Annotated in this window: 41 protein-coding genes, 2 tRNA genes, 1 other RNA gene and 1 pseudogene; 5 read left to right on the forward strand and 40 right to left on the reverse strand. The window is 35.9% G+C overall.

Features of this window, described 5'->3' with window-relative positions:
- Positions 1–85: 85 nt before the first annotated feature.
- Together CP357_RS02860 and CP357_RS02865 are read right to left on the reverse strand one after the other, a co-directional pair.
- Positions 86–158 (reverse strand) — tRNA-Gln (locus tag CP357_RS02860).
- A gap of 5 nt (positions 159–163) precedes the next feature.
- Positions 164–235 (reverse strand) — tRNA-Glu (locus tag CP357_RS02865).
- A gap of 80 nt (positions 236–315) precedes the next feature.
- Here CP357_RS02865 and CP357_RS02870 point away from each other — a divergent pair.
- Entirely contained in the window at positions 316–1,329 is a 1,014-nt protein-coding gene (locus CP357_RS02870) for a serine hydrolase (protein WP_098036497.1), read from the forward strand.
- A gap of 97 nt (positions 1,330–1,426) precedes the next feature.
- Here CP357_RS02870 and CP357_RS02875 read toward each other — a convergent pair whose 3' ends face one another.
- The 3 genes from CP357_RS02875 to CP357_RS02885 form a co-directional block, all read right to left on the reverse strand.
- Positions 1,427–2,806, reverse strand: coding sequence for an MFS transporter (locus tag CP357_RS02875; RefSeq protein WP_098036498.1), 1,380 nt, complete (start codon positions 2,804–2,806; stop codon positions 1,427–1,429).
- Between the two features lie 127 nt (positions 2,807–2,933).
- The gene (locus tag CP357_RS02880; protein ID WP_087235341.1) at positions 2,934–4,274 is read right to left on the reverse strand and encodes a glucose-6-phosphate isomerase; all 1,341 of its coding nucleotides are present in this window, start codon (positions 4,272–4,274) and stop codon (positions 2,934–2,936) included.
- A gap of 76 nt (positions 4,275–4,350) precedes the next feature.
- Positions 4,351–4,965 (reverse strand): VanZ family protein, encoded by a 615-nt coding sequence (locus CP357_RS02885; protein ID WP_098036499.1) that lies wholly within the window; start codon positions 4,963–4,965, stop codon positions 4,351–4,353.
- Between the two features lie 124 nt (positions 4,966–5,089).
- On the opposite strand from CP357_RS02885, the gene CP357_RS02890 reads away from it, so the two are divergent.
- Positions 5,090–7,291, forward strand: a complete 2,202-nt coding sequence (locus tag CP357_RS02890; protein ID WP_098036500.1) for an LTA synthase family protein — start codon at positions 5,090–5,092, stop codon at positions 7,289–7,291.
- A 51-nt stretch (positions 7,292–7,342) separates the two neighbouring features.
- Here CP357_RS02890 and CP357_RS02895 read toward each other — a convergent pair whose 3' ends face one another.
- The 19 genes and pseudogenes from CP357_RS02895 to CP357_RS10660 all read right to left on the reverse strand — a co-directional run bounded on the left by CP357_RS02895 (position 7,343) and on the right by CP357_RS10660 (position 21,307).
- A complete protein-coding gene (locus CP357_RS02895; protein WP_098036501.1) occupies positions 7,343–8,800 on the reverse strand; it encodes a HAMP domain-containing sensor histidine kinase in 1,458 nt (485 codons plus the stop codon).
- Positions 8,800–9,522 carry a response regulator transcription factor gene (locus CP357_RS02900; protein WP_025005110.1) on the reverse strand — a complete coding sequence of 241 codons (723 nt, stop codon included), beginning with the start codon at positions 9,520–9,522 and terminating at the stop codon, positions 8,800–8,802. The genes CP357_RS02895 and CP357_RS02900 overlap by 1 nt, the downstream gene beginning before the upstream one ends.
- Positions 9,522–9,914, reverse strand: a complete 393-nt coding sequence (locus CP357_RS02905) for an SdpI family protein (RefSeq protein WP_025005111.1) — start codon at positions 9,912–9,914, stop codon at positions 9,522–9,524. The genes CP357_RS02900 and CP357_RS02905 overlap by 1 nt, the downstream gene beginning before the upstream one ends.
- Before the next feature lie 34 nt (positions 9,915–9,948).
- Complete coding sequence (gene manA / locus CP357_RS02910; protein WP_098036502.1) at positions 9,949–10,914, reverse strand: mannose-6-phosphate isomerase, class I; 966 nt, start codon at positions 10,912–10,914, stop codon at positions 9,949–9,951.
- Between the two features lie 92 nt (positions 10,915–11,006).
- Positions 11,007–12,056: a MalY/PatB family protein gene (locus CP357_RS02915; RefSeq protein WP_098036503.1), complete on the reverse strand. Its 1,050-nt coding sequence runs from the start codon at positions 12,054–12,056 to the stop codon at positions 11,007–11,009.
- Positions 12,057–12,064: 8 nt separating this feature from the next.
- Positions 12,065–12,941: pseudogene (locus tag CP357_RS02920) on the reverse strand (DUF3737 family protein).
- 167 nt (positions 12,942–13,108) lie between these two features.
- Positions 13,109–13,476, reverse strand: a transfer-messenger RNA (tmRNA) gene (gene ssrA, locus CP357_RS02925).
- Positions 13,477–13,527: 51 nt separating this feature from the next.
- Complete coding sequence (locus CP357_RS02930) at positions 13,528–14,712, reverse strand: acetate/propionate family kinase (protein WP_098036504.1); 1,185 nt, start codon at positions 14,710–14,712, stop codon at positions 13,528–13,530.
- Positions 14,713–14,757: 45 nt separating this feature from the next.
- Complete coding sequence (locus CP357_RS02935; RefSeq protein WP_087235389.1) at positions 14,758–15,759, reverse strand: class I SAM-dependent methyltransferase; 1,002 nt, start codon at positions 15,757–15,759, stop codon at positions 14,758–14,760.
- Between the two features lie 170 nt (positions 15,760–15,929).
- The gene (locus tag CP357_RS02940; RefSeq protein ID WP_035434033.1) at positions 15,930–16,430 is read right to left on the reverse strand and encodes a ComGF family competence protein; all 501 of its coding nucleotides are present in this window, start codon (positions 16,428–16,430) and stop codon (positions 15,930–15,932) included.
- A gap of 7 nt (positions 16,431–16,437) precedes the next feature.
- Positions 16,438–16,707: a hypothetical protein gene (locus tag CP357_RS02945; protein ID WP_198995849.1), complete on the reverse strand. Its 270-nt coding sequence runs from the start codon at positions 16,705–16,707 to the stop codon at positions 16,438–16,440.
- Positions 16,704–17,135 carry a prepilin-type N-terminal cleavage/methylation domain-containing protein gene (locus CP357_RS02950; protein ID WP_087175669.1) on the reverse strand — a complete coding sequence of 144 codons (432 nt, stop codon included), beginning with the start codon at positions 17,133–17,135 and terminating at the stop codon, positions 16,704–16,706. Before CP357_RS02950 ends, CP357_RS02945 begins: the two co-directional genes overlap by 4 nt.
- Positions 17,104–17,451, reverse strand: a complete 348-nt coding sequence (locus CP357_RS02955; RefSeq protein WP_087175668.1) for a prepilin-type N-terminal cleavage/methylation domain-containing protein — start codon at positions 17,449–17,451, stop codon at positions 17,104–17,106. The genes CP357_RS02950 and CP357_RS02955 overlap by 32 nt, the downstream gene beginning before the upstream one ends.
- Positions 17,452–17,461: 10 nt before the next feature.
- On the reverse strand, positions 17,462–18,463 hold the full coding sequence (locus CP357_RS02960; protein ID WP_025005119.1) for a type II secretion system F family protein: 1,002 nt from the start codon (positions 18,461–18,463) through the stop codon (positions 17,462–17,464).
- Entirely contained in the window at positions 18,432–19,406 is a 975-nt protein-coding gene (gene comGA / locus CP357_RS02965) for a competence type IV pilus ATPase ComGA (protein ID WP_025005120.1), read from the reverse strand. The genes CP357_RS02960 and comGA overlap by 32 nt, the downstream gene beginning before the upstream one ends.
- Before the next feature lie 146 nt (positions 19,407–19,552).
- Positions 19,553–20,281, reverse strand: a complete 729-nt coding sequence (locus CP357_RS02970) for a YebC/PmpR family DNA-binding transcriptional regulator (RefSeq protein WP_003626106.1) — start codon at positions 20,279–20,281, stop codon at positions 19,553–19,555.
- 90 nt (positions 20,282–20,371) lie between these two features.
- The gene (locus CP357_RS02975; protein WP_056945447.1) at positions 20,372–20,887 is read right to left on the reverse strand and encodes a VanZ family protein; all 516 of its coding nucleotides are present in this window, start codon (positions 20,885–20,887) and stop codon (positions 20,372–20,374) included.
- A gap of 94 nt (positions 20,888–20,981) precedes the next feature.
- Positions 20,982–21,167, reverse strand: a complete 186-nt coding sequence (locus tag CP357_RS02980) for a type Z 30S ribosomal protein S14 (RefSeq protein WP_025005122.1) — start codon at positions 21,165–21,167, stop codon at positions 20,982–20,984.
- Between the two features lie 8 nt (positions 21,168–21,175).
- Positions 21,176–21,307, reverse strand: a complete 132-nt coding sequence (locus CP357_RS10660; RefSeq protein WP_255404976.1) for a hypothetical protein — start codon at positions 21,305–21,307, stop codon at positions 21,176–21,178.
- Between the two features lie 244 nt (positions 21,308–21,551).
- Here CP357_RS10660 and CP357_RS02985 point away from each other — a divergent pair, with 244 nt between their 5' ends.
- Positions 21,552–23,177, forward strand: a complete 1,626-nt coding sequence (locus tag CP357_RS02985) for an APC family permease (RefSeq protein WP_098036506.1) — start codon at positions 21,552–21,554, stop codon at positions 23,175–23,177.
- Between the two features lie 40 nt (positions 23,178–23,217).
- On the opposite strand, the gene CP357_RS02990 is transcribed toward CP357_RS02985, so the two are convergent.
- From CP357_RS02990 to CP357_RS03005, 4 genes are all read right to left on the reverse strand, one after another.
- Positions 23,218–24,174, reverse strand: coding sequence for an alpha/beta hydrolase (locus tag CP357_RS02990; RefSeq protein ID WP_098036507.1), 957 nt, complete (start codon positions 24,172–24,174; stop codon positions 23,218–23,220).
- Positions 24,175–24,328: 154 nt separating this feature from the next.
- Positions 24,329–25,804, reverse strand: a complete 1,476-nt coding sequence (locus CP357_RS02995; protein ID WP_098036508.1) for a glycoside hydrolase family 1 protein — start codon at positions 25,802–25,804, stop codon at positions 24,329–24,331.
- Between the two features lie 47 nt (positions 25,805–25,851).
- On the reverse strand, positions 25,852–27,876 hold the full coding sequence (locus CP357_RS03000) for a beta-glucoside-specific PTS transporter subunit IIABC (protein WP_098036509.1): 2,025 nt from the start codon (positions 27,874–27,876) through the stop codon (positions 25,852–25,854).
- Between the two features lie 131 nt (positions 27,877–28,007).
- On the reverse strand, positions 28,008–28,841 hold the full coding sequence (locus CP357_RS03005) for a PRD domain-containing protein (RefSeq protein WP_025005127.1): 834 nt from the start codon (positions 28,839–28,841) through the stop codon (positions 28,008–28,010).
- 214 nt (positions 28,842–29,055) lie between these two features.
- Between CP357_RS03005 and CP357_RS03010 the strand changes: the two genes are divergently transcribed.
- Positions 29,056–30,210, forward strand: a complete 1,155-nt coding sequence (locus CP357_RS03010; RefSeq protein WP_087235393.1) for a glycerate kinase — start codon at positions 29,056–29,058, stop codon at positions 30,208–30,210.
- A 4-nt stretch (positions 30,211–30,214) separates the two neighbouring features.
- Here the strand turns inward: CP357_RS03010 and CP357_RS03015 are convergent, their stop codons facing one another.
- The 12 genes from CP357_RS03015 to murB form a co-directional block, all read right to left on the reverse strand.
- The gene (locus CP357_RS03015; protein ID WP_025005128.1) at positions 30,215–30,682 is read right to left on the reverse strand and encodes a low molecular weight protein-tyrosine-phosphatase; all 468 of its coding nucleotides are present in this window, start codon (positions 30,680–30,682) and stop codon (positions 30,215–30,217) included.
- A gap of 3 nt (positions 30,683–30,685) precedes the next feature.
- The gene (locus tag CP357_RS03020) at positions 30,686–31,399 is read right to left on the reverse strand and encodes a hypothetical protein (RefSeq protein ID WP_098036510.1); all 714 of its coding nucleotides are present in this window, start codon (positions 31,397–31,399) and stop codon (positions 30,686–30,688) included.
- A gap of 9 nt (positions 31,400–31,408) precedes the next feature.
- Positions 31,409–32,236: a Cof-type HAD-IIB family hydrolase gene (locus CP357_RS03025; protein ID WP_098036511.1), complete on the reverse strand. Its 828-nt coding sequence runs from the start codon at positions 32,234–32,236 to the stop codon at positions 31,409–31,411.
- Positions 32,237–32,245: 9 nt separating this feature from the next.
- The gene (locus CP357_RS03030) at positions 32,246–33,061 is read right to left on the reverse strand and encodes a Cof-type HAD-IIB family hydrolase (RefSeq protein ID WP_025005131.1); all 816 of its coding nucleotides are present in this window, start codon (positions 33,059–33,061) and stop codon (positions 32,246–32,248) included.
- A gap of 93 nt (positions 33,062–33,154) precedes the next feature.
- Positions 33,155–34,507, reverse strand: a complete 1,353-nt coding sequence (gene glmM / locus CP357_RS03035) for a phosphoglucosamine mutase (protein WP_087175660.1) — start codon at positions 34,505–34,507, stop codon at positions 33,155–33,157.
- 30 nt (positions 34,508–34,537) lie between these two features.
- The gene (locus tag CP357_RS03040) at positions 34,538–35,497 is read right to left on the reverse strand and encodes a YbbR-like domain-containing protein (protein ID WP_087175659.1); all 960 of its coding nucleotides are present in this window, start codon (positions 35,495–35,497) and stop codon (positions 34,538–34,540) included.
- Positions 35,494–36,336 carry a diadenylate cyclase CdaA gene (gene cdaA / locus CP357_RS03045; protein ID WP_098036512.1) on the reverse strand — a complete coding sequence of 281 codons (843 nt, stop codon included), beginning with the start codon at positions 36,334–36,336 and terminating at the stop codon, positions 35,494–35,496. Before cdaA ends, CP357_RS03040 begins: the two co-directional genes overlap by 4 nt.
- A 57-nt stretch (positions 36,337–36,393) precedes the next feature.
- Entirely contained in the window at positions 36,394–37,467 is a 1,074-nt protein-coding gene (locus CP357_RS03050; protein ID WP_025005135.1) for an ABC transporter substrate-binding protein, read from the reverse strand.
- Positions 37,464–38,279 (reverse strand): ABC transporter permease, encoded by an 816-nt coding sequence (locus CP357_RS03055; protein ID WP_025005136.1) that lies wholly within the window; start codon positions 38,277–38,279, stop codon positions 37,464–37,466. Before CP357_RS03055 ends, CP357_RS03050 begins: the two co-directional genes overlap by 4 nt.
- Entirely contained in the window at positions 38,276–39,088 is an 813-nt protein-coding gene (locus tag CP357_RS03060) for an ABC transporter permease (protein WP_025005137.1), read from the reverse strand. Before CP357_RS03060 ends, CP357_RS03055 begins: the two co-directional genes overlap by 4 nt.
- On the reverse strand, positions 39,078–40,175 hold the full coding sequence (locus tag CP357_RS03065) for an ABC transporter ATP-binding protein (RefSeq protein WP_014919107.1): 1,098 nt from the start codon (positions 40,173–40,175) through the stop codon (positions 39,078–39,080). Before CP357_RS03065 ends, CP357_RS03060 begins: the two co-directional genes overlap by 11 nt.
- Positions 40,176–40,239: 64 nt before the next feature.
- A complete protein-coding gene (gene murB / locus CP357_RS03070) occupies positions 40,240–41,136 on the reverse strand; it encodes a UDP-N-acetylmuramate dehydrogenase (RefSeq protein ID WP_098036513.1) in 897 nt (298 codons plus the stop codon).
- A gap of 97 nt (positions 41,137–41,233) precedes the next feature.
- Between murB and CP357_RS03075 the strand changes: the two genes are divergently transcribed.
- On the forward strand, positions 41,234–41,767 hold the full coding sequence (locus tag CP357_RS03075; protein WP_012211636.1) for a 3'-5' exonuclease: 534 nt from the start codon (positions 41,234–41,236) through the stop codon (positions 41,765–41,767).
- Positions 41,768–41,841 lie beyond the last annotated feature (74 nt).

The following is a 41,841-nucleotide window of genomic DNA, read 5'->3' on the forward strand; positions in this document are numbered from 1 at the left end:
ATCAGTGCTTTAAAAGTCTAATATTAATTGTCAATGTCTTAACTTAATGACATTGGCTGAAATAGCTTAAACCTTTTCTTTATTATTGAGATATTGGGGCTCGAACCCAAACATCCAGGAACCAGAATCCTGTGCCTTACCAATTTGGCTATATCTCAATTAATCACCCGTACGAGAATTGAACTCATAACTCCACCTTGAGAGGGTAGCGTCTTAACCATTTGACCAACGGGCGAGTCAACATTAATAATTATGCTTTTTTCTTCTATGCTTGTCAAGTCATTTTGTCTATAATAATTGAGTGGATGGTGAAAAATGATAGACTATAATAAAACACAACATTTAATTGAATCAATGGTCTTTGAAAGAGTTGTACCGGGCGTAAACTACACTTTCATTAAAGATAAACAAATCTTTACCTCAACGACAGGATTTGCTAGTATCTACCCTACCGTGACTCAACTTAGTCCATTTGCTGAATATGACTTGGCTAGTCTAACTAAAGTCTTAGCTACTGAAAATGTACTTTTAAAGCTTTATGATCAAGGCAAGCTTAATTTTACCGAGCCTTTAAAAGAGTTTGTCCCAGAATTTAAAGATTCGCGTATTCGTCTTTATCATCTTTTAACTCACACCAGTGGTATTCGCGGTTGGATTCCGCATCGTGATGAACTGGATCATGATGAATTACTAAAAGCAATTATCAATTTACCCGTAACTGACGAGTTTGAACATAAAATGCGCTATGCAGATACCAACTTCATTTTATTAGGCTTGGTTATCAAAAAGATTTTCAATCAACCTGTACAAGACGTTGCCACGCAAGAAGTATTCAGCCAAATGCCGCTGACTCACACCACATTTTCACCTAAAAAAGATGCTTGTGTACCAACTGCAATCGTTGATGGACGGGTCTTACAGGGCATCCCACATGATCCTAAGGCACGACAATTAGGTGCAGATTGCGGCTCCGCCGGACTTTTCTCAACCATGCAAGATTTAATCACCTTCAGTCAAGGTTATCTCGGACTAAAAAAAGAGATATTACCTTACAGTCAAAAAACTGTTAGCCTGCTTTTTGATAATAAAAATCCAGCTGGTGTAAAGCCTCGCTCTTGGGGCTGGGATCTACGCTTTGATCCTAAAAATCATTATCCAATCATTTTACACACCGGTTTTACCGGTACATTAATGATTTTGGATCGCGTTAAACGATCAGGCTTAATTTTATTAACCAATCGAATTCATCCTACAGGTCATAATACGGTTTTTCTTGCAATGCGAGAAAAAATTATCCGTAGCTTTTTAAAAGAAAATAACAAGATATAAGAAAAAAGGACGACTGTGTGTCAGCCGTCCTTTTTATCTCTCACTAAATTTCATCATTCATATACTATTATAACTTATTTTAAAGTAATTGTCTTACTTAATTATTATTTTCTGCTTTAAACATTTTCCAATCACTAAAGATAATAATTAAACTAATGATCACTGTAAAAATAAATGCTGCTTGACTTCCCTGAGCCGTTCCTAATGAATAAGTTATATTAGGCTTTTTTTGCCAGATAGATATAATCGCAGCCAAGATAGTTGTTCCAACGGAGCCAGCTAATTGTTGACTAGTTTGACAAACAGCCGTAGCATCCGCACGCAATTTTCCTTTTTCTACCTTAAGCGATTCTGCTAAAGTATTGCTAAAGGACATTCTATGCCCTAACATCATGATGCCGTAAAAAATGACAATCATCAATACACTTAAATTCAAGCCAAAAATCATGAATAATAAGCACCCAAGCATCATAAAACTGCCACCTAAGTAAAGTGGCAATTTAGCGCCCTTTTTATCATACAAGCTGCCAAAATAAGGATTGAGTAAACCGGCGATAATACTACCGGGGAGTAATATCAATCCACCAATTAAAGAGTTTTGATGCCCAACAATTTGAACGTAATTTGGCAATACAAAACTGATACCAATATTATTAAACTGTAAAAGGAAATATGCCAAGGCACCCCACACAAAGGCCTTTTGTTTAAAAACAGCTAGATCAAGCAACTTCTTGGTTGATTTCTGAGATAATTTAACAAAAAACAAAACCAAAATAGCCGTTGCAATTAATAAAAGCCAAAATAGAGGATTGGTGATTCCCTTACTAATTTGATTAACGCCCACAGTTAACGTAATAAAAGCGCTGGCTAAAATTATAAACGCTAGCCAATCAAAATCGCTTTTAACTTGTTCATGATATTTGCCAATCACTAGAACACCTGCGATGAAAACAATCAAAGCAATGATAGTCGCAAAAATAAAAATCCAGCGCCAAGATAGATAAAAATTAGTAATTCCACCAAAAGCAGGACCTAAAGTTGGAGCCATAGCGACTACTAACCCAGCAATTCCCATATAAACGCCCCACTTGTCGCGTGGAATAATCTCGGTAACCAAATTAAACATTAACGGTGTACTAATTCCTGCACCTAATGCAGAGATTAAACGTCCTAAAAGCAAAATTGAAAAATTAGGCGCAAACGCACTAATTACGCTGCCGACCATAAAACCACCACAAGCTACTACAAATAGTTGTTTAGCAGTAAAGCGTTCATTTAAATACGATGAACAGATCATAATAATTGCAATGGTTAAAAGGTAGCCTGTAGTAGTCCATTGAACAGTATCTAGAGCTACATTAAATTGTTTCATCATCGTAGGGAAAGTTACATTTAAACTAGTTTCTGTCAAAATTCCCACGAATGACATAAACGCTGCCGATAAAACAGCTAAAATATTTTTAGTTTTTTCTTTCATACAGATCCCTAATTTAATCTTCCAAACAAAAAGAGTAGAAACCTCAAAAAAGTTTCTACTCTTTCTTTAATTAGCTAATGCTAACTATATTCAACCGCATACTATCAAATATGCTGAGTAAAATTAATTATTTAAGACGCTTAGTTAAGTCGTCGTGTAAGTTTTCGTAACCTGGCTTGTTAAGAAGACCAAACATGTTACGCTTGTATTCTTCAACACCTGGTTGGTTGAATGGGTTAATACCATTCAAGTAACCTGAAATAGCAATTGCTAATTCGAAGAAGTAGATCATGTAACCAAGAGTGTGTTCAGTTTGATCTGGAATGTTAACAGTCATAACTGGTACGCCACCGTCAGTGTGGGCTAAAACAACACCTTCGTAAGCACGATCGTTTACGTAGTTCAAGCTCTTGCCTTCCAAGAAGTTAAGTTGATCCAAGTTCTTTTCATCGCCAGGAATCTTAACATCGTGACGTGGTTTTTCAACACGGATAACAGTTTCAAATAAGTTACGAAGACCTTCTTGAATGTATTGACCAAGTGAGTGTAAGTCAGTAGTGAAGTTAGCACTTGATGGCCAAATACCCTTGTTGTCCTTACCTTCTGATTCACCCATCAATTGCTTGCACCATTCACCGAACATTCTAAGATTTGGTTCATAGTTTTCAACAATTTCAGTAGTGTACCCCTTGCGGTAAAGGATGTTACGAAGAGCAGCGTATTGGTATGGTGAGTTCTTGTGAACATCAGTATCAGTGTAATCTGCACGAGCATCTGCAGCACCCTTCATCAAAGCATCGATGTCAGCACCTGCAGCAGCAATTGGAAGTAAACCAACAGCAGTAAGAACACTGTAACGACCACCAATATCATCTGGAACTACGAATTCTTCGTAACCTTCTGCGTCAGCTTCAGTCTTCAAAGCACCCTTTTGACGGTCAGTAGTTGCGTAAATACGCTTAGCAGCTTCTTCCTTACCGTACTTCTTGATCAACTTATCCTTGAAGATTCTGAATGCTACTGATGGTTCAGTAGTAGTACCTGACTTAGAAATTACGTTAATACTAAAGTCCTTGTCGCCTACCCATTCAATCAAGTCGTAAAGGTATGAACCTGAAAGTGAGTTACCACAGAAAACAACAGTTGGCATGTCTGTCTTTTCCTTGCCGTAGAAGTTGCTGTTCAAAAATTCAATTGCAGCTTGAGCACCAAGGTATGAACCACCAATACCGATGCAGACCAAAACTTCTGAATCATTTTGGATCTTCTTGGCAGCCTTCTTGATACGAGCAAATTCATCTTTGTCGTAATCTACTGGCAAGTCAAGCCAACCACGGAAATCATTGCCAGCACCAGTACCATCACGGAGTTCAGTGTTAGCAGCATTTACCATAGCTTGCATTTCGCCTAATTCATTTTCATGAACAAATGGCGTTAACTTACTACTATCAAAATTAATTAAACTCATAAATCTGCTTCCTAACTATTATAAAAATTTCACATCCTTATTTTAACAATCTTATTTATCGAATACCAGTATCATTTTACAAGCGCATACATAATTTTTTGAAAAAGAGATAAATCAAATAGCCTAAGATCGCACCACACGTATTAAAGAAGACATCATCAATGTCACTAACACCAGTTGATAATAAAAATTGCAATGTTTCAATGGCAATTGAAAACAGCATCCCCATCAAAATAGTTTTAAAAAATGATTGCTTCTTTGAAAAAACAATTGGAAATAATATTCCAAACGGCACAAAACACATAATATTGCCCAGTGAATTGTAAAAGAAATCTAACCTGCTTGGCGCATAAACTAATTTCCACGTTTCCTTCATAAAAACTAAATTAACATCACTCAACGGCCTATTAAAATTAAACACAAGTTGCCATGGAAAATAAGTATCTCTGAACGTTGTCAACATTAAAATCAAAATTAGATAAAATGCAAAAATCCAAACACTAACTTCCGATTTAATTGATCGTCTTCTTCTAACAAAAAGAAGCCAGATCAACCGTAAAACCGCAAAAATAAGAAAGTAAAAGAAGGCTTTATCTAATGCTAAAAAAGTTAATTTAACTAATGCAAAATGATTAATACTAGTCGCATAACGTTCTGCTAAAAAATTATAAAGTGGGCCGAAAAACAGCATGCTTTGCCTCTTTCTAAATTATTCCTTCTAGATTATAACCATTTTTTCAAAAGGTAATTATTAAAAAATGCATAACTCTTGATAAATCGTTGTTTTAAGCAGAAGGAACCTTTAAAATTAAAAGATGTTAAAGGAGAAAAATATGAAAAAGAAAATTAGCAATTTTATTCAAACAAGAACTGGATTTTTGGTTCTTTTGGTATTTTGGTTTTGGATAAAATACATTTTTGCCGCTTATTTCGACTTTAATTTAGGTTTATCGGATCCTTACCAGCACGTTATCATGTGGCTCAGCCCGATTGGGACTGCTGTAATTTTGATTAGTATTGGCTTTTACATCCCTAAACCTATTATTTCCTATATCGCCATGTTAATCATGGATTTTGCAAATACTGCTTTGCTATTTGCAAACATTATCTACTACCGGCAATTTACTGATTTTTTAACCATTAAAACAATGACTAATGCTGGCAAGGTCTCCCAAGGCTTGGGTAAAAGTACTGTTGCTTTACTCCACCCTACCGACATCTTAATTTGGATTGACCTTATCATTATCATCATCCTTTTGGTTATTCATAGAATACGAATCGATCAAAAATCATACGGGCTGTCAACTCCCATCGCTATTACTTCAGTTGGAGCATTGATTACTACTTTGAACATCTTTCTGGCTGAGACTTCCCGTCCACGCCTTTTAAGAAATACCTTTGACCGTTCTTATGTAGTGAAATATTTGGGAATTGATACTTTTACTGCTTATGATGGTTTCAAGAGCGCACAAAACGTTCAGGTAACCAAAAATGCTAATGCTTCAGATCTAAATGAGATTTTGAATTTTACCAATAAGATTCATTCTGCTCCCTCATCCGCATATTTTGGCGTAGAGAAAAATAAAAACGTAATTGTCATTCACTTGGAAAGTTTTCAACAGTTTTTAATTAACCTTAAGGTTAATGGCAAAGAAGTGACACCGTTTTTAAATTCACTTTATCGAAATAAACATACTTTGAGTTTTGATAACTTTTATCATCAAGTTGGTTTAGGTAGAACTAGTGATGCTGAAAACATGTTAGAAACCAGTACATATGGGATTTCAGATGGATCATTATTCACTTCACTTGGTTCTGAGAATACGTTCCAGGCAGCTCCCCAAATTCTGCGTCAAGATGGGTATACTTCTGCTGTATTCCACGGGAATGTCGGTACTTTCTGGAATAGAAATGATGTCTATAAAAATATGGGCTATAACTATTTCTTTGATAAGAATTATTTCAGTACACAAAATAAAGACAATATTGGTTACGGTTTAAAAGATAAGCTGTTGTTTTCCGAGAGCATCAAGTACCTAGAACAAATGCAACAGCCATTTTATGCAAAATTCATTACTGTTACTAACCATATTCCATTTGATCTAGATAAGGATGATCGCGATCCTAACTTTAAGACCACTAAAACGAGCGATCAAACTATTAACAACTATTTTGAAACTGCTCATTACTTAGACGAAGCAGTTCATGAATTTTTCAACTATCTAAAAGCTTCTGGCCTCTATAAAAATAGTATGATAGTAATCTATGGTGATCACTATGGATTAAGTAATTCCGAAAATGAAACCTTAGCTCCAATTATTAATGAAAGTGCTGATACTTGGAACACATATAACAATGTGCAAATGCAAAAAGTTCCATTCATGATTCACGCTGATAATTTAAAAGGAAAAATCAGTCACGAAATTGCTGGCGAAATCGACGTTCTTCCAACCTTGCTTCACCTACTTGGAATCAGTAATAAGGGCTATGTTCAATTTGGTAGCGACATGCTTTCTCCTCATAGACAAGATTGGATCGTCTTTAGAAATGGTACTATTGTCAGCTCCAAATATATTATCGTTGGAGGCAAGGGAATAAAAGGAACAGTTTACAATCGAATTAACGGTAGACAAATTATTAATTTTAGCCCGCAGGAAAAGAAAGAAATTACCGCTTTAGCTAAAAAAGCTAAAGATTCTCTTCATTATTCTGATTTGCTTAATAATCATAATTTACTACGGTTTTACACTCCAACAGGTTTTGTACCAGTTGATCCAACTCAGTTTAATTACTCTACTAATTATCAAAAGATGATCTCAATCAGACAAGACCTAGCAGATAGTTCTACTTCACTTTACAGTGAAAATCATAACCGTTCTACAACCAAGCTCTATAAGACTGATGCTTCTGAATTGCACAATCGTGAAAAAGATATTACTAAAGTGCCAGAAGAAGTACTTAAGAATCAATTAACCGAGCAAAATAAAAGTAGCACAGAAAAAAGTGATAAAAACTAAAGAAAATTAAAAGGCATTCAGCTGTATAAAATTGCAGCTGAATGCCTTTTTCTATTCATCTTTGCTTATAAATTGTTCATAGCCTTTATCATAAAAGATAACCGTAAATGTTGATCCTTTGCCAGGTGCAGAAGCCACTTTTACTTTACCACCGTGCTGTTTAATCAATGAGGAAACAATGGCCAATCCTAACCCAGATTCGCCTGTGCCCATCCTCGCTCTTGATGGATCAGCCTTGAAAAAGCGTTCAAAGATAAACTTAGTTTGGTCTTTACTCATGCCGATACCATCATCCTTGACAGATATTTCACTAGCATGTTCCAATCTTTTACCAGAAATTTGAATGTGACCATCATGCGTAAATTGAATGGCATTTTGAACCAAGTTGACCATCACCTGCGTAAATCGATCACGATCTGCATAAATTGGCAATTTTTCTGGACCAGCAACACTAATTTCGTCTTTAGCCTTTTGAGCATTTTGTTTTAACTGTGACTTTAAGTCATGCAGAATTGGCATTGCATCAAAATCTGTTTTAATCAACATGATCTGATTATTACGGATTTTTTCATAATCCAAATTTTCATTAACTAACCTAATTAAACGTTTAGTCTCACGTTGCATTAAATCAATAGACTTAGGCTTAGATTCTTCCGGAATGGCGTCATACTGCAAGCCCTCCAGAATGCCATTAATAGTTGTCAAAGGTGTTCGCATTTCATGAGCTGCATCAGCCATAAATTGATCACGCTGCTTTTCTTGTGCCTTAACTTCTTCATTTGATTGCTTAAGTGCCTTAACCATTTTATTAAAGTTTTCAGCCAGCTGATCAATTTCATCACTGTCTTTATGATCGATCTGTACATTGAAGTTTCCTGAGGCAACTTTTTGCGTTGCCCGAGACAACCGTTTGATTCGTTTAGTTGAATAATATGAAATGATAAAGCTAAGAATAAGTCCAACTGCTACAGTGATTAACAAAGCCCGCAATAAATTGCGCTTAGCCATATATATTGGTCGCTCAACATGTTTTACCCTAGAACTAATCCACGCTATACCAACCAAATTTTTTCCATTCATCCAGGGGACTAAGACACCAGTATATGCGTCCTTAGTTAAACCAATTGGGGAATTTTCAGTATGGTTATTCTGGATGCGAATCTCTTGTCCATTTTGCAAAGTAGAAAAAATCTTATCAGACAATTGAACTTTGGCATTGACCCGAGGATAAATTTGCGTATTTTTATCATCAAAAATACGTAAATGAACGTCATCTCCACGCAATACAAATTCTAATTGATTCAAGAAATTATCATTTAGTAAAGCTGTGCCGTTTTTGCCATCCGTTTCAGCTAATTCTCCCAACGAATTAGCATAACTTTCCATTCGTTGATAATTTTGCATGTAAGCCTGATTACGGGCATATCCGATTTCTGAATAACCAATAATGGAAATTGTGGTTACGATAATCAAAAGAAAGCCCAGCATGTTCTGATAAATTAATTTCATTATTTGACCTGCGAATCGTCAAACTTATAGCCGACACCCCAGACTGTTTGAATAACTTTGGCGCCAACTTTTTCTAATTTTTGCCGCAATTTTTTAATATGAGCATCAACGGTTCGTTCTTCACCATAATACTCATATCCCCATACTAACTCTAATAGCTGATCACGTGAAAATACTTGCTTAGGCTTTTGAGCCATCGTATACAGTAAATCAAATTCCTTAGGTGTTAAATCGACTACCGGTTGATCATCAAACAAAACTTCTCGTCTATCCTTAGAAATTTTTAGATGAGGTGTTTGAATTTCATATTCCTGATTAGTATTTTCTTGCGTTTGAACATCTTCTTCCATCATCACACGACGATGAAGGGCCTTAATTCGTGCAATCAGGGCAATTGGACTAAATGGCTTAGTCACATATTCATCAGCACCAATTCCTAATCCCAGAACTTGATCTGATTCACTGCCCCTAGCAGTAAGCATGATAATTGGAACAGTAGGAGAAATAGCCCTTACTTCCTTAGCAACCTGAATCCCATCTTTTTTTGGCAAATTCAGATCTAATGTAATCAAATCATACTTATCTGCATTTTCTTTAAACATATCGACGGCTTCGACACCGTCGACGGCGATATCTTGCTGCCAACCTTCTTTTTTGAAAAACATTCCCATCATTTCAGCGACAGAACTGTCATCTTCAACCATTAAGATTCTCAAACTCATTATCGATCCCTAAATCCTTTTGTTCTTTGACGTTTTACTTGATCGGGATCGACATAGTCATGTGGCAATTCATGTCTTTTACTTAAAAAAGATTTGAGACTTTTTTCAGTAAAGACAATTGGCAATAAGATAAATAAATAAAAAGTTAATAGCCAAATGAGAAAATAGCGATCCCAATTCAAATAGTGAATAATTAACCCTATTACGACTTGAATCAAGCCGAATAAAATACAATATAAACTTGCCCTTCTTTGAGCAAACTTAAAACTATCCTTGTTAACTTGCGCTAGATAAGATAAATAGCCATAAATCCGATTAGGCTTCTTGGCTGGTGAAATCAACCAAATAATTCCAATCACTGCCATTATTGAACCACAAGCGACATAGATCACAATTTCTCACTCCTAAATCTGATAAAATAAACGGTTATTCCTCACCAGGTGCAGACATAACTATTCTCATTTTACCAGTGAAAGTGAATTTCTTCATCTCATTTGGAATAATTAAATTAGTTCCTAATTTCAAATCATATGTTTTGCCATCAGCTTCAAGTTTTCCTTCGCCTTTAATGACTGAAACTAAAAGATATGGATGATCCTTTAACCCTGTTTTCCAAGTACCATCAAGGTCAATTTGCCATAAGTAGAAGTGTGGTGAAATTGGTGGTTCTACCAAAGTCTTAATTTCTGCATCTTGATCCTTGCTGGTCTTAATATCAAGCTTAGGATCAACATGAGGTACAGTAGTTACATCAATTGATTTTTGCGTATGAAGTTCACGCTTTTTACCGGTCTTCTTGTCTACTCGATCATAATCGTAAAGACGGTAAGTAACATCACTTGATTGTTGAGTTTCAATTACCAAGCAACCCTTAGTCAAAGCATGGATTGTACCTGCTGGAACGTAGAAAAAGTCGCCAGCCTTAACTGGAACTTTTCTGAGCAACTTGTCCCATTCACCCTTATGGATCATATCAGCTAATTCTTCACGAGTCTTAGCATAATGACCATAAATAATGTAGGCACCTGGGTCTGCTTGCATGACGTACCAGCTTTCAGTCTTGCCGGAATCATTTTCTACTTTTCTAGCATAATCATCATCTGGGTGTACTTGCACTGATAAATTATCATTGGCATCCAAGAACTTAACCAAAAGTGGAAATTCCTTAGCCTTAGGATTACCAAATAATTCTGGATGTTTTAAATAAACATCTCTTAAAGACATACCCTTAAGTGGACCTTCAGTTACTACTGAAGCATCATCCTTATAGCCAGAAATAATCCAAGCCTCACCGACTTCTCCTTCTGGAATATCATAGTGAAAAATATCATCTAATTTGCGTCCGCCCCAAATCTTTGGTCTAAAATACGGGGTTAAAAATAATGGTTCCATTTAAATCACCTCACATAAAGTATATACTTTGAGGCTATAAAAATGAAACCCTTTTCTTAATTATATATCTACCTTTTTGTTTACATGTAAACCTATTTGCTATACTTACTGATTCCTTCTACCAATCGCTTCATTCCGTCTTTTACCATTGCTAATGGGCAGGCTAAATTTATCCGAATGAAATCTTGTCCGTTACCGCGATAAACACTACCTGCTGAAACAATTAGACCTGTCTCTTTTCTCAAAAAAGCAGCAAAATCTGCAGAATTATCAGTCACTTTCTGTACATTAATCCACATCAAATAAGTGGCATCCCCAGAGACAACTTTTACCTCAGGAACATTTTCTTGAATGAACTGACTGACATAATCAAAATTCTCATTTAACTGTTGCTTTAACTTCTTCAGCCAATCATGCCCCTCTTCATAAGCAGCATGAAGTGCAGCCACATTAAAAGTCTTGCTTGGTGAAACCAAAGAAATTACATTGCTTTTAGCTTCAATTGAAAATGCTGGTGTATAGCCCTGTCCTTTTCTGACTAAGTCACCATGAATCTCATCCGAAAGCAAAACCACATGGTGTTTTTGACATAATTGTGCAATTTTTTGAACTTCTGCTTTAGTCCAAACCTTACCAATAGGATTGTGAGGATTACAGAAAATCATTAACGTAGTGAGTGGATCAGCTAATTTTTCTTCTAAATCTGTCCAATCAATGCTGTAATGTTCACCATCAAACACTAAATTACTTGATAAAACATGGCGCCCATTATTCAAAATAGAGTTGTAAAAAATATTGTAAACAGGTTCTTGAACTAGAACATTATCGCCAATATGCGAAACACGCCGCACAATCGATGAAATCGCGGGCACAACTCCCGTGGTAAAGATCATCCAATTGGTTTGCGGACGATATCCATGTTCTATTTCATACCAATCCGCTACCGCATTAAAATAATCAGCTTGTGGCCACTCATAACCAAAGGCACCTAATGAAACTTTTTCTTTCATTGCCTTAATGATTTCCGGTGCTGTTTTAAAATCCATGTCGGCAATCCACATCGGTAATTCACCTGGCTTAACATCCCACTTTACTGAATCCGTATGACTACGATCAGGTGCATTTTTAAAATCATATTCCATTATTATCACTAATCCTTTGGTTTTTGATTATTATCTAAATGCTTTACCTTTGAAATTATCTTTGGACAATTGATTTTCGTTTTTTCAGGATCAATCTTATTTGAATCCATAGTTAAAATTCCAATTTCTGGCGCTACAATTTTACCTGACACGGAATTTTTAACACTATCAATTTTACTAGTCACTTCTACATCCATATCTGAAACATATTCAAAAGCTAAATCAGTATGAATAAGTGAACTATTTTTAATTTCAATATGATCAATATAATTTAATCCTTGATCACTTTCGATTTTACAATTAATGAATTTAATATTCTCAGTATTCCAAGCTAGATACTCACCATCAATTGTTGAATCATAGATAGTCCATTTTTACAATTCCAAAAAGCATCTTTAGAGACAAAAGTTGAATTGTGAACCTCAATATTTTCAGCACCATCAAAAACATAATTACCAACTACACTCACGTGATTTAGATATATATTCTTGCTATCCTTGCCAAAATAGTCGCCATTAATTTGTGAATTAGTAATTCTAATATCATTACAAGTCCACATCGTTTCTTCTGCATTGGCAAAATGAACATTGTCCAATCTAATATGACTTGCTCTTCTAAATAGTTTAGGCGCTTGTAAAGCACTATTCTTAATAGAAATGTTTTTAGTATACCAAATTCCACTCCTAGACATTATTTCAAAGGTAGTATTTTCTACTTCTACATGATCGTCATACCATAATGGATACTTCCATGTAAAAATTGAATCTTTTAATCTGACATTATTTACCTCCTTTAAAGGAGATTCACCATGACCAAAGGTAATGCATCATTAATGCCATAAAGTATCCTTTCCCCTTCAAAGTATTTATTTTTGTATTTAATCATTCGCTCACCTATTATCTGTAAAAACAGTTTTCTTTAGGTTCCATTATAAATAGCAGCTTTTATAATGTTTAATACTTATTTTTAGGGCAAAGCTATAACTAATTATTATTAATAAATAAAAATAAAAGCCTTGCTAGGAATCATATCCTAGCAAGACTTTTACTATTGTATGGAGATGAGGGGAATTGAACCCCTGTCCAAACGCATTCCGTCACTGACCTCTACGATCATAGTTATATTACTTGAACTTCACTAGCCCAAAACGCCATATAACAGGGCTAGGATGAGCTAGCTAACCTGTTAAGACTCTTTTCAACTATTCAGGTGAGGTAGTTAAACGTAACTCGTTAAAGTTGATACTCAGTGTCAGCCACGAGTAAACCGACAAAGAGCAACGCATGCGCTAAATTAAGCAGCTAATGCGTAAGAATTTTTGTTATTTGCAGTTATATTTAACTGTAACGTTTTTACGTAGACGTAACCTACGAATCGCAGTCAATGCGAATCTACGCCTGTCGAATCCCAAAACATCCCCTTGAGACTCTACTATTGTAGCATAGACAAATGAATCCTGCGAATAAAAAGCTTAATTAATATCAGTTAAACGAACTACATCACGTTCAATGATTAATTCTTCGTTAGTTGGAATAACCATTGCCTTTACCTTAGAATCTGGCTTAGTAATGAAATGTTCGCCGTTTTCTTCATTTGCTTCGTAATCTGGTTCAACGCCCATGTATTTGAAAGCATCCATTACTTCTTTACGTACGCCCATATCATGTTCACCAATACCAGCAGTAAAGATAATAGCATCAACGCCGCCCATTTCAGCAATATATGAACCAACGTAACGCACAATTCTATTAATGAAGATTTTTCTAGCTAACTTAGCACGATCTGTGTCGCTTTCACGAACATCACGCATATCTGGAGAAATACCTGACAAACCAAGTAAACCAGATTTGTGATTCAAGATATGAATCATTTCATCCATTGACTTACCTTCAACATGCATCAAATGTTGAATAAGTGATGGATCAATATCACCTGAGCGTGTAGCCATCGTAATACCAGCAATTGGACTAAAGCCCATTGAAGTATCAAATGATTTACCGTCTTTTACAGCAGTAACTGAAGCACCTGAACCTAGGTGACAAATAATCAACTTCAAGTCTTTTAGATCTTTACCAAGCATCTTAGCAGCATGAGGTGCAGTATAACGGATTGATGTACCGTGGGCACCATACTTGCGGACGCCATATTTTTCATAATATTCATAAGGAAGAGAATATAAGTAATGAACTGGATCTAGAGCGCGGTGGTAAGTAGTATCAAATACAGCTACTTGTGGCACCTCTGGCAATACGTTCATAAATGCTTCAATTCCACGGCCTTCAGCTGGGTTATGAAGTGGAGCGTAATCTTCTAATTCATAAATCTTAGGCAAGTTTTCCTTAGTGATAATAGTAGAATCAGTAAAGTATTCACCACCATTAACTACACGGTGACCCACACCAACGATTTCATGTAAATCATCTACTACATTGAATTGCTTCAAGAATTTAATTAATAAGTTAACTGCAGCTTCTTGATCGGCAATTTCTGTTTTTTCTACATGCTTACTGCCATCAGCCAATTTAATTTCAAAGGAAGCATTGTCTAATCCAACACGATCAGCCATACCACTTGCAATAACTTTTTCATCTGGCAATGAGAATAATTTATATTTAAAAGATGAACTACCAGAGTTAATTGCCAAAACCTTTTTCATAAAAATAATTTCCTCCTCTTTCAATAAAAGTTAAGTAATCCCGAATTAATGATTGATTTTAGTATACCACTCGTTCAATTTGACATTAAAACGAATCAAAGCCTCTTCTTTCTTCAGAGAATCTAGTTTAGTTAACAAAACTTCACTAGCCTTGGCATCTTCTCCATGATTTTGGAAAACAAGGATCGACTTTTGATTAAATTTATTTTTAAACATATCATCAGGCAATTCGACAATGGCTTTCAAATATACCTTTTTCGTTAACCATGGCATAAAATCAGCACCAATCTTGCCTGATAAAATTGATTTAGGAACAACTAAAAATGCATAACCCGCAGGTTTTAAGTTCTTAATTATTTGTTCAATTAATAGTAAGTGTGCAAATGAATGACCTTTTTCTGCTCGATTTTCAAATTTTTTAGCATTTTCATCAACTGGATAATAGCCAATCGGCAAATCGCTTACTACTACATCCGGATTAGAACACATCCATGGCATTAATGCATCTTGACAATAAAGTTCAATGTCAAAGTCATTCAAGTGTGCTGCCACATCTGCTAAGTTAAGCATTTCTTCATCATTATCAATTCCGACTAATTGATAGTTATCTTTAGAATGGTTTAAGGCCTTTAATTGTGAAATGATTGAAAACAGCAGAATTCCAGTACCAATTGTAGGATCAACTATTTCAACCTTTTCATTCTTCACCAATTTATGCATTAACATTGCAATTACAGTTGAAATTGCTGGTGGTGTTGGCATCTTATTAACATCAAAGCCATCATCATTAATTGCTTTTAAAGTTAAAAAAGTAAAAACTTGCGCCTTATCTTTTTGACTAATCTCATCATAATCAAGTGACTGATATTTTTTACTTAATTCTGCAACAGTTTGTTCATCTGGTGCACCATTTTCGACTTTGATTTTACCTTGCTCTAAATTATCAAATGTTTCAACTAAGGCTTCTGTAAATGAAACATTCAGGGCTTTTTGCAAAGTTTGTACGCAATCTAAAAATTGATTAAAAAGTTTCTCAAATTTTCCCATAACGTCCCTCCATTACCTCCATTATTTTAAAGAAAGGAAAGAAGAGGTGCAAGGAAAGTTATTTACCAGACAAATATTTGATAATCATCAAATTATTCTCCATGCTTGCGCAATAGACTTCTTGATACATTTTGATAAAAAGCAAAGTCGTAATTAAAACTAAAATGCTGCTAAGCAATGCGCTTCCTTTTATTTTTAACAATCTTTTTCTCTCTTTCTGGTTTAGGTTCTTCATCAAGCTTGAAAACTAAATCTGATTTTCCTTTATTTTCTTCTACTACATGAATGATAATTTGATCTTTTTTAGTGACAAACTGAGCCGATTTTATATTGAAAATAAGCGGCATATATCCACCCCGCCCAGCTCCTGCTTTTGATACCTTTAAAACATGATTTTTTAAATAATATTCAATCGCATACTGTTCTTTTTCATCATTTTTATTAACTCGCATAAAAACTATCCTATTGCTTTTGGAATCTTTCACGATTGGATAAACAGTTTTCGTATCCTCAGTATGCATAAAATTATTCAACTGCACATATGCATAAGCAATATCATTTACATGCTGATTTTCATGCATGTTGGCTCTTTTAATACTTAACAGCAGATTTTGCAAAATGGAAAGGACCAGGATAGTAATAAAAAGAGAAAAGATGACTTCTGCTAACATGAATCCTTTAGTCTGCAATCTTGTATTTTTGGTTAGTATTTTTATCATTAAGATAATGCTGCCCTATCCTTTCATAAACGTGATCATGTACCGTTATCTGATCCAGATTGTTGGCCTTTAACACATGATAGGCATAGACACGATCAGTTTTTAATTCCATTTCACGACCATTTTTTTGACTTTCAGCAACAATTAAGTAAAGGCAACTTACAGCAAATAGTGAAATGATAATGGCAATGGCGCTTTCGAATATAAAAAATCCCTTTACTTTTTTCATTTTGCCATTCGTCCCCATAGCATTTGATATTTCACAGCTTTTTTCATCCCATAACCGCTAAACGTTATTGTCCCAGGAACAGAGCGTCCAGTTTTAGTAAAAACAAATTTGTTCAAACCTTTAATATCAATATTTTTATCAATATTTACTTGCTTTTCATGACCACCACCGATTAATTTTATATAATGTTGATCCTCGGAAAAAATGACGGTAACGGCATGTCCCTTTATCGTGCTAATTCGAGATGCTTGATCAAGAGCAGCATTTACTTCTCTTACTGTATTATCAAAAATTAAACGGTGTTGATATTTTTGCAGTTGTAAACTGCCAATTAACAGCATCCCGCAACAAATAGCTAAAGTAATCATCGTTTCAATCAAAGTAAAAGCTCTATATTTATTTCTTATTAATCTCAGTAACTTTGCCATTTTCTAATTTAAAACTCTTATTTGCCTTTTTTACTTGATCTTTAGTTAAAAATTCACCCTGTAAATCTTCAAATTTGCTAGGTGTATCGTGTCCATCATCTTTATACATTTCCACCTGTGTTTGCAAAGTAGTCTTAAAGGCATCTGAAGTTCTCGTTTCTGCCTTTTCCTTTTGATTCAACATATTTGGCACAATCAACACCATCAAAATGACGATAATAGCAATCACAACCACCATTTCAATTAGAGTAAAGCCTTCTTGTCTACGGCTTTTAGCTAAAATATTTAACAAATATTTCTTCATTTTCTTTTTCATATTTTTCTCCTTAAAGTCCTTGCATCATTGAATACATTGGCATTAATAATTTCAAATACATGCCAATCACGCAAAAGCCAATCAAGATAAAACAAAATGGCTGTACGTTAACAACTAATTTTTCTATTTTTTGAGTTAAATCAATAAATAAGCTACGCCCTAACATTAAGCAGCTTTGACTTAAGTTTTTTCTTTCCGAACCTGTTTTAAGCAAAACTAACAAGCTATTCGGTAAAAAGACTTCTTGTTCTACGATCTCTTCCAAATTTGTTCCTTCAGCTAATTGATGCCCTATTTTTTGTCCCAAGGCTTGCTGCAAGGATCCTTTTTCCTGCTTTGATGCGTATTCACACATTTTTTGCAATGAAAAACCACTGGCTAAAAGCATCCCAATGTCATACACGAGCAAATAATTCACATATAGCAAAATCACTGGTCCAATAATGGGATATTTCGTTAATCTTTGCATTGAGTCGTAATCCTGTTTGTTGAGTAAAACAATTATTCTTGCTAAAAAATATATTCCAGCAAGTACAACTCCAATCAATCCTAGCATGACCAAATCACCAGAATGCTCATTACCATCGCTAAATTGAGTAGAAATAAATGACTGCATAAAAGCAAGTAAAATCACCATCATAATTGCTAGGACAAATGGATAGGATAACTCTGCTCGCAATTTTTTAACTTGTTCTTGCTTGAGTCGACTAAGAATAGATAATTGATTCAAACATTCAATTAAGTTTCCTTGCTGCAATGCCAAATTAACCTGCGTCACCGTTGTTTTTGAGAAACCTAATTGAATTAATTCAGCACTAAAACTATTCCCATCTTTCATTCGCTTAACCAGTTTTTGCATTAGTTTCTTTTTCTTTGGCCACAAAACAGGCATCAGCTCTATCGAATTAATCAATGAAAAACCATTTTCTAAACTATGTTTTAAATAATCTAAAAAAACGAGTTGTTCTTCGCTATTTAGCCTATCCTTCTTTGAATTGCTCATATATTTCATCATCGATTTTCCCTCCTTTCCGCAACAACTGCATATTCTCTTGCCAATTAACGAAGTCACTGCGCACGCTTAGCTGCAATTCCTGATTTAAAAGTTCGCCTTTAGCAATATCCATTAGACACTGCATCCCTACTGCACTAGGCAACAGCCTTTGGTAAGACACAGCAGTCAAGCAATTAGCTAATTCATCATTCTTGATGCCTAAACTCTCCAAACGTGAGATAGTCTGCAAAGTACTTTTAGCGTGAACCGTCGCAAAAACTAAGTGTCCACTCAAAGCTGCATCAACTGCTAATCTTGCCGTACCTTGATCACGAATTTCTCCAATAATCAAAATATCTGGACGGTGTCTCAAAGCTGCTTTTAATAAACTTTGATAGTCAATTCCGGCTTCATTATTGACTTGTGACTGCAAAAAAGTAGGTTCATGAACTTCAACTGGATCTTCAATAGTCATTACTACTTTATTGGGACTTAATTTTTTTGCGACTTCATACATCGTAGTTGTTTTGCCTGACCCAGTGGGTCCACTAGTCACGATCAATCCTCGATGCAAAGCTGATCTTTCTAACGATTCTATTTGCTGAGGAAAGAAATATTTACTTTGCTTAATCTCATAAATTATTCTAATGACCAGTGATTCTTGATCTGAAAAGTCACCCAAACTAGAAAGACGCAAATAATATTCTTTTTGATCAACCTCGTAAGCCATTGCTCCTACTTGAGGTCTACGATGTTCTGCAATGTCCATCTGAGCGCTATATTTAAAGAAGTTAATAGTTTCTTGTCCCTCATTCAAGGAAAGGTCGGTTTGGGTAATTACACCTTGGTTAGTTCGAAACTGTACAACCATCGTTTCCTTTTTCGGAAAAAAGAAAATATCACTCGCCTTACTTGAAATTGCGGAAGTGAGTAATTCATTGATAAATTCCTTTGTTTTCATAAAAATCCCCCTTTTTTGCCTCACACTATTTAATACGCAAAAAAAGGCGATTTTTTTCTGAGAAATTTAAAAAATTTTATTCTTTTAGAAAAAAGAGCAAAAAAATAACCCAACCAAATTGGTTGAGTCATTTATCTATTTAATAATTAGTCTTCATCAGCTGCTGCAGTGTAAACATTTTGAACATCGTCACTATCTTCAAGAGCATCAACTAAGTGTTCAAATTGTTCCTTCTTGTCTGCTGGAACTGGAGTAGTGTTTTGTGGAATCATAGTCAATTCAGCATCTGCAAGCTTGTAACCATCTTTAATAAGTGCGTCACGAACATCTGCAAATTGCTTTGGATCAGTGTAGATTTCAAATGCATCATCACTGGTTTGAAGATCATCACCACCAGCATCCATTACATCAAGCAATACTTGATCTTCATCAGCATCAGTAGTTGAACGGTCAATTACGATGTAGCCTTTACGATCAAACATGTAGGCAACAGAACCAGTAGCGCCAAGTGAACCACCATTACGAGTGAAGGCAACACGAACATCTGAAGCAGTACGGTTCTTGTTATCAGTCAAAGCTTCTACAAAAACAGCAACACCACCTGGAGCGTAGCCTTCATAAGTGATTTCATCGTAGTGTTCTTCTGAACCACCTTCAGCTTTTTTGATTGCCCGCTTGATGTTGTCCTTAGGCATGTTGTTTGAACGTGCCTTATCAATTACCATACGTAAGGTAGGATTCCCATCAGGATCAGGACCACCACTCTTTGCAGCCATATAAATTTCACGAGATAACTTTTGGAAAATTTTACCTCTCTTTGCGTCTTGCGCATTCTTGCGGCCTTGAATATTGTGCCATTTTGAATGTCCTGACATAAGGATCCTTCTTTCTTTTTTCTAATATTAATTAACGATATTATCTTAACTCACAGCACCTCAAAATTCAATGGTGTCAAATATTTAAAACTATTTTTTCTTCGTCGAATACTTATTTTTCAAAAATAGAATTAACATTACTAAAATAATCGCCGTTAAGGCACCAGATGCATCCAATATTACGTCATGTACGCTCGGTGTTCTATCTCCAGTCAAAAACTGATGATATTCATCAAAAGCCGCAAAAGCAATAGCCGCAAACCAGGTCAAAATTGGAGCTAGCCATTTAATTTTAAAAATGCGGCGCAAGCCTAAATAGCCAAAGCCACCTAATAAAAAGTATGAGCCAAAATGGGCCATCTTACGCAGAACAAATTGAGCAAGTCCTGCTCTACCATCTAGTTGTGCATTATGAAGGCGCCCACCATATGTAAAATTCCAGCCAGCTACAATATTTTCAAGCCAGCCAAAATATTTACTAACTGTGCCATCATGCAATTCCTGTTCATGATATGTCATTGAACTAGAAATAAATAAAAATACCAATACCAATAAAGCTAACAACAAAAAAAGCTTTTCTCGTTTCGTAAAATGAAATTTCTCCATAACTCTTTCCCTTAGTTTGATTTGAATAACTTCTTTTTACTTTAACAAAAAAAGCGGACTACGTTTAACTTTTTCATGTATTTTATAATTATTTTTACCAACTAGCTTTCTTTACGCCTGGAAGTTGACCTTGATGTGCTAAATCACGCATGCATTCTCTGCAAAGTCCAAACTTCCGGTAAACAGAATGCGGACGTCCACAGCGTTCACAACGCGTATATTCTCTAGTTGAAAACTTTGCTACTTTTTTATTACGAATAATTTGTGATGTTTTTGCCATAAAAACCTCTATCTATGTCTTCTAATTCTTTTTACAGCAAGCTTCTTCTCCTTAGTTAAGAAATACAAGCCTACAAAAATAATACCGATTGCAATAAATTGAGCGTTCACTAGCATCCCCCCTTTCGTTTTCATTTTCATTTTTATTTTTCTTACTTTTTGTTAGTTTTATTATGCATGCTTACATTAAATAAGTAAAGTGCTAAATCAAAAATAGAAAGCGTTTTACACTGGTCCTAATAGTAATTTGTAGGTAAAATTTATAGTTGTAACAAGAGAGGAGACCGAATGCGCGAAAAATTTAAAAATAAATCGCCGGTATTTTCGTCTATCTAGTGGGAGTAAATAATTTTTAGATTTAGATATAGAAAAGGATGAAAATTACTTGGACGATTTAACATCAACAAATAAAATGAAAGCCATCACTTGGCCTGTTTTGACCTTGATGGCACTTTGTACTGTTATCGGCTTGGACGATATCATGTACAACTTCCAAAACCAAGGGATGCCAGTTATCACCTCTTGGATTATCATGTGTTTGCTTTATGTAACACCTTACTCATTAATGGTAGGACAATTAGGTTCTACGTTTAGTGAAGAAGGTGGTGGACTTTCATCATGGGTCCGCGGTACTGACGGAGAATTTTTAGGTTACTTCACTGCTTGGACATACTGGGCAGCCTCAATTCCTTATGCTGTAGACTCCGCTAACGAAATCATTGTCGACCTAGGTTGGGCATTGACCGGTTCAAAGGGATTCCAAGATAAAATTCCTACTACCATGTTTGCTGCTTTGACTTTCGTTGTGTTCATTGTTTTCATTGTCGTTGAACACCACTTTGCCAACTCAATGGAATTCCTTTCCAGTATTGGTGGTGGTTTGATGGTCATTATGACTGTCTTGTTTGTTTTCCTTGCCTTTGTTGGTTTGGCAAAATCAGGCGGTCACATGGCTACCCAACCATTTACTTGGCACACAATCATTCCTAAATTCGACTTGCACTACTGGTCAACCGTCGGAATGTTAATCTATGCCATGAACGGGTGTGAACTGGTTGCACCATATGTAACTAAGATGAAGAAACCTAAGTCAGACTTCCCTAAGGCAATGATTACTTTAGCTATCATGACTGCTTTCTTAACTATCCTTGGTTCATTTGCACTTGGTATCTACTTTGACGCATACCACATTCCAAACGACTTGAAGATGAACGGTGCTTACTACGTATTCGACATGGTTGGTAAACAATTCGGTATGGGTAAATTCTTGCTTTACCTCTGGGCTTGGACATCATTATTGTTCAACTGTGCCTTGGTTGCCGTATTGCTTGATGCCATGACTAGAATGCTTATCTCAGATACTGGTGATAAGTACATGCCTAAGTTCTTACGTAAGAAGGACAAAAACGGCTTACCAATTAACGGTTACATCTTAACTGTTGCCCTTTCATCATTCATCATGATCTTAGGTATCTTCTTACCTGACATGAACGATATCTTCAACTGGTTGCTTAACTTGAACTCAATCGTTTCACCAGGTGTTACCTGCTGGATCTTCTACTCATTCATGAGAGTAAGAAAGAACTCAAAGAAGTACCCATCAAAATATGTCTACATTAAAAACGATAAACTTGCTTGGCTTGTTGGTCTTGCCTTGTTAGTTGTTACTGCCGTAGCAACCATCCTTGGTTTTGCACCACAAGATGTTAAGCAAGGCAGTGGCCTTTGGTGGTACGAATTGATCATTAACATTGTAGCCGTAATCGTACTGATCGGTCTGGGTGCAATTTTGCCAGGTATTAGACGTCGTGAAGAAGAATACGGCATTGCCTTTGACAAATCACAATGGATTTGGATGGGAATTTTAATTATCGGTTCTATCATTCTTGATGTATGGCTTGGCAGTACCAAGATTCCAGCAAGAATCACAATGATTATAGTTGAAGCTATCGCTGCATTAATCATTACTTGGATTGTTGGACGCAGAAAACCTGCTAATGCGACAAAATAATACAACAAAAAGAAGCTAGAATTTGATCTAGCTTCTTTTTTTACAAATATTTACTTAAAAATTGATCTACACGTTTTTCATATTCTTTAGGGTAAGTTTCAAATGAACGAGCATGCGTTGCCTTTTTGGCTACCCACAGCTGCTTTGGTCCTTTAGCCGCAGCATAGTTTGCATAAACCATCTTGGTTGGTACAAATGGATCGTTGCCACCATGAATAAAGAACATCGGCTTATTATTCTTTTTCACTGATTTAACAGATGATGCATCTCCTAAATAAAAGCCTAGATTTGCCTTGCTAACAACGCTCAATAAGTCAACGGCTGCTGTAGCTACAGGTTTTGGCATATGGTATAGATCTTGTGCTTCATGCAAGAATTCATCTTTAACACTGGTATAACCACAATCTTCAATATAAGCCTTAACCTGCTTAGGCATCTTAATACCACTAGTCATCATAGTAGTAGCACCACCCATGCTGACGCCAAAGATTACTACTTTTTGATTCTTGCCTTCTTTAGCTATATCTTTTTCTACCCATTTACGAACGTCATACTTTTCAGGCCAGCCATAACCAATGTACTTACCTTGGCTTTGACCATGTGCACGAGCATCAGGAAGCAAAACGTTATAGCCTAATTCATGAAACATGCCTGCATATGGCCCCATGGTATCTTTATTGTTGCCAAAACCATGAAGAATCACTACAGTCTTATGCGAGTTCTTAGCTGGAATATAATTTGCATCTAAGCGATAATCACTTGTAGCCGACTTCATATACCAGTGTTGCTTCTTTACCTTGGCATACCATTTCTTTTTGGCAGCCAATGGATCTTTTTTCGTATTGTGCGAATATTTATTTAATACACTTTTTTCACCAGGCGTAAAAGCAACGTTAAAAAAGTATGCTTCACCTGCTCCAATTAGTGCTACAAGTACGGCTACTACTATCCCTATCGCTAGCCAAACTTTTTTGTGCTTTTTCTCATTCCTATTCAAAATGTCAACTCCTATACAAAATCGATAGAGTTTATTATACACTCTTTAGTTTTGTATGGAATATTGACATTTATAAAAATAAGTACTCTGTTTATATATACAAAAAGAGAGATGAGCAAATCATCTCTCTTTCTTATACCCATATTTTATGCAATTAGCCTAAATCTTCACCGTTTGAAGCAATAACCTTCTTATACCAATCAAAGGAATCCTTAGGCATTCTCTTTAAAGTTCCTTCACCGTTATCATCACGATCAACATAGATAAAGCCGTAACGCTTAGACATTTGACCAGTACCAGCTGAGACTTCATCGATACAGCCCCAAGTAGTGTAAGCACGAACATCAACGCCATCTTCGATCGCACGATTCATGGCTTCAATATGCATTCTCAAGTAGTCGATTCTGTAATCATCATGAATCTTGCCGTCATCGCTAATCTTATCAACAGCGCCAAGACCATTTTCTACAATCATCAATGGCAATTCGTAACGATCGTACATTACTTCGAGGTAATATTGCAAACCATCTGGATCAGTTGCCCAGCCCCATTCAGAATACTTAAGGTATGGGTTCTTAGCACCGGCTGCGAAGTTACCACCAACTTTATCTTCAATCTTGTGCGTAGTCACCACATTACTCATGTAGTAAGAGAAGGTGTACATATCGACAGTACCTTCAAGCATATCTTTCTTGTCTTGTTCAGTAATATCAAGATGTACGTTATGTTCCTTCCAAAGACGCTTAGCGAACGTTGGATACTTACCCTTACATTGTGCATCCCCACAATAGAAGATATCTTGTTCCCACATATGACGGTTAAGCAAAATATCCTTTGGATCTGGAGTAAGTGGATAATCAACGATACCACAAATCATGTTACCTATTACATAGTTTGGATCAATTTCGTGAGCCAGCTTAACTGCACGAGCACTTGCTACAAATTGATAGTGCAACTTTTGATATGCGTGTTGGTAAACCTTATCATCATCTACTTTATTTCCGAATGAGTTAAGCATTAATAAAGTAGTATTAATTTCGTTGAAAGTTAACCAGTACTTAACCAATCCCTTGTATTCATTAAACAAAGTCTTGGCATATTTAACGTACATGTCGATCATCTTACGATCGCCCCAGTCATGGTACTTTTCACTGAGGTAAAGTGGATCTTCATAGTGAGAAATAGTAACTAATGGTTCAATGCCATACTTTTTACATTCTTCAAAGACATTACGATAAAAATCAAGTCCAGCTTGATTTGGCTTTTCTTCATCGCCCTTTGGGAAAATTCTAGTCCAAGCAATTGAAAGACGGAAAACTTTAAAACCCATGTCAGCAAACATCTTAATGTCTTCCTTATAGTGGTGGTAAAAATCAATCGCTACATGGTTAGGGTAATAACTATCAGGATCAATCGCACCAACAGCTCCTTCAGGCAACCCCGCACCTGGCATAGCTGGTGTTTTTTCTAACTTACCATTCAACTTATAAGTCAACATTCTTGGTGCATCAAGACTACCGGCAGTTGTTATATCAGTTACTGATAAACCCTTACCATCAACATCATATGCACCTTCAATTTGGTTAGCAGCGGTAGCACCACCCCATAAAAAATTCTTTGGAAATGACATCTTTATCTCTCTTTCTATTATTGTAAGCAGTTACAGTTCATTATAGCCTAATTAATTTGAACTTGACCAGATACTTTAGCTCCTTCATCTTCACCTTGCAAAGATAAGATTTCTTGACCAACTTTAACTGCACCGTTAGCAACTTGGTTAACACTTTCATATTTCTTTGAATTGGTTACTACAACTGGAGTAGTTACTTCATAACCAGCCGCCTTGATATCTTTAATATTAAATTCAACTAATGGATCGCCAGCCTTAACTTCTTGGCCTTTTTGTACAAGAGTCTTAAAGCCTTTTCCTTGTAAGTTAACTGTATCCATACCGATGTGCATCAAAACTTCTGCACCGTCAGTAGTGTTAATTCCAACAGCGTGACCAGTTGGGAAAACAAGAGCAATCTTACCATCAGCTGGGGCGTGAAGAACACCTTCGTTTGGTTCAATAGCTACACCTTGACCCATGGCACCACTTGAGAATACTTCGTCTTTAATTTCTGATAAAGGTTTTACGTCACCGTTTAATGGTGAAACTAATTTTGTAGATGGATTTAATTTTTCTTCATTTTCACTTGCAGCAACAATTGGATTATTAGCAACTTCTGTTGCTTCGTTAGCTGCTTCAGCAACCTTTTGAGCTTGTTTCTTGTTGTATTCAGCATCAACTGATTTCTTACCGAAGATTAATTGCAAAATAAAACCAACGATAAATGCTACGACTGCGGATACAATAACACCAATAACTGGGATCATTGAACCACCTTTTGGATTAATGTAGGCAGGAATTGCAAAGAATCCCATTGAAGGCATCATGTAAAGTACTGAATGGAAGATACCCATAATTGCACCAGAAACGGCACCACCAATACAACTTAAAGCAAATGGAGTTTTTCTTGGTAAAGTTACACCATAAATTGCTGGTTCAGTAACACCGAAGAGTCCTGAGAAGAAGGCACCTATTGCTGTATCTTTTAACTTCTTGTCCTTAGTTTGTTTAATAATTGCCAATACAACACCAATCTGTGCGTAACAAACCATACAAGTAAGAGCCAAAATTGGATCATAGCCTAAAGCTGCAATATTAGTTGTTGATACAGCAACCAAGCCCCAGTGAACACCGAAGATAACAAGTACTTGCCACAATGCACCAACAACCACACCGGCAACAATTGGACTAAAGTTGTAGATACCGGCCATGACTGCACCAATGGCATCACCAACCCAAGTCATTACAGGACCGATAACAATAAATGCAACTGGTAAAGTAATAATAATAGTAAGCGCAGGTACAAGGAACATTTGCACAACCGTTGGAATCCATTTCTTTGCCCAGTGTTCGATAACGGAACCAAACCAAACAGCAAAGATAACTGGCAAAACAGTTGAAGTATAGTTCATAGTAACCACTGGAATGCCAAAGAAAGTTGTATGAATTTCAGAAGCAAATGGCGTACCTTGGAACAAAGTACCTAATACTGTTTTACTTGAAGCTAAACCAACCATCGTTGGGTAAGTTAATACAGCACCAATGGCTAAACCAATAAATTGATTCATGTGGAATCTTCTAGCAGTAGTTACACCCAAGAATATTGGTAAGAAGTAGAAGATACTATCACCAACGGCGTATAAAATTTGATATGCACCAGAAGTTTTTGAAAGCCAGCCCATTGCAGCCGCTAAAACAACTAAACCTTTGATAATACCGCCGGCACTAAGTGGTGCTAGGATATCAGTAAAGATTCCTGAAATTAAGGCAACAGCTTTATCAATGAAACTTGAATTATCATCTGCAACATCGTCATCAGGAACTTGACCACCGCCTGGGAAGCCTCCTTCCTTTAATACAGCATCGTAGACATCAGCAACCTCATTACCGATAACAACTTGATATTGTCCACCGGCCTTTACGACAGTAACAACACCGTCAGTATCTTTTAAGGCATCATCGTTTACCTTTTTTTCATCCTTTAATTTAAAACGTAAACGTGTTGCACAGTGAACAACACTATTGACATTGTCTTTACCACCAACATCTTGAATGATGGTTTTGGCCAAATTATCATAATTCTTAGCCATTAGTCTTTCCCCCCTCAAAATAAAAACCCAAGCTACTCAAAAACTAAAGAACATAAATCATGCTCAACGTCTTTCAGTAACTTGGGTTAATGCCTAATTCTCTTAGTAACATACCTAAGTAACTTAGATATTTAGTTTTCTTGGCGACTAGTTACTCGCCAAATATGTAAAACCAAGTAAAATTTGTCATCTGTATCTAATGTCCAATTCATCTTGGCTTGTAAGTAAGTTGCGATTCGTTCTGCGGTTTCATAAGCTCTGCTGTATTTGATCTTCATGAAACCAAGCATCGCTGGATCAAGCGGTGCCTCATCCTTATGCTTATTTCTTAAAAATCTAACCAATAGAATACGCAAATGTGAAATAAAGCGACTGTAATTAAAAGAACTTGTATCGAGCTGCATCGAATATTGCAGTTGAATAATATCAATAATTCCATTAATCAAATTAGTAATCTGAACAGTTTCCTGTACTTGTGCCACATCACTTTTAGCATTGACTAAGTGATATGTCATAAAAATAGATTCACTTTCAGGTAATTCAATTTGCATGTTTTGATTAATTAGCTTTACCACCTTTTTAGCTACCACATATTCTTTGGGGTATAAATTTTTAACTTCCCAATTATTATTGGCTGGATCAATATCGATATGATCCTTAACCCTGGTAGCTGCAAAGTCAATGTGATCTGCTAAAGCAAGGTATTGAAAGTCATTAAACTTAACCTGAAGCAGCGGCTCAACCAACTGGATTATTTTATCAGTGACTTCCATTGTCTTGGGGTTAAACCTCTTAACTTGGTCAACTTCGTCTTTAGTAACAAAACGACGCTCAATTTTACTTTCATCTATCGGATCGCCCTTCTTGAGGCCAAATCCCACGCCCTTGCCTAAAACAATCTCTTCTTGACCTTGATCATTCATGGCTAAAGCAGCACTATTATTAAATGTTTTAAGAAATTTCACGGATACTCCTCACCACCCTGATATAAACAAAAAAGCTACTACGAAAATAATATACTCTAAGTATACTATAACTATTCGTAGTAGCTAAGACCTGATCGTATCAGTAATCCGCTCACTTACAGTTATTATAATAGCCAAAATTGTAAGCGGTGTCAATAGAACTTTGTAAAAAAGGGCAAATTATTTTAAAATATATGAAAAGCGAGGTATTCAAATGAAATTTGTCTTAGCGCCTGACTCTTTCAAAGAAAGCATGACAGCTTCAGAAGTATGTCAGGCAATGAAAAAAGGAATAAAAAAAGCCATTCCCGATGCAGAAGTAGTTTCTGTACCAATGGCTGACGGCGGTGAAGGTACAACCGATTCTTTAATTGATGCAACTAATGGTCAAAAACATTTTCTTAATGTGACTGATCCATTAGGCAAAAAAGTTAATGCCTATTATGGCATTTTAGGTGATCAAAAAACTGCAATCATCGAAATGGCACAAGCTAGTGGCCTAACGTACGTTGACAAAAATAATAGAACTCCTGAAACTATTATGAAGACTACTACCTACGGTACTGGTGAATTAATTAATGATGCATTAAAGCATAACGTAAATAAAATTATCATTGGTTTAGGCGGCAGTAGTACTAATGATGGCGGCGCCGGCATGGCACAAGCAATTGGTGTAAAATTTTTTGATCAAAATAATCATGAAATAACTAAAAAACTTGGTGGTGGTGATTTAAACCAAATAGCTAAAATAGATCTTTCTGCCATTAATCCTCGACTAAAAGACGTTCAAGTTTTAATAGCTAGTGATGTTACTAATCCGCTTACCGGACAAAATGGTGCTTCTGCCGTCTTCGGTCCACAAAAAGGTGCAGATGCTCAGGCAGTGAAAAAATTAGATCAAAACTTATCACACTATGCCGCACTCATTCAACAAACCTGCAAAAAAGACGTTGCCGCAATTCCGGGAAGCGGAGCTGCGGGCGGCCTTGGTGCTGGTCTTCTCGCCTTTACAAATGCCACAATTCATCATGGTGTAGAGCTTATCGCTCACGAAACTCATTTAGCTGACAAAATTAAAGGTGCAGATTTTGTTTTCACCGGTGAAGGTGGAACTGATTTTCAAACTAAATTTGGTAAGACCCCTTATGGTGTTGCTCAAATCGCTAAAAAAGATAATATTCCCGCTATTTCACTAGCAGGTTATTTGGGTGAAGGGATCGAACAACTATATGATGAAGGTTTTACCGCTATCTTCGGCATTCTTGATAAAGCTGAAGATATACGTCAAGCACTAAAAGACGGACCCAAAAATATTGCGCGTACTACCGAAAATATCGTGCGTTTAATCATAAGTACGAAAAAAGGATGAGCTTTTACTCATCCTTTTCATTTGCTAATTTTTTAACTAATGCGTCGCATCCCTTATAAATTTCATTATACGCAGTATCAAAATCATTCGTATACCATGGATCATCCACATCTTGGTACGAGCCTGCAAACTCTAGTAATTTATGTTCCTTATGTTGAGGATCCCCACCTGTAATGCGATTCATATCTGCAAAATTTTCTTCATCCATACAAATCAAATATTCATATTTATCATAATCAGCAGCAGTCATTTGACTTGCTCGATGACTACGATCGTATGGAATCCTATTCTTCTCTAATTCTCTTTGAGCTCTAGTATCAATTGATCTACCTAATGCATCTTGCGTTGTAGCTTTAGATTCTGCCAAATATGAATTTTCTAATCCATTTTCTTTAATTAAATGTTGCATAATTGCTTCCGCCATAGGTGAACGACAAATATTACCATGGCAAATAAACAAAATCTTTTTCATCTTTTATTTTATCCTTTTCATTAGACTAACGATAAATGGCCATACAATAGCAGTACCTATTGCAATTATTAGCCCTAACCATATATTAGAGGACAGGGTCACCAAAATACCACTATAAACTCTGCTTTGGAGTGATGTCATTGCTTCATTAGAGAAAATCCATAAAACGGCAAATGATCCTAGTGCTGCAATTGTCAACGGTATTGAGGCCCAAGCACGACCAAAAATAATTAGGATAGCTGCTAACAAAAATAATAAACCTACGCCGAAAATAGAATATTCATAAATGGTGATAACATGAGAAATCTCTTCTGATTTTTCATCCAGTTTATTATTAATCTGTTTTACTAGATATTCATTAATTATTTCCTCTAATTTTGTTTTACTGGTCAATCCTAAATCCGTGGTTGATAATTTTCCTTTTTCATTATACTTTTCACATAATCGATATAAGTCAGCATAAGACATTTCAATTTGATATTTCTTAGGCAATTGATCTAATAAAGTTTGCTCTAGCCCTGTATCTTCTAGCAACTGCACACCGATTTTTAAGTTAGAATTATCAGACTCCTGAACAACTCGATTAATCACTTCTTTGCCCATTGCCTGCGTATCATTAATTTTTAAACTAACATTGCTTGTTAACAGTAGGAAAAAGGAAATCACCGTACAAGCAACCATGATTAGGCGCAATAGTATGTTTACTATACTTTTCATATCATATATCTACCTTTTTTCTGCTTTTTCAAAAATCAATTTATTAATTGCATATGCTATTCCAGCTTCGTCATTAGACTTGGTAACAAAATCGGCTTTATCTTTAATTGCATCGATGGCATTACCCATAGCTACTTTGTTAAAATCGGCAACTTCAAACATTGACATATCATTGCCTTGGTCACCGAAAATCATCACTTCATTATCTTTAATATTTAATTTTTGAGCTAATTCATGCACTGCATTACCTTTTGAAGCATCCTTTTTATTAATTTCCCAGATTTTTGGATCGCTTCGTGCCACATTATAATTTTGTTTAAAATCTGGTGTAAATTGCTGACCTAATCGATCCAGCTTGTCTTCTTCTCCAGTAAATTCGGCTTTAATAAACGTGAAATCACGAGGTATTTCGGCGAAATCTTTAACTACAAAAGGAGTAGCACTAACCGCCGACATCTTAGCCATTTGCGTAGAAATTAATCGATCTAAAGTCACATAATCATGCTTCCTCATAAAGTGGAGATTAATCCCAAGATTTTGTTCTTGAATGCTCAGCATTTTCTTAAATTCGGCATAATCAAATTGATGACTAATTAAAACTTTTCCAGAAACAGATTGAACTAACCCACCATTATATAAAACGGCATAATCATCTTGACCAACTATTCCCAAATCTTCCATATACGGAACTACACCTGGAAGTGGACGACCTGATGCTGGCACAATTTTTATACCAAATTGATCTGCTTTTTTTAATACTTTTTTGGTTTCTTCACCAATTTGATTATTGGACTGCAAAAGAGTGCCATCCATATCAACTGCAATTAACTTAATCATTACTTATCCTTACAAAACAAACTTCTTTAAAGCCTTAGCAATACCGTTATGATCATTATCATCAGTCACATAGTCAGCTTTATCTTTAATTGTGCTGATCGCATTTCCCATTGCTATTTTCATAAAGTTAGGATTTGAAAACATAGAAATATCGTTTCCTTGGTCACCAAAGATCATCACATCTTTTTGATCAATCTTAAGTCTGCTTGCCAAATCCATCAAAGCATTCCCTTTAGAAGCACCTAACGCATTTAACTCGATAATACTATCAAAACTACGTACGATATCATATGTGTCAAAAGCCCAGGATGGCAAATTATTCCAAAGTTTTTCAACTTGATCACTGCCTTCCCACGAAGTAAACCCTACTTTATTAAAGGTAAAATCTTGTGGAATATCCTTACGTTCTCTTACTTTCATAATATTGTTAGTCAAGGCAGCGTTAATTTGCATTTGGACAGATAAATCGTGATCACAGGTCAAGAAATACTTAGTAGTCTCAAAGTGCACATTAACATGACTTAAACGTTGGAAGCGAAGCATGTTGTTAAAATCTTGATAATTAAGCTCCTGACTCATCAATACTTTACCAGCAATAGTTTGAATAACCGCTCCATTAAAAACAATTGCATATTGGTCATCACCTGATAATCCCAATTGCTTTGCAAATGATAAAACGCCTGAAAGTGGTCGACCTGTTGCTAGTACTACTTTTATTCCATTTTCAGAAGCGACCCTGAGCATTCTTTGCGTTTCCGGTAAAATTGTATTACTACTTGATAATAAAGTGCCGTCCAAATCAACTGCAATTAATTTTATCGCCATTTTTATTCCTCCCTTGACTAAAAAACAAAGCTATTTTTAATTATACAAAAAGCCGTGAGCCAACTCACGACTTTTAGTTTGAATAAATAATTATTACTTACCCATTTCCTTCTCAACTACTTTAACGATGCGGTCAACATATGCATCAGTTTCTTCTTGAGTAGGACCTTCTGCCATTACTCTAAGAAGATCTTGTGTACCTGAAGGACGAACAAGTACACGACCATTGCCGTTCATATCTTTTTCAACTTCAGCAATTACATCAAGAATTGGTTGATGTTCTTTCCAGCTCTTCTTATCCTTAACTGGAACATTTACTAAGCATTGTGGGTAATCCTTGAAGTCCTTTAAAAGTTCACTAAGTGACTTGCCAGTCTTCTTCATAACTAACATCAAGTGAAGACCAGTAAGCATACCGTCACCAGTGTTGTGGTAGTCGCTCATAATAACGTGACCTGATTGTTCACCACCAAGGTTGTAACCATGAGCACGCATTTCTTCAGAAACGTAACGGTCACCAACTTGAGTACGGATATTCTTTAAGCCTTCCTTTTCAAGAGCCTTAGTAAATCCGAGGTTACTCATTACAGTTGTAACGATAGTATCCTTCTTAAGACGTCCATGTTCAGCTAAATATGAACCGATAACGTACATAATGTGGTCACCGTCAACTTCATTACCGTTTTCGTCAACAGCAATACAACGATCGGCATCTCCATCAAATGCCAAGCCAAGTTGTGCACCTTGCTTAACAACTTCTTTTTGTAAGTTCTCAGTATGAGTTGCACCACAGTGATCATTGATGTTTAAACCATTTGGATGAGTGTAAATAGTAGTAAAGTCTACGCCACAGTCAGCAAACAATCTAGAAATAAGAGCACTTGAAGCACCATTAGCACCATCAATTACTACTTTAATACCACTTAAATCTTCTGGAATAGTATTTTCGATAAATTGTAAGTACTTAGCACTACCTTCATGGAAGTCAGTCACAGTACCTAAGCCTTCTGCAGAAGGACGTGGTAAAGTATCTTCCTTAGCATCAATTAACTTTTCAATTTCTTCTTCCATTTCGTCTGAAAGTTTCAAGCCATCGCTACCAAAGAACTTAATACCATTGTCCTCAACAGGGTTATGAGATGCTGAAATTTGTACACCAGCATCTGCACCTTGTGCTCTAACTAAGTATGAAAGCCCTGGAGTAGTAATTACACCAACCTCAAGAACTTCAATACCAACTGAAAGAAGACCTGAAATAAGTGCATATTCAAGCATTTGACCAGAAATACGAGTATCGCGAGAAACTAAAACTTTAGCTTGTTCGCCTTCCTTTTTGTTCTTAGTCAAAACATATCCACCATCACGACCTAATTTAAAAGCCATTTCTGGAGTTAAGCCTTGATTAGCTACGCCACGAACACCATCAGTTCCGAAATATTTAAGCATTTAATAAACAACCTTTCTTGCTACCTAAATTTAATTATTTACGCTCTTCACTTTAATCACTATCTGTACATATGAAGGATCAGCTCGAGCAACACCCTTAGGCAATACCAAAGGATAGTTCTTCACTGTTGAAGAATGAATCTCCTTCAAATCAACATCAACATCCAATTTCTTTATTTTAGCTAATGTTGACTCTTGCCCATAGAGAGTAACTTCATCATTCTTAGCTGTCACCGAATATACCTTATTACTATCTTCGTTTTTAGGTTTCAAATTCAATTTGACCTTTTTATGTGATAAAGAAATAGGAAGTCTTGCTCTTACTGTAGATGGATTAATTACCACATTTAGCTGACGCCCCTTATTATCTTCAGCTACCAACATCACTTGTCTCTCATAGGAGTGATTAATGCCATTAGGCAAACCTAATTTAGCTACAATTTGATCAATTTGATTAACTTCGCCTTTTGCTCCTGTGACTTCAACTTTTTGTGGATCGACGCTGGCCGTTCCAATATCATATCCATCTGCAACAGCATTTTTATTATACTCTATTTGCACTGGCATGGTACTAGATTTTCGTCGTTCAATGTCTACATTAACGGTAGCCGGGTTAATCGTATACGAAAGTTGACTATTGAGTCCAGTAACTTGAACTTTAACCGTTTGTTTTCCTGTCTTTTTATGAGTTAAATCAATATATGCTCTAAAACTTTGAGTATTAACAGTTGAAGTCACCAATGCATTTGATCCCTCTAAAGTAATCTTAACTTTTTCGGGATAGCCAACTACGTAATACTTATCAGTATCTACAGATACTTGCAAGGGTACACTAATTGTCTGAGTTTCACTAGCTGTTTGCCGAGTTTTCTTTGGTTCACCTTGAGTGACAAAACCCGTTTGGGTTGAATCAATATAAACTACTAACAAAATAGCAAATAATAGCGAGACCACTCTGATAAACCAACGTTTATCCCAAAAATCTTTCATCGGCCCGCACCCCATTTCCAAACTTTGTTAATTACTCGACGAATCCAAGGAATTTTCTTTTCTTCTTTAGGTACCAGTTGCGCATTAAGATATTTAAGATACTCTTCTCTAGTTAAATCTAGTAAGAAGCGTCCATTTTTAGTAATTGTAACGCCACCGGTTTCTTCTGATACTACAATTGTCACAGCATCTGTAACTTCAGAAATTCCGACGGCTGCACGGTGTCTAGTTCCCAATCTTTTCGGAATCATGCTGCTATCAGATAAGGGCAAATAAGCTGCTGCTACTGCAATTCGGTTATTATTAATAATAACCGCACCGTCATGAAGTGGCGTATTAGGAATGAAAATATTGATTAATAATTCACCGGTAATGTCAGCATCAAGCTTAATCCCAGTTTCAATATAATCATCCAAACCCGTATCCTGCTGGATAGTAATCAATGCACCGATACGTCTTTTAGACATATACTGAATAGCCTTGTCCAATTCTTGCACCATCTTCACAGACTTAGCATGAGCACTTTCACCACGCCCACTAAAAATTGGTGTCCGACCTAATCTTTCTAGTCCACGTCTAATTTCTGGTTGGAATATTACAATAATTCCAATTACTGCCCAGGATACAATTTGATCGACTATATACGTTACGGCATGCAATTGTAATAAACCAGCGATAATTCTCACAATAAAGATAAAAACTATCCCTTTGGCTAATTGCACTGCTTTGGTACCCCGAATTAGCATAATCAAGCGATAAACTAAATACCAAACGATTAAAATATCGAGAGCAATCGAAAAATTATTCCATGTAAATAAGTTAGAGAAATTAAAATGCATTTACGACTCCTTTCTATCTTGATTATAACTGACCAGCTGTAAAAAACATATCCACTTTTAGCGGGCATACATCTTAAATTCTAAAAACAGGTCATTATATTCTTGCGTCTTCTTAGGACCTAAATCTTTAAAGACTTGCAAGTTTCGCAGCGTTTTTTCATCAGGATAAAATTGCTTATCTTCTCTTACTCTCTTTGGCAACAAATGCTGCGCCTTAATATTTGGCGTTGCATATCCTACATATTCCGCATTTTGTGCCGCATTTTCAGGTTTAAGCATAAAATTGATAAATTGAAGAGCCGCTTTTTTATTTTTGGCAGTTTTAGGAATAACAAAGTTATCAAACCACAAGTTGGAGCCTTGTTCTGGCACAATATAGTGTAGATGTGGATTATTTTCCATCATTTCATGTGCTTCCCCTGACCAGGTTAACCCAATAGCGGCTTCATTTTGAATCATATACATCTTCATCTCATCAGATATAATCGCTTTAATATTAGTACCTAAACTATCTAGCTTTGTTTGCGCTAGACGTAATCTTAAACTGCTCGTAGTATTCATAGAATAGCCTAATGAAACTAAAGATATTCCCATCGCATCCCTAGCAGAATCCACTAATAAGATCTGATTGCGATATTTTTTAGACCAAAGATCATTCCAATTTTTAATGGCACCTTTTTTGACAAATTTATCATTATAAACAATTCCCAACGTTCCCCAGAAATAAGGGACTGAGTAATCATTGTTTTGATCAAAAGATTTGTGCAAAAAACTCTTGCCGATATATTTCATATTAGGGATTTCTTTTTTATCCAGTTGATCTAGTAAATGAGCCTTGCGCATTTTGGTAACCATATATTCAGAAGGAATAGTTAGATCGTAAGCTGTTCCTCCCTGCTTAATCTTGGTATACATTGCTTCATTAGAATCAAAGGTTTCATATACCACATGATAACCAGTCTGCTTTTCAAACTTTTTTACTAATTGCGGATCTAAATAATCGCCCCAATTGTAAATGATTAAGTTTTGTCCGTTACCTGCAGCAGCCGGCTTTTCTAATTGATGAGCCCAAAACGCAAGTCCTAAACATGCTAGAAGAATTGCTCCAATGGCAATGATGATTTTTTTCATTTGACCAATCCTCCTATTACCCTATGATTCTTGCGTCTGCTCTTTTTAGTGGTAATAAAGTAATATATTCCTACTAAAAGTAAGACGAACAAAAACATCACTGTACTTAAGGCATTAACTTCTAGATCAATCCCTTGACGTGCTCTTGAATAGATTTCTACAGACAAAGTTGAAAAGCCATTTCCAGTAACAAAAAATGTCACGGCAAAATCATCTAGTGAATATGTTAATGCCATGAATAAACCGGAAAAAATGCCCGGCATGATCGTCGGAATCAATACGTGACTAAACACTTGCCATGAATTAGCACCTAAATCTCGTGCGGCATCGATCAGAGAGTAGTCCATTTCGTTAAGTCGCGGCAAGACCATCAAAACTACGATTGGAATAGAAAAAGCAATGTGACTAAGTAAAACGGAGCCGAAATTTAATCCTATTCCTAATGCAGTAAAGAAAATCAAAAAACTAGCACCAATAATCACGTCAGGTGAAACCATCAATACATTATTTAATGCTAAAGTAGTATTTTTATGTGCTTCTTTTTTCATGGCACTAATCGCAATCGCACCAAAAGTACCAATAATCGTCGCAATTAAACTAGAGAGAAGTGCCAATAAAATCGTCTCTAAAAATATTGCTAGTAAACGATTATCTTGAAATAAAGTTTGATAATGAGCAAAAGTAAAATGCTCAAACTTATTCATATTTTTTCCACTTGAAAAAGAGAAATAAATCAAATAAAAAATAGGCACATATAATAAAACCAATGTGAAAGAAAGATAGATTCTAGCTATTAAATGTTTGTTTCTCATAGATTAACCTTCTTTCTCTTAGTCTTCTTATTGGTAAGAAGCATTACCAATATCATCAATACGATCAAAACCACACCAATCGTAGCACCCATGTTCCAATTCATGGTTGTCATGAAATACTCTTCGATTGCGGTACCTAAAGTTATAACTTTGTTACCACCAATTAAACGCGTCAACATAAATAGTGATAACGATGGAATAAAGATCGCTTGCACACCACTTTCAACTCCAGGACGGGACAATGGCCATAATACATAGCGAAATGTTTGCCACTTGCTTGCTCCCAGATCTTCTGATGCTTGGATTACCGCTGGCGAGATTTCTTTAATTGCATTAAAAATTGGCAAAATCATGAATGGAATTTCAATGTAAGTTGCAACAAAAATAAAAGCGAAGTCGGTAAATAAAATATTTACGGGGCCGATGCCAAACAAGTGCAAAAACTTATTTACTAGACCGTTATTACCCAAAATTCCAATAAAAGCATATGCTTTCAATAATAAATTAATCCAAGTTGGCAAAATAATTAACAAAAGCCATAACTGTTGATTTTTCATCTTGGTTAAAAAATAAGCCGCAGGATACGAAATCAGTAGTGTAATTAAAGTAATTAAAAAGGCATACCAAAACGAATTAATCATCATTTTAAGAAAAGTACCGTTCTTAAAAAATGTAACGTAATTACTTAAAGTAAAGCTATGACTACTATCTGTGAACGAATACCATAAAATAAGCAAAATTGGCAAAATGACAAATAAAATAATCCAAGCCAAATATGGGACTAAAAAGAAAGCTTTTTTAGTTTTCATTTTCATCCCCCTCATACTTCTCTATCCGCGCATCAAAGTCTTCCTGACTTTCATTAAGCCGCATAACGTGAATATCTTCGGGATCAAAGAACAAGCCCACGCGTTCACCCAATTTCACTCCATTAGTTGAATGAATTAGCCACTCATTTTCATTAGCATCTACAGCTTTGATCTCAAAGTGATCACCTAAAAATAATTGTGTTTGCGCAGTAACTACAATATTGCCTTTTTCAGGTGCAACAATATCCAAATCTTCAGGCCGAATTACCACTTCAACCTTTTCGTTTGGTTTAATCCCACCATCCGCACATTTAAACTTATTATTAGCAAATTCAACTTCATAATCTTTAATCATTCGTCCTGATAAGATATTAGAATCGCCAATAAAACGCGCAACAAAATCATTAACCGGTTCATCGTAGATCGCAACAGGACTACCGCTTTGTTGGATCATGCCATCGTTTAAAACAAAAATTTCGTCACTCATCGAAAGAGCTTCCTCTTGATCATGAGTAACAAAAATAAAAGTAATCCCAAGCTTCTTTTGAATAGCTCTCAATTCAAATTGCATGTCTTTACGCAAACGCTTATCAAGAGCCGACAGCGATTCATCAAGTAGCAACACTTTTGGTTCATTAACAATTGCCCGGGCAATTGCGACACGCTGTTGTTGACCACCACTAAGTTCAGAAATCTCACGATTAGCATACCCATCCAGGCGCACCATATGGAGGGCCTCTTTAACAGCGGGCTTAATTTTATCCATCGGTTGCTTTTTAATCTTTAGACCAAAAGCAACATTTTCAAAGACATTTAAATGCGGAAAAAGTGCATAATTCTGAAAGACAGTATTAATATGTCGCTTAGCTGCATCTAAATCTGTAATGTCTTTTCCATCGAAAAAGACTTGCCCACTACTTGGTTGTGAAAAGCCAGCAATAATACGCAAAATAGTTGATTTACCAGATCCACTTGGGCCAAGCAAAGAATAAAATTTTCCCGATTCAATTGTTAAATTAATATCCTTAAGCGCAACGAAACCATCATCATATTGCTTAGTAATGTGCTTTAACTTAATAATATCCATTTCCATCCCCACATGAAAACAGCTACAAGTTTGATAGCCTGTAGTTTGTTTTAGTTAATCTATTCTATTTTTCTTTACCGATGATTCTTACTTCCGTATGTAAATCAATATCATATTTTTCTTTGATTACTTTTTGAATCAAATGAATCAAATTAAGATAATCTGTGGCAGTAGCTCCGCCCTTATTAACAATAAAGCCAGCGTGTTTGGTTGAATCTTGAGCACCACCAACTTGTTTACCTTGCAAACCTGCTTTAATAATCATTGGCCCTACGAAGTGACCTGTTGGTCGTTTAAATACACTACCACATGAAGGATACTCAAGCGGTTGCTTATAGCGACGCAATGCATTTAAATAATGCATATGATCTAAGATTTCCAACCTATCTCCTGGAGTTAATGAGAAGGTAGCGCTAAGTACGATGTCACCATTATCCTGCACTAAAGAATGACGATAACTGAATTCCATTTCTTTATTGGAATAAGTCTTAAATTCTCCGGCTCTTGTTAAAACATTGACACTTTCTACTACTTCTTGCATTTCACCGCCATAGGCCCCGGCATTCATAAATACGCCACCGCCTATACTACCTGGAATTCCTGCAGCAAATTCCATGCCGCTTAGTCCATGATGGGCTGCTATAAAAGCAGTATCAACAATTTTTGCGCCTGCATCAGCTGTTACTTTATTATCTTTTACTTTTATTTCTTTTAAATCCGTTAAAATAATAACTAAACCATCTATTCCGCCATCGCGAATAATCAGGTTTGAGGCATTACCAATAATCGTTAATGGAATCTTATTTTCACGAGTAACTTTCACTAATTTTTCTACTTCATCAGTGCTCTTAGGAAAGGCTAAGTATTCCGCTTCCCCACCAGTTTTAGTAAAAGTATATCTACTTAATGGAATTTGCTCTTTAATATTAATTCCTTGTTTTTTCAGATCAAGTAATTCCACAATTTTGCCTCCTTATAGTTTCTTGTTTTATTTTACATCATATAGAGCCTAGCTTCACCCATAATAATGTGATACTTTATTTTCAAAGGAGAAAATTATGAATTTTATTGCAATGGATTTTGAAACAGCTAATCATTTTCCTGAAAGTGCTTGTTCTTTAGCTTTAGTAATGGTTAGAGACAATAAGATTGTAGATCGTTTTTACACAGTGATTAATCCGCAAATGTCTTTTGATGCTCGCAATATTCAAGTACATCAAATTACTGCTGATGATGTCAAAAATGCACCGACCATGGCTGAGGTTTGGCCAAAAATAAAGGGGTTATATCAACCAGGTATGTTAGTCGCTGCTCATAATGCTAGATTTGATACCAACGTGATGCGTCAAAGCCTAGCTCGTTATAACATCGAAGAACCTCATTATTTGGTCATCGATACTTTAGCTACAAGCAAGTTATTTGAGCCTGAACTACCTAATCATAAGTTAGATACAGTTTCAGATGCTTTAGATGTAGAACTATGGCACCATCACAATGCTCTAAGTGATAGTGAAGCATGTGCAGGAATTTTAATTAATCAAAATAAAAAATTCGGTGACGAAGCAATTAAAAATTTGATTTATCAAATATAAAAAATGATCTAGGACATGAATGAAGTGAGACCTAAAAGTGAGACACTTTTAGGTCTTTTACTATGTCTAAATTT

The sequence above is a fragment of the Lactobacillus sp. UMNPBX6 genome, assembly GCF_002553975.1.
Lineage (GTDB): Bacteria > Bacillota > Bacilli > Lactobacillales > Lactobacillaceae > Lactobacillus > Lactobacillus gallinarum.

Excerpts from the sequence above, each read along its gene's own strand:
- CP357_RS02870 (WP_098036497.1), top strand. The coding sequence starts at position 316 with ATGATAGACTATAATAAAACACAACATTTAATTGAATCAATGGTCTTT.
- CP357_RS02875 (WP_098036498.1), bottom strand. The coding sequence starts at position 2,806 with ATGAAAGAAAAAACTAAAAATATTTTAGCTGTTTTATCGGCAGCGTTT.
- CP357_RS02880 (WP_087235341.1), bottom strand. The coding sequence starts at position 4,274 with ATGAGTTTAATTAATTTTGATAGTAGTAAGTTAACGCCATTTGTTCAT.
- CP357_RS02885 (WP_098036499.1), bottom strand. The coding sequence starts at position 4,965 with ATGCTGTTTTTCGGCCCACTTTATAATTTTTTAGCAGAACGTTATGCG.
- CP357_RS02890 (WP_098036500.1), top strand. The coding sequence starts at position 5,090 with ATGTTAAAGGAGAAAAATATGAAAAAGAAAATTAGCAATTTTATTCAA.
- CP357_RS02895 (WP_098036501.1), bottom strand. The coding sequence starts at position 8,800 with ATGAAATTAATTTATCAGAACATGCTGGGCTTTCTTTTGATTATCGTA.
- CP357_RS02900 (WP_025005110.1), bottom strand. The coding sequence starts at position 9,522 with ATGAGTTTGAGAATCTTAATGGTTGAAGATGACAGTTCTGTCGCTGAA.
- manA (WP_098036502.1), bottom strand. The coding sequence starts at position 10,914 with ATGGAACCATTATTTTTAACCCCGTATTTTAGACCAAAGATTTGGGGC.
- CP357_RS02915 (WP_098036503.1), bottom strand. The coding sequence starts at position 12,056 with ATGGAATATGATTTTAAAAATGCACCTGATCGTAGTCATACGGATTCA.
- CP357_RS02930 (WP_098036504.1), bottom strand. The coding sequence starts at position 14,712 with ATGAAAAAGGTTTTGGCAATTAACTCTGGTAGTTCATCTTTTAAATAT.
- CP357_RS02935 (WP_087235389.1), bottom strand. The coding sequence starts at position 15,759 with ATGGGAAAATTTGAGAAACTTTTTAATCAATTTTTAGATTGCGTACAA.
- CP357_RS02940 (WP_035434033.1), bottom strand. The coding sequence starts at position 16,430 with ATGTTAGCAGAAGTCATCTTTTCTCTTTTTATTACTATCCTGGTCCTT.
- CP357_RS02945 (WP_198995849.1), bottom strand. The coding sequence starts at position 16,707 with ATGAAAAAAGTAAAGGGATTTTTTATATTCGAAAGCGCCATTGCCATT.
- CP357_RS02950 (WP_087175669.1), bottom strand. The coding sequence starts at position 17,135 with ATGGCAAAGTTACTGAGATTAATAAGAAATAAATATAGAGCTTTTACT.
- CP357_RS02955 (WP_087175668.1), bottom strand. The coding sequence starts at position 17,451 with ATGAAAAAGAAAATGAAGAAATATTTGTTAAATATTTTAGCTAAAAGC.
- CP357_RS02960 (WP_025005119.1), bottom strand. The coding sequence starts at position 18,463 with ATGAAATATATGAGCAATTCAAAGAAGGATAGGCTAAATAGCGAAGAA.
- comGA (WP_025005120.1), bottom strand. The coding sequence starts at position 19,406 with ATGAAAACAAAGGAATTTATCAATGAATTACTCACTTCCGCAATTTCA.
- CP357_RS02970 (WP_003626106.1), bottom strand. The coding sequence starts at position 20,281 with ATGTCAGGACATTCAAAATGGCACAATATTCAAGGCCGCAAGAATGCG.
- CP357_RS02975 (WP_056945447.1), bottom strand. The coding sequence starts at position 20,887 with ATGGAGAAATTTCATTTTACGAAACGAGAAAAGCTTTTTTTGTTGTTA.
- CP357_RS02980 (WP_025005122.1), bottom strand. The coding sequence starts at position 21,167 with ATGGCAAAAACATCACAAATTATTCGTAATAAAAAAGTAGCAAAGTTT.
- CP357_RS10660 (WP_255404976.1), bottom strand. The coding sequence starts at position 21,307 with ATGAAAATGAAAACGAAAGGGGGGATGCTAGTGAACGCTCAATTTATT.
- CP357_RS02995 (WP_098036508.1), bottom strand. The coding sequence starts at position 25,804 with ATGTCATTTCCAAAGAATTTTTTATGGGGTGGTGCTACCGCTGCTAAC.
- CP357_RS03000 (WP_098036509.1), bottom strand. The coding sequence starts at position 27,876 with ATGGCTAAGAATTATGATAATTTGGCCAAAACCATCATTCAAGATGTT.
- CP357_RS03010 (WP_087235393.1), top strand. The coding sequence starts at position 29,056 with ATGAAATTTGTCTTAGCGCCTGACTCTTTCAAAGAAAGCATGACAGCT.
- CP357_RS03015 (WP_025005128.1), bottom strand. The coding sequence starts at position 30,682 with ATGAAAAAGATTTTGTTTATTTGCCATGGTAATATTTGTCGTTCACCT.
- CP357_RS03020 (WP_098036510.1), bottom strand. The coding sequence starts at position 31,399 with ATGAAAAGTATAGTAAACATACTATTGCGCCTAATCATGGTTGCTTGT.
- CP357_RS03025 (WP_098036511.1), bottom strand. The coding sequence starts at position 32,236 with ATGATTAAGTTAATTGCAGTTGATATGGATGGCACTCTTTTGCAGTCC.
- CP357_RS03030 (WP_025005131.1), bottom strand. The coding sequence starts at position 33,061 with ATGGCGATAAAATTAATTGCAGTTGATTTGGACGGCACTTTATTATCA.
- glmM (WP_087175660.1), bottom strand. The coding sequence starts at position 34,507 with ATGCTTAAATATTTCGGAACTGATGGTGTTCGTGGCGTAGCTAATCAA.
- CP357_RS03040 (WP_087175659.1), bottom strand. The coding sequence starts at position 35,497 with ATGAAAGATTTTTGGGATAAACGTTGGTTTATCAGAGTGGTCTCGCTA.
- cdaA (WP_098036512.1), bottom strand. The coding sequence starts at position 36,336 with ATGCATTTTAATTTCTCTAACTTATTTACATGGAATAATTTTTCGATT.
- CP357_RS03050 (WP_025005135.1), bottom strand. The coding sequence starts at position 37,467 with ATGAAAAAAATCATCATTGCCATTGGAGCAATTCTTCTAGCATGTTTA.
- CP357_RS03055 (WP_025005136.1), bottom strand. The coding sequence starts at position 38,279 with ATGAGAAACAAACATTTAATAGCTAGAATCTATCTTTCTTTCACATTG.
- CP357_RS03060 (WP_025005137.1), bottom strand. The coding sequence starts at position 39,088 with ATGAAAACTAAAAAAGCTTTCTTTTTAGTCCCATATTTGGCTTGGATT.
- CP357_RS03065 (WP_014919107.1), bottom strand. The coding sequence starts at position 40,175 with ATGGATATTATTAAGTTAAAGCACATTACTAAGCAATATGATGATGGT.
- CP357_RS03075 (WP_012211636.1), top strand. The coding sequence starts at position 41,234 with ATGAATTTTATTGCAATGGATTTTGAAACAGCTAATCATTTTCCTGAA.